This is a genomic window from Chryseobacterium sp. AG363, assembly GCF_003610675.1.
GTDB lineage: Bacteria > Bacteroidota > Bacteroidia > Flavobacteriales > Weeksellaceae > Chryseobacterium > Chryseobacterium cucumeris.
The window spans coordinates 2,632,941-2,690,611 of sequence record NZ_RAQF01000002.1 but is presented as its reverse complement, the minus strand read 5'-3'; the positions used below and the strand labels follow the sequence as shown (position 1 = coordinate 2,690,611).

The 57,671-nt window shown below is 35.0% G+C and carries 52 protein-coding genes and 1 other RNA gene (2 of these 53 cut by a window edge); 43 read left to right on the top strand and 10 right to left on the bottom strand.

Going from position 1 to position 57,671, the window contains the following annotated elements; genetic code table 11:
* From DEU39_RS12170 to rpoN, 5 genes are all read left to right on the top strand, one after another.
* On the top strand, positions 1-48 hold the final stretch of the coding sequence (locus DEU39_RS12170; protein WP_120232088.1) for a fatty acid desaturase family protein. The gene continues 1,026 nt to the left of window position 1, outside the view; the window shows 48 of its 1,074 coding nt (coding positions 1,027-1,074); its start codon lies off the left edge, out of view; its stop codon occupies positions 46-48.
* 7 nt (positions 49-55) lie between these two features.
* Positions 56-697: a hypothetical protein gene (locus DEU39_RS12165; protein ID WP_120232087.1), complete on the top strand. Its 642-nt coding sequence runs from the start codon at positions 56-58 to the stop codon at positions 695-697.
* A gap of 156 nt (positions 698-853) precedes the next feature.
* Positions 854-2,596 (top strand): helix-turn-helix domain-containing protein, encoded by a 1,743-nt coding sequence (locus DEU39_RS12160; RefSeq protein ID WP_120232086.1) that lies wholly within the window; start codon positions 854-856, stop codon positions 2,594-2,596.
* Between the two features lie 751 nt (positions 2,597-3,347).
* A complete protein-coding gene (asnS, locus tag DEU39_RS12155; protein ID WP_120232085.1) occupies positions 3,348-4,796 on the top strand; it encodes an asparagine--tRNA ligase in 1,449 nt (482 codons plus the stop codon).
* A gap of 159 nt (positions 4,797-4,955) precedes the next feature.
* Positions 4,956-6,419 (top strand): RNA polymerase factor sigma-54, encoded by a 1,464-nt coding sequence (gene rpoN, locus DEU39_RS12150; protein WP_062673944.1) that lies wholly within the window; start codon positions 4,956-4,958, stop codon positions 6,417-6,419.
* Positions 6,420-6,526: 107 nt separating this feature from the next.
* Here rpoN and DEU39_RS12145 read toward each other — a convergent pair whose 3' ends face one another.
* The 3 genes from DEU39_RS12145 to DEU39_RS12135 are packed head-to-tail and all read right to left on the bottom strand — an operon-like array spanning position 6,527 to position 9,351.
* Positions 6,527-8,134: an AMP-binding protein gene (locus tag DEU39_RS12145; protein ID WP_062673947.1), complete on the bottom strand. Its 1,608-nt coding sequence runs from the start codon at positions 8,132-8,134 to the stop codon at positions 6,527-6,529.
* A gap of 58 nt (positions 8,135-8,192) precedes the next feature.
* Positions 8,193-8,867, bottom strand: a complete 675-nt coding sequence (locus tag DEU39_RS12140) for a beta-carotene 15,15'-monooxygenase (protein WP_120232084.1) — start codon at positions 8,865-8,867, stop codon at positions 8,193-8,195.
* Entirely contained in the window at positions 8,860-9,351 is a 492-nt protein-coding gene (locus DEU39_RS12135) for an RNA polymerase sigma factor (protein WP_062673949.1), read from the bottom strand. The genes DEU39_RS12140 and DEU39_RS12135 overlap by 8 nt, the downstream gene beginning before the upstream one ends.
* A gap of 253 nt (positions 9,352-9,604) precedes the next feature.
* Here DEU39_RS12135 and rnpB point away from each other — a divergent pair.
* Positions 9,605-9,928: RNase P RNA component class A (gene rnpB, locus DEU39_RS12130), an RNA gene on the top strand.
* Positions 9,929-10,024: 96 nt separating this feature from the next.
* Here rnpB and DEU39_RS12125 read toward each other — a convergent pair.
* Positions 10,025-10,894 (bottom strand): polyphosphate kinase 2 family protein, encoded by an 870-nt coding sequence (locus DEU39_RS12125; protein ID WP_062673951.1) that lies wholly within the window; start codon positions 10,892-10,894, stop codon positions 10,025-10,027.
* A gap of 253 nt (positions 10,895-11,147) precedes the next feature.
* Positions 11,148-11,612, bottom strand: a complete 465-nt coding sequence (locus DEU39_RS12120; protein WP_034699021.1) for a DUF1573 domain-containing protein — start codon at positions 11,610-11,612, stop codon at positions 11,148-11,150.
* Positions 11,613-11,740: 128 nt separating this feature from the next.
* Here DEU39_RS12120 and DEU39_RS12115 point away from each other — a divergent pair, with 128 nt between their 5' ends.
* The 6 genes from DEU39_RS12115 (at position 11,741) to DEU39_RS12090 (ending at position 18,434) form a co-directional block, all read left to right on the top strand.
* The gene (locus DEU39_RS12115) at positions 11,741-14,353 is read left to right on the top strand and encodes a valine--tRNA ligase (RefSeq protein ID WP_120232083.1); all 2,613 of its coding nucleotides are present in this window, start codon (positions 11,741-11,743) and stop codon (positions 14,351-14,353) included.
* Between the two features lie 86 nt (positions 14,354-14,439).
* Complete coding sequence (locus tag DEU39_RS12110) at positions 14,440-15,075, top strand: DUF4241 domain-containing protein (RefSeq protein WP_120232082.1); 636 nt, start codon at positions 14,440-14,442, stop codon at positions 15,073-15,075.
* A gap of 67 nt (positions 15,076-15,142) precedes the next feature.
* Positions 15,143-16,033 carry a ribokinase gene (locus DEU39_RS12105; RefSeq protein ID WP_034699029.1) on the top strand — a complete coding sequence of 297 codons (891 nt, stop codon included), beginning with the start codon at positions 15,143-15,145 and terminating at the stop codon, positions 16,031-16,033.
* 92 nt (positions 16,034-16,125) lie between these two features.
* Positions 16,126-16,971 (top strand): serine aminopeptidase domain-containing protein, encoded by an 846-nt coding sequence (locus DEU39_RS12100; RefSeq protein ID WP_062673958.1) that lies wholly within the window; start codon positions 16,126-16,128, stop codon positions 16,969-16,971.
* Positions 16,968-17,612, top strand: a complete 645-nt coding sequence (locus DEU39_RS12095; RefSeq protein WP_120232081.1) for an HD domain-containing protein — start codon at positions 16,968-16,970, stop codon at positions 17,610-17,612. Before DEU39_RS12100 ends, DEU39_RS12095 begins: the two co-directional genes overlap by 4 nt.
* A gap of 228 nt (positions 17,613-17,840) precedes the next feature.
* Entirely contained in the window at positions 17,841-18,434 is a 594-nt protein-coding gene (locus DEU39_RS12090) for a hypothetical protein (RefSeq protein WP_082798780.1), read from the top strand.
* A gap of 44 nt (positions 18,435-18,478) precedes the next feature.
* Here the strand turns inward: DEU39_RS12090 and DEU39_RS12085 are convergent, their stop codons facing one another.
* The 5 genes from DEU39_RS12085 to DEU39_RS12065 form a co-directional block, all read right to left on the bottom strand.
* Complete coding sequence (locus DEU39_RS12085) at positions 18,479-18,709, bottom strand: hypothetical protein (protein ID WP_062673962.1); 231 nt, start codon at positions 18,707-18,709, stop codon at positions 18,479-18,481.
* A 141-nt stretch (positions 18,710-18,850) separates the two neighbouring features.
* Positions 18,851-19,741, bottom strand: a complete 891-nt coding sequence (locus tag DEU39_RS12080; protein WP_120232080.1) for a DUF72 domain-containing protein — start codon at positions 19,739-19,741, stop codon at positions 18,851-18,853.
* Positions 19,742-19,904: 163 nt separating this feature from the next.
* Positions 19,905-21,563 carry a ribonucleoside-diphosphate reductase subunit alpha gene (locus DEU39_RS12075; RefSeq protein ID WP_062673967.1) on the bottom strand — a complete coding sequence of 553 codons (1,659 nt, stop codon included), beginning with the start codon at positions 21,561-21,563 and terminating at the stop codon, positions 19,905-19,907.
* A 55-nt stretch (positions 21,564-21,618) separates the two neighbouring features.
* Positions 21,619-21,909 (bottom strand): hypothetical protein, encoded by a 291-nt coding sequence (locus tag DEU39_RS12070; protein WP_062673969.1) that lies wholly within the window; start codon positions 21,907-21,909, stop codon positions 21,619-21,621.
* Positions 21,910-22,008: 99 nt separating this feature from the next.
* Positions 22,009-22,983, bottom strand: coding sequence for a ribonucleotide-diphosphate reductase subunit beta (locus DEU39_RS12065; protein WP_062674779.1), 975 nt, complete (start codon positions 22,981-22,983; stop codon positions 22,009-22,011).
* Positions 22,984-23,407: 424 nt separating this feature from the next.
* On the opposite strand from DEU39_RS12065, the gene DEU39_RS12060 reads away from it, so the two are divergent.
* The 31 genes from DEU39_RS12060 to DEU39_RS11910 form a co-directional block, all read left to right on the top strand.
* Positions 23,408-24,097 carry an ABC transporter ATP-binding protein gene (locus DEU39_RS12060; RefSeq protein WP_062673972.1) on the top strand — a complete coding sequence of 230 codons (690 nt, stop codon included), beginning with the start codon at positions 23,408-23,410 and terminating at the stop codon, positions 24,095-24,097.
* Between the two features lie 98 nt (positions 24,098-24,195).
* A complete protein-coding gene (locus DEU39_RS12055; RefSeq protein ID WP_120232079.1) occupies positions 24,196-24,552 on the top strand; it encodes a four helix bundle protein in 357 nt (118 codons plus the stop codon).
* A 130-nt stretch (positions 24,553-24,682) separates the two neighbouring features.
* Positions 24,683-25,912, top strand: coding sequence for an ABC transporter permease (locus DEU39_RS12050; RefSeq protein ID WP_120232078.1), 1,230 nt, complete (start codon positions 24,683-24,685; stop codon positions 25,910-25,912).
* A gap of 85 nt (positions 25,913-25,997) precedes the next feature.
* Positions 25,998-27,269 carry an ABC transporter permease gene (locus DEU39_RS12045; protein ID WP_062673979.1) on the top strand — a complete coding sequence of 424 codons (1,272 nt, stop codon included), beginning with the start codon at positions 25,998-26,000 and terminating at the stop codon, positions 27,267-27,269.
* 43 nt (positions 27,270-27,312) lie between these two features.
* On the top strand, positions 27,313-28,524 hold the full coding sequence (locus DEU39_RS12040; protein WP_062673981.1) for an efflux RND transporter periplasmic adaptor subunit: 1,212 nt from the start codon (positions 27,313-27,315) through the stop codon (positions 28,522-28,524).
* Positions 28,525-28,649: 125 nt separating this feature from the next.
* Positions 28,650-29,216 carry a hypothetical protein gene (locus tag DEU39_RS12035; protein ID WP_120232077.1) on the top strand — a complete coding sequence of 189 codons (567 nt, stop codon included), beginning with the start codon at positions 28,650-28,652 and terminating at the stop codon, positions 29,214-29,216.
* A 50-nt stretch (positions 29,217-29,266) separates the two neighbouring features.
* Positions 29,267-30,793: a glycosyltransferase family 39 protein gene (locus tag DEU39_RS12030; protein WP_120232076.1), complete on the top strand. Its 1,527-nt coding sequence runs from the start codon at positions 29,267-29,269 to the stop codon at positions 30,791-30,793.
* 151 nt (positions 30,794-30,944) lie between these two features.
* Positions 30,945-31,847 carry an NAD(P)/FAD-dependent oxidoreductase gene (locus DEU39_RS12025; protein ID WP_120232075.1) on the top strand — a complete coding sequence of 301 codons (903 nt, stop codon included), beginning with the start codon at positions 30,945-30,947 and terminating at the stop codon, positions 31,845-31,847.
* 150 nt (positions 31,848-31,997) lie between these two features.
* Positions 31,998-33,263, top strand: a complete 1,266-nt coding sequence (gene glyA / locus DEU39_RS12020) for a serine hydroxymethyltransferase (RefSeq protein WP_034699074.1) — start codon at positions 31,998-32,000, stop codon at positions 33,261-33,263.
* Positions 33,264-33,320: 57 nt separating this feature from the next.
* Positions 33,321-33,779 carry a regulatory protein RecX gene (locus DEU39_RS12015; protein WP_062673988.1) on the top strand — a complete coding sequence of 153 codons (459 nt, stop codon included), beginning with the start codon at positions 33,321-33,323 and terminating at the stop codon, positions 33,777-33,779.
* A gap of 358 nt (positions 33,780-34,137) precedes the next feature.
* Positions 34,138-36,066 (top strand): polysaccharide biosynthesis protein, encoded by a 1,929-nt coding sequence (locus DEU39_RS12010; RefSeq protein ID WP_120232074.1) that lies wholly within the window; start codon positions 34,138-34,140, stop codon positions 36,064-36,066.
* A 40-nt stretch (positions 36,067-36,106) separates the two neighbouring features.
* A complete protein-coding gene (locus tag DEU39_RS12005; protein WP_120232073.1) occupies positions 36,107-36,928 on the top strand; it encodes a polysaccharide biosynthesis/export family protein in 822 nt (273 codons plus the stop codon).
* 8 nt (positions 36,929-36,936) lie between these two features.
* The gene (locus DEU39_RS12000; RefSeq protein WP_120232072.1) at positions 36,937-39,327 is read left to right on the top strand and encodes a GumC family protein; all 2,391 of its coding nucleotides are present in this window, start codon (positions 36,937-36,939) and stop codon (positions 39,325-39,327) included.
* On the top strand, positions 39,327-40,622 hold the full coding sequence (locus DEU39_RS11995; RefSeq protein ID WP_120232071.1) for a nucleotide sugar dehydrogenase: 1,296 nt from the start codon (positions 39,327-39,329) through the stop codon (positions 40,620-40,622). The genes DEU39_RS12000 and DEU39_RS11995 overlap by 1 nt, the downstream gene beginning before the upstream one ends.
* Before the next feature lie 6 nt (positions 40,623-40,628).
* Positions 40,629-41,819, top strand: coding sequence for an L-2-hydroxyglutarate oxidase (lhgO, locus tag DEU39_RS11990; RefSeq protein WP_120232070.1), 1,191 nt, complete (start codon positions 40,629-40,631; stop codon positions 41,817-41,819).
* Positions 41,820-41,854: 35 nt separating this feature from the next.
* Positions 41,855-42,979, top strand: a complete 1,125-nt coding sequence (locus DEU39_RS11985; protein WP_120232069.1) for a DegT/DnrJ/EryC1/StrS family aminotransferase — start codon at positions 41,855-41,857, stop codon at positions 42,977-42,979.
* A 12-nt stretch (positions 42,980-42,991) separates the two neighbouring features.
* The gene (locus tag DEU39_RS11980; RefSeq protein ID WP_120232068.1) at positions 42,992-43,564 is read left to right on the top strand and encodes an acyltransferase; all 573 of its coding nucleotides are present in this window, start codon (positions 42,992-42,994) and stop codon (positions 43,562-43,564) included.
* An 8-nt stretch (positions 43,565-43,572) separates the two neighbouring features.
* Positions 43,573-44,586 carry a Gfo/Idh/MocA family protein gene (locus DEU39_RS11975; protein WP_120232242.1) on the top strand — a complete coding sequence of 338 codons (1,014 nt, stop codon included), beginning with the start codon at positions 43,573-43,575 and terminating at the stop codon, positions 44,584-44,586.
* A gap of 2 nt (positions 44,587-44,588) precedes the next feature.
* Positions 44,589-45,695: a DegT/DnrJ/EryC1/StrS family aminotransferase gene (locus DEU39_RS11970; protein WP_120232067.1), complete on the top strand. Its 1,107-nt coding sequence runs from the start codon at positions 44,589-44,591 to the stop codon at positions 45,693-45,695.
* 32 nt (positions 45,696-45,727) lie between these two features.
* On the top strand, positions 45,728-46,684 hold the full coding sequence (locus DEU39_RS11965) for an NAD-dependent epimerase/dehydratase family protein (protein ID WP_120232066.1): 957 nt from the start codon (positions 45,728-45,730) through the stop codon (positions 46,682-46,684).
* Positions 46,674-47,315, top strand: a complete 642-nt coding sequence (locus DEU39_RS11960) for an acetyltransferase (RefSeq protein ID WP_120232065.1) — start codon at positions 46,674-46,676, stop codon at positions 47,313-47,315. The genes DEU39_RS11965 and DEU39_RS11960 overlap by 11 nt, the downstream gene beginning before the upstream one ends.
* An 11-nt stretch (positions 47,316-47,326) precedes the next feature.
* Complete coding sequence (locus DEU39_RS11955; RefSeq protein ID WP_120232064.1) at positions 47,327-48,568, top strand: oligosaccharide flippase family protein; 1,242 nt, start codon at positions 47,327-47,329, stop codon at positions 48,566-48,568.
* Positions 48,561-49,679 (top strand): glycosyltransferase family 4 protein, encoded by a 1,119-nt coding sequence (locus DEU39_RS11950; protein ID WP_120232063.1) that lies wholly within the window; start codon positions 48,561-48,563, stop codon positions 49,677-49,679. The genes DEU39_RS11955 and DEU39_RS11950 overlap by 8 nt, the downstream gene beginning before the upstream one ends.
* Positions 49,680-50,389: 710 nt before the next feature.
* Positions 50,390-51,025, top strand: coding sequence for a hypothetical protein (locus DEU39_RS24210; protein WP_147367587.1), 636 nt, complete (start codon positions 50,390-50,392; stop codon positions 51,023-51,025).
* Positions 51,022-52,149 (top strand): glycosyltransferase family 4 protein, encoded by a 1,128-nt coding sequence (locus DEU39_RS11940; protein WP_120232061.1) that lies wholly within the window; start codon positions 51,022-51,024, stop codon positions 52,147-52,149. The genes DEU39_RS24210 and DEU39_RS11940 overlap by 4 nt, the downstream gene beginning before the upstream one ends.
* A complete protein-coding gene (locus DEU39_RS11935; RefSeq protein WP_120232060.1) occupies positions 52,136-53,170 on the top strand; it encodes a polysaccharide biosynthesis protein in 1,035 nt (344 codons plus the stop codon). Before DEU39_RS11940 ends, DEU39_RS11935 begins: the two co-directional genes overlap by 14 nt.
* A gap of 4 nt (positions 53,171-53,174) precedes the next feature.
* Positions 53,175-53,597, top strand: a complete 423-nt coding sequence (locus DEU39_RS11930) for a WxcM-like domain-containing protein (RefSeq protein ID WP_120232059.1) — start codon at positions 53,175-53,177, stop codon at positions 53,595-53,597.
* A gap of 2 nt (positions 53,598-53,599) precedes the next feature.
* Positions 53,600-54,718 (top strand): NAD-dependent epimerase/dehydratase family protein, encoded by a 1,119-nt coding sequence (locus DEU39_RS11925; RefSeq protein ID WP_120232241.1) that lies wholly within the window; start codon positions 53,600-53,602, stop codon positions 54,716-54,718.
* Between the two features lie 4 nt (positions 54,719-54,722).
* Positions 54,723-55,796, top strand: coding sequence for an EpsG family protein (locus DEU39_RS11920; RefSeq protein ID WP_120232058.1), 1,074 nt, complete (start codon positions 54,723-54,725; stop codon positions 55,794-55,796).
* 4 nt (positions 55,797-55,800) lie between these two features.
* Positions 55,801-56,937, top strand: a complete 1,137-nt coding sequence (gene wecB, locus DEU39_RS11915; protein WP_120232057.1) for a non-hydrolyzing UDP-N-acetylglucosamine 2-epimerase — start codon at positions 55,801-55,803, stop codon at positions 56,935-56,937.
* Positions 56,934-57,671, top strand: partial view of a glycosyltransferase family 4 protein gene (locus tag DEU39_RS11910; RefSeq protein WP_120232056.1) — the 5' portion only. Its footprint extends 468 nt past the window's final position; only the first 738 of its 1,206 coding nucleotides appear in the window; its start codon is at positions 56,934-56,936; the stop codon falls past the right edge of the window. Before wecB ends, DEU39_RS11910 begins: the two co-directional genes overlap by 4 nt.

The following is a 57,671-nucleotide window of genomic DNA, read 5'->3' as shown; positions in this document are numbered from 1 at the left end:
AATGCCGTGGCTTCACACTATCAATACCTGAAACAATTAAGTAAATAATCAAGCCATGAAAAATTATCAACTAATAGTATTTTTATTCCTGTTTTCAGTACGTATTTTTTCACAAAATACAGCAAATGACACAGTAAATACCCAAACAGAAGAGCCTTTTGATTATAAAAAATATTATGACTGTGATTTCGGAGAAGGAAATGTTTTGATTGTTGTTAAAAAAGGAAAGGAATTTACAGATCTTACTGATTTGAGAAAATCCGGGAAAGGTTTTGCTATTAAAATGGAAGCCATATACAGTATGGAATTTGCGGATGGTCAGAGATATGAATCAAGTGTGGTGAAAACTATTACACAGGATAGTATTTCGATCACGAATTTTTTCAATGAGAATGCTGCAAAGCTTGCAGGAAAGCCTTTTGAATTGATTACTTATCCTCTTTCATCTTTGAAATATATTCGTTTTATTAATGATCGGATGTTATCTCTGTACAGTAAAAAAAATATTCAGAAGGATTTTAATCTTATTGTAAAGAAAATGGATCAGGCTAAAATGTGTCCTGCAGTTCTTCAGTTTAAAGACAGAAATGGTGAAATGAAAGTATGTCATTTTTATCTGACCTCTCAAGGATATGATCTTCTTTATGAGAGCAATGGAAGAGTGTACTATCTGGAAGGTAAAGTAGAATGGAAATGATATTAGAAAAAAGTATAATATTCAGAATGTATTCACTTTTTATTGAATTATTATCCCGAATTTTAATAAAAATATGGATGAATACATGGAAAAAAAGCAAAAGGAGTGGTGGATCTACTGAAGAAAAATAATATTTTTGTAATATAGCTAGGATGAATGATGAAAATAAAATCTTTACTACTGTTTTTGATTATAGGGGTTGTGTTTTATCATGCACAAACCCTGAATATTAGAAAAAATTCTCTGGAAGAACGGACTTATGAGGAATTGGAAAAAGAATTCTACAACAGTCCTGCGGGAGAAATAAACAGTAAAAGTATTGCCGATTATTATCTTAAAAAGGCAAAATCTGAAAAAAACACCACTCAGATTGCGGAAGGATATGTAATGCTTCATTTTGCAGAAGACTTACCCAACGCATTAAAATACTTAGACAGCTTACAGTACATCACAAAAAATTCCAAAGAAAATATCTATCCGGCGAGAATTTATTTGCTAAGAGGAAATTTATACTCTAAGAATGACAATCTTCAATCTGCATTCAATAATTATATCCTCGGACTGAAATATGCAAAAGAAAAAGGAAATAAGAGGCAGATTGCTATGGCCCATATCAGTATTGCCCATCTGAACAATTATATAGGAAAACATGCAGAGACAGCAAAAGTACTGAGACACTATGCTTATGATACAGATTATATGAATGAGGATGAGAAAAATTCTCTCAAACTGAATCTGGCAGATGCTTACATAGAGATCAATAAAATGGATTCTGCTTATGTACTGATAAAAGACGGGTTGCTGGATTCTAAAAAAAATAAAGATGTTTACCGATATCATCAGAATCTTGGGCTGCTTGGATATTATCATCTGCATTCCAGAAATTATCAGAAAGCCATTGATGGCTTATTGGAATGCGAAAAATATTTCTTTACAAATCATAATGGAAGTAAAAGAAACCAGAATTATACACTTTTGTATTTAGGAAAGTCCTATGCCGGACTTCAGGAAAAAGAAAAAGCAGTTGGCTTTTTCAGGAAAATAGATTCTCTGGTTCTTAAAACCAACTATATCTATCCTGAGCTGAGAGATGTATATACTTACCTTATTGATTATTATAAAGAAAACGGTGATAAGGAAAAGCAGCTGTATTATGTAGACCGTTTTTTAAAAGTAGATCAGGTGCTGGATATGCAGTTCAGGTATATTTCCAGAGAGCTTCCGAGAAGATATGATACTCCGGAACTTCAGCAGGAAAAAGAAAGCATAACCAATGAGCTTACGAAAAGAAAAAGTCTTTTCTATATTGTTTTAAGTCTTTTGCTGATTTCACATTTATTATTTATCAACGTTTATTTTAAATATAAAAAATCTGAAAAGAACTACAAGAAGATTGCCCAGGATCTTATTCAATCTGTTAATGAAAATAAAGGCGAAAAAAACAGAGGTCCGGAAATTAAGAATGAAATTTCAGCAGCGCCTGTTCAAACAGTCAGTACAGAAAATGTTGAGGACAAAATATCGAGAACTATTTCTGAAGATATTGCCCAGACTATTTTAAAAGAACTTGAAATATTTGAAAACAATGATCAGTTTTTGAATAAGGGTATCACATTGGGAAGTCTTGCCAAAAAAATAAAAACAAACTCAAAATATCTGTCAGAAATTATCAATACTTACAAAGGGAAAAACTTTGCAACCTATCTCAATGATCTTCGTATTGATTATGCCATCAGCAGACTGGCCAATGACAAAAAATTCAGGTCTTATAAAATTCCTTTTATCGCTGAAGAATTAGGATATAATAATGAACAGGCCTTCACCTTAGCCTTCAAAAAACGAACCGGAACACCACTTTCTATCTACTTGAAAGAAATTGAAAATATGTCTTTGAATTAATATTAAGTTGTTGATATTTAGTTTTTTATTGTTTATAAATTCATGTTTTTAGGTATATAAATTTATGAATCTATAAAGCATTCCCTTGTTTCATTCTTCCACATCCTGCATCTTTGCTTCAGGTAAAAACACAACCATTTATTTTGTATGTGCACAATACAAGATATCAGTTCCAAACTGTTGATCATAAAAAAAAAGCAAGTCGGGAATTGTATCATAAAAACTAATAATGAAGGAGAGGATAAAAACTAATAACCAAGAAAACTAAAAAGTAAATCATGAAGTAATTGTTCAGAATTTAGAGATGTAAAGTGTAGTGATCATTTAAAAATCATTAAACAGTAAATCCGGTTAATCCGCCACACAGTTTAAAAGTATAGTATAGTCTAAAAATGGATGTATAACCCGGTAATTTACCACGAACTTATCACTTAAAAACTAATAACCATTTCAATAAAACTAATTCCATGAAAACTCAGAGTAAAATCATATTTTATTCTTTTTAAAAGTGATAGTGTAAGTGTGTTTATTCCGGAGGTATTCCGGATATTATTGAAGTTCAGGACAATATTGAGTGGAAATGTAACCCTGAAATGCAGAAGATTTTGCAGAAGAAAAAAGGTGAATTTACTGAACGGAGAGTTTAAATACCTGTTAAATGATTTTTAAAGACAGCGCAATCATCAAGTTGCGCTGTTTTTTTGTAACTTTGCAGACATTAATTTTTATATAAAAAATTTATCATCAACAAATGAAAAAGCAAACGATCAAAGAAATCCTAAAGGATTACAAGAAAGTATTACATCATGACATTACAGTTTACGGATGGGTAAGATCCTTCCGTGCTAATCGCTTTATTGCGCTTAATGATGGTTCTACGATTAATAATTTGCAGATAGTTGTTGATTTCGAAAATTTTGATGAGGCTATTCTTAAGAATATCAGTACAGCTTCTTCCCTGAAAGTAGTAGGAGAAGTGGTGGAAAGCCAGGGAGCAGGACAATCTGTGGAAATTATCGCTAAAAAGATCATTATTTTAGGAGATAACTTTACAGAAGAACTTCAGAGTACAATTCTTCAGCCTAAGAAACACAGTCTTGAGAAACTTCGTGAGCAGGCTCACTTAAGATTCAGAACAAACCTTTTCGGAGCGGTGTTCAGAGTGCGTCACGCAGTAAGTTTTGCAGTTCACTCATTCTTCAACCAGAACCAGTTTTTCTATATCAACACACCGGTCATTACAGGTGCAGATGCGGAAGGAGCGGGTGAAATGTTTGGGGTAACCAACTTTGATCTGAACAACATGCCAAAAACTGAGGAAGGTGAAATTGATTTTGCACAGGATTTCTTCGGTAAGAAAACAAACCTTACCGTTTCAGGACAGCTTGAAGGAGAAACTGCAGCAATGGGATTGGGAAGAATTTATACTTTCGGACCTACTTTCCGTGCTGAAAATTCTAACACAACAAGACACCTTGCCGAGTTCTGGATGATTGAGCCGGAAGTAGCATTCAACAACCTTGAAGATAACATCGACCTTGCGGAAGATTTCTTAAAATATGTGATCCAGTATGTATTGGATAACTGCAAAGATGATCTTGAGTTCCTGGACAACCGTTTTGCGGAAGAACAAAAGACAAAACCGGAAAAAGAAAGAGCAAAAGAAGGTCTTATCGAAAAACTTCAGAATGTAGTAGCGAAGCGTTTTAAGCGTGTAAGCTATACGGAAGCGATCGAAATTTTATTGAACTCTAAAGAAAATAAAAAAGGAAAATTTGTTTACCCTGTTGAAAAATGGGGAACAGACCTTCAGTCTGAGCATGAAAGATATCTTGTTGAAAAACACTTTGAAAGCCCGGTAGTATTATTTGACTATCCGAAAGAAATCAAAGCTTTCTATATGAAACTGAACGATGACAACAAAACCGTTGCTGCTATGGATGTTCTTTTTCCTGGTATCGGTGAAATCATCGGAGGATCTGAGAGAGAAGCAAGATTAGATGTTTTAAAACAGAAAATGGCAGATATGCACGTAGATGAGCACGAACTTTGGTGGTATCTTGATACCAGAAAATTCGGTTCTGTACCGCATGCAGGCTTTGGTTTAGGACTTGAAAGATTAGTTCTTTTCGTAACAGGGATGACTAATATCAGAGATGTAATTCCTTTCCCTAGAACACCGAAAAGCGCTGAATTCTAGAACAATAAAAAAAGCCTTAATCACAAGTTAAGGCTTTTTTTATTATTTAATAGTTTATTATATTAGGATAAGTAATGCAAAAATCATGCTAAATGTGTTTTTTATCAAATAAATTTATTAAATTCGTAGAATATGTTATGTTAAAACGCAAATAAGAATATGCTTAAACAACACTTACAACTCAAATTAGGACAGAAGCTGGCCCCTCAGCAGATCCAGTTGATGAAGCTTATTCAACTTCATACTCTTGAATTTGAAGAGGAGCTGGAGAGAGAGTTAGAAGAAAACCCGGCTTTGGAAATTGCAAAAGAGGATTCTAAGGAAGATGATTATTCTTCCCTGGAAGATGCTTATCAGGATGAGGGTACAGAAAGCATTGAAACAGATTTCGACGTCAATGAATATATCTATGACGATGAACCAAGCTATAAAACCGCATCCAGCAACTACTCTCCGGATGATGAGGAATTCGATAACGAGAGTCTTTTAACGGAAGGCCAGTCCTTATATGATTATCTTACAGAACAGATTCACCTGGTGAATATTGGTGATGAAGATCTGAAGATTGCAGAATACCTGATCGGGAATTTAGATACGGACGGATATCTGAGAAGAGAGATCAAATCTATTGTTGATGATCTTGCTTTCTCACAGGGAATTTATACTACTAAAGAAAGAGTAGAGGATATCCTTGAAAATTATGTTCAGAAACTGGATCCGCCAGGAGTAGGAGCAAGAGGTCTGCAGGAATGCCTTTTACTACAGATTGAAAAGAAAGTAAGCTCAGATAAAGCAGTTTCTCTTGCTGCCAATATCTTAAGACATCAGTTTGAAGCTTTAACGAACAAGCATTATAACAAGATCATTCAGAAATATGATATTGAAGAAGACGATCTGAAAGATGCTCTGGATGAGATCTCAAAACTTTCTCCAAAAGTAGGTGGAAACTTTGATACACAGACGATTACCATTAATCAGGAAATTATTCCGGACTTTGTCATTCAGGTGAAAGACGGGCAGGTAATCCCTATGCTGAACAGCAAGAATGCACCTACACTAAGAGTTTCTGAAGAATATAAAGATATTCTGACTACCTATTCCCATGATAAGAACTCGTCGGAACATAAGCAGGCTGCTTTATTTATCAAGCAAAAACTGGATGCAGCAAAATGGTATATTGATGCAATTAATCAGCGCCAGAATACCTTATTACAGACGATTACAGCCATTGTAAAATTTCAGAAGGATTATTTCATCACCGGTGACGAAAAGTCTCTGAAACCAATGATTCTGAAGGATGTTGCAGATATTACAGGTTTTGACATTTCTACCATTTCAAGGGTGGTAAAAAGTAAGTATGCAGATACACCTAATGGGATTGTATATCTTAAAGATCTGTTCTCGGACAGTTTAACAAATGACGATGGAGAAGAAGTTTCTACAAAGGAGATCAAAACCCATCTTCAGGAAGTTATCAGTAAAGAAAATAAGAGAAAACCACTTACAGATGATGCATTAGTAGTCATTCTGAAAGAGCAGGGTTACAATATTGCCAGAAGAACGATTGCAAAATATCGGGAACAGCTCAATATTCCTGTTGCGAGGTTAAGAAAAGAACTTTAACAATATAAAAAAGCATTTCAATTTGAAATGCTTTTTTTATCATAAGTAAAAATGGGATAGCTATTTATCATTTTACCTTTTTAAGTTAATCAGCTCAGTTTTACATTTTACAGCCCCAGCTCCTTCATAGAAATTTCCCGCATTTCAACCTTTCTTATTTTTCCGGAAATAGTCATTGGGAATTCATCTACGAATTTCCAGTATTTTGGAACTTTATAATGGGCAATTCTTCCTTTGCAGTATTCCTGTAGTTCTTCAGCAGTGATGGTAAATCCTTTTCTCACTTTTACCCATGCCATTACTTCTTCTCCGAATTTTTCACTGGGAACACCAATGATCTGGACATCAAGAATGTTGGTATACGTATATAAAAAATCTTCAATTTCCTTAGGTGAGATATTTTCTCCACCACGAATGATCAGATCTTTTATCCTTCCTGAAATGGTAATATAGCCGTCTTTATCCATTACTGCCATATCTCCGGTGTGCATCCAGCGGGCATCATCCAATACTTTCCTGGTGTTTTCAGGATCATTCCAGTACTTTAGCATGACGGAATAGCCTCTGGTACAAAGTTCCCCATGCTCCCCACGTTTTAAAGTTCTGCCACTTTCATCAATGATTTTTATCTCAAGGTGATCCTGAACCGTTCCTACGGTGCTGACCTGTTTTTCCAGCGGTGTTCCTATTAAAGTCTGAGTAGATACAGGTGAAGTTTCTGTCATTCCGTAGCAGATACTCATTTCTTTAATATTCATCAGATTTTCCACTTTTTTCATGATTTCGGGAGGGCATACAGAGCCCGCCATAACACCGGTTCTTAAGCTTGAAAAATCATAGGTGTCAAAATCTTTTACTGCCAGTTCGGCAATAAACATCGTAGGTACTCCATACAAAGAAGTACATTTTTCATCTGAAACAGCTTTTAAAGTAATCTCCGGATCAAAACTGTCATTCGGAATTACCATACAGGCTCCGTGAGCTGTGCAGCACATATTTCCGATGACCATCCCAAAGCAGTGGTAAAAAGGTACAGGAATGCAGACGCGGTCTTTCTCAGTATATTTTAGTCTGATCCCAATAAAATAACCGTTATTGAGAATATTATGATGGGAAAGAGTAACCCCTTTCGGAAAACCGGTAGTTCCGGAAGTATATTGAATATTAACAGGATCATCAAACTGTACATGCTCTTCAAAACTGTGAAGCACTTCATCCGAGATTTCCTGTCCGTTATTCACAAACTCTTCCCAGTTTTCATCAAAGAATATTTCGTGATCAAGGGTTGGGCATACTTCTTTCGCGTATTCAACCATCTCTTTATAATTGCTGGTTTTAAAGCTTAAAGAAGAAAAAATAAAACGAACTTCAGACTGATTGAGGACATAAGTCAGTTCATGAGTTCTATAGGCCGGATTGATATTCACTAAAATAGTTCCTATTCTTGCAGTTGCATACTGCAAAAGTACCCATTCATAGCGGTTAGATGACCAGACTCCGATTCTGTCGCCCGCTTTTGCTCCTAAAAATAATAAAGCTTTTGCAACAGCTGTTGTTTGATTGTAAAATTCCTGATAAGTAGCTCTGTAATCCTGATGAACGCAGACTAATGCTTCCTGATGGGGATATTTTTCGACAGTATTTTTAAGATTGGCTCCGATGGTCTGGCCTAATAATGGAACCTCAGAAGTTCCATACACATAAGATAAGGGCATAGTTTAAGATTTGGTGGAATAAAATTAACAATTATATCCCGAACTATGCCTATGTATATTAATTTTCCTGAGAATCTATTTCTTTAAGTTGTTTTAGATTTTTATCAAGTTTTTTAATAATAGTACCATATACCAGTCTGTAATATAACCAGATCATAGAAATCGCAAGCAATGTACTTACGGCAATTCCCACGATAATAATGGTAAGATTGGAACCACTTGGCTGGATATTCTGAGAATCTAATATGTAAAAGATAAAAGCAACCAATACAAAAGTGAATATCAGCAATAATACAATGCTGATAAGAATGAAAGCATTAACTGTTGTTTTGAACTTAATGATTCTGGTGATAAGTCCCTTCAGATTTTCCTCAATCTTGATTCTTCGGTAATTCTGATAGAATTTTAGTACGAAATATGCCGTGATCAATAAACTTAAGACTTTTATTGCTAAATAAGCATGCCCAAAGTTGTTTTCTACCTCCGGAGCTTCCTGGGCACCTAATCTTTCAAGCATTTTACGGAAGCTGTCTGATTCCTCTTCCGGAAAAAAGTAAAACAGTCCTAGTACTGAAAAGAAAAGTAATTCTACGACGCTGATCCAGAAAATATATTTCACATAGTTACGCGACTTTCTGTTCAACATCTGAAGAATCTCAGTGTTGTCATATTTATGCTGGACAGGTTGTTCCTGCCATGTTTTCTTAAAGCTATCTAAATCAAATTCAGGCATATTTTTCCATCTGTTCTTTAAGGGTTTTCTTTAATCTGTTCATTTTCACACGTGCATTAACTTCAGTGATTCCGAGGTTTTCTGCAATGTCCTTGTAAGGCAGATCGTCAAGATACATCATGACAATGGCTCTTTCTACATTAGGAAGAGTCTTGATTACCGTATACAAAAGGGATACCTGCTGCTGTTTTTCATCGTCATCTTCCACAAAATCCTTGTGGTTGATGTCCAGCTCATTTGTAGGAAGGCTTTTGCTTTTTTTTCTAAAGAGGGTAATGGCTGTATTGAGCGCTACACGGTACATCCATGTGGAAATTTTGGAGTTTCCTTTGAAAGAATCATAACTTCTCCAGAGCTGTAACACGATTTCCTGGAAAAGATCCTCTTCATCTTCCAGAGAATTGGTGTACAGACGCGATACTTTAATAATCAGTCCTTGATTATCTTTGATAAGCTGCGCAAATTCTTTTTCTCTGGAATCCATAGATATATAATGCCACGAAGATAATAATAAAGTAGTAATTGGTGAAAATTATAATTAAAAATCGTAAAACGGTAAAAAAAGGAAAATCGAAGAAGAGCTAAAGGTCCAGGCTTATATTTGAATAATACTCTATATTTTCATCAAAAATCATGGAAAGATATTTTTCAATCAATATTGTTTACGTGGGGCTAAAAACTCTTTAGTCCTTTTGCTTTTATCTTTTTACCACAAAATTTGTGTACCTTTGCCTCCGCGAGAAAATCGGCTTGTTGATTCTTGTTTTGGCAAGGGTAGGAAAGTCCGGACACCATAGAGCAGCAAAGCGGATAACATCCGTCACCCGTGAGGGTAGGACAAGTGCAACAGAAAGCAAGTACAGTTCGGCTGTAGTGAAACCAGGTAAACTCTTTGCGGTGCAATGGTAAGTATATCGGTTCTTTTCAGCAATGGAAATAGGGGTGGCTCGTCCTGAAAACCGAGGGGTAATCAGCTCAAGTATTGCAGCAATGTAATACGTAGATAAATAACAGGCACTTCTTCGGAAGTACAGAATCCGGCTTATAGATTTTCTCGTGATTTTTTTTAAAGCTGGAATTTAGAGGCTGGAAGAGTGAAATTTTTTAACGTAATGATTTTAAACCTCCATCTTCAAGCCTCTAAATTTTAACCCAATTTATTCATTTTCCAATAGTTTTTTAGATTCCTGTAATTCCTGTCTGTCTTTATCAGAAAGAGTAGGATATTTAAGATTCATTTTCTCCAGAGTATCAATAATGATCTGAATGGCCGCTACTCTTGCAAACCATTTACTGTCTGCAGGAAGCACATACCAGGGTGCATAATCTTTTGAGGTTTCATTGATGGCAGTTTCATACGCCTCCATATACTGGTCGAATAACGCTCTTTCAGGGAGATCTCCTGCTGAGAATTTCCAGTTTTTTTCCTGTTCATCAATTCTGTCCAGAAGCCTTTTTTTCTGTTCGTCCTTAGAGACATGTAAAAAAATCTTCACAACTGTTGTTCCGTTTTGAGAAAGGTGTTTTTCAAAATTACGGATACTTTCATATCTGTTTTCCCAGAATTTAGTATCAAAATCTTTTACGGAAGACCATGTTTTTTCGCTCAGATTATATTCAGGATGTACTTTGCACACCAGAACACTTTCATAATGGGATCGGTTAAAAATTCCTATCATTCCTTTCTGTGGCAGTGCCAGATAATGTCTCCATAAAAAATCATGAGAATATTCTTTGGAGCTTGGTGTTTTAAAACTGGTTACATTACATCCCTGAGGATTCACTCCCCCGAAAACATGCTCTATCATACTGTCTTTTCCTGCTGCATCCATAGCCTGCAATACAACCAGCAAAGACTGGCTTCCGTCAGCATATAATTTTTCCTGTAGTTCACGAAGTTTTTCTTTCTCCTGAATCAGCATTTGCTCTCCTTCTTCTTTAGTGAGCTTTCCATTATAAGACGTTGATGCTTTTTTTATCGAAAATTTTCCGCTTACCTTAAAGTTATCTGAGAAATCGGTGTCCATATTTTTTTTATTTAAAGATAAAAGTAAAAAGATAAAAGTAAAAAGATAAAAGTGAAGATGTTATTACAATTCAATAGGGTGGACCTTTGCCCAGCCATTAAAAAAAAAATCCGTCGAAACCTAAATAATAAATTTGATAAACGTCAATACATTTACTGCCATCTATTACCTATCATCTTCCACCTAATCAAACATAAATGTAATAAAAAAACCGCCTCAATGGAGACGGTTCTTTTATTTTTTTGAGTAGAGATTACTTCGCAGCAGCCTTTTTTGCAAGTTTCGCAGCTTTTTTCTCAGCTTTAGCAGCTTCTTTTTGTTCAGCAGGAGTCAATACTTTTGGCTCAGGAGCGTTAGCATCTACGTTACCTTTGATGTAGATTACACTTCTGCTGTTTGCAGGGTCATTAGAGAAAACCTCAATCATTTTGTTGAAAGGGCCAGGGATTGCTGTATTGTATCCAACCTTGATCTTTGCAGACTTTCCAGGCATGATAGGATCTTGGCTGAATTCAGGAGTCGTACATCCACAAGAAGGCTTTACATTTGAAAGAATCAAAGGCTTATCACCTGAATTCGTTACAGTAAAGAATCTTGTACCATCAGCACTAGGCTTAATAGTTCCGTAATCGAAAGTTGTTTTATCAAATGTAATAGTTTGTGCAGATGCAAGAGCAAATGTCCCGAATAGTGCAATTCCTGCAATTAATTTTTTCATATTCTTGAATGTTAATACGTTTGTTAGATAAATTTTGTGAAACAAAGTTAAAAATTATTTTAATTCATGCTTAAAAATTTTTTTCTTTAGACTATTTTTGCAAATTGCAAGCCAAAGAAATAGAATTTATGCAGATTTCAGAAAAGTACAATCCACAGGAAACAGAACAAAAATGGTACAATTACTGGTTGGAAAACAAATTTTTCCACTCAGAACCTAATGACAAACCACCATATACCATAGTCATTCCTCCACCAAACGTGACGGGGATACTACACATGGGACATATGTTGAACAATACCATTCAAGATGTTCTGGTCCGCCGTGCAAGAATGCGCGGGTTTAATGCTTGTTGGATTCCGGGAACAGATCACGCTTCAATTGCTACTGAAGCTAAAGTTGTTGCTAAACTGAAGTCTGAAGGAGTCAATAAGTCAGATATTACCCGTGAGGAGTTTTTAACCCACGCATGGGACTGGACTAATAAATATGGAGGAACTATCCTTGAGCAGTTGAAAAAACTAGGATGTTCTTGCGATTGGGACAGAACCCGTTTCACCATGGAAGATAAACTTTCTCAACAAGTTATCAAAAGTTTCGTAGACCTTTATAATAAAGGATTGATCTACAGAGGCTATAGAATGGTCAACTGGGATCCGGAAGCGAAAACCAATATCTCTGATGAAGAAGTAATCTTTAAAGAGCAAAACGGAAAATTGTATTTCCTTAAATATAAGATTGAAGGTTCAGAAGAGTTTCTTTCAGTTGCTACTACGCGTCCTGAAACTATTTTTGGGGATACAGCAGTATGTATCAATCCGAATGATGAAAGATATGCACACCTGAAAGGTAAAAATGTAATCGTACCTATCGTTGACAGAGTGATTCCGATTATTGAAGATGAATATGTGGATATTGAATTCGGAACTGGAGCTTTGAAAATTACTCCTGCTCACGATATTAATGACTACGAAATCGGACAGAAACATCAATTAAAAATGATTGATGCGCTGGATGATGACGGAAATCTTAATGAGCATGGTTTACATTACGCAGGGAAAAACAGATTTGACGTAAGAAAGCAGATCGCTAAAGAACTTGAAGAGAAAGATCTTTTGCTGAAAGCTGAAGATTATGTAAATAAAGTAGGAACTTCTGAGAGAACAGGTGCTGTTATTGAACCTAAAGTTTCAGTACAATGGTTCCTTAAAATGTCTGAAATTGCCAAGCCAGCTTTGGATGTAGTAATGGATGACGAGGTTAAGTTCTATCCAGAGAAGTTTAAAAATACCTACAAACACTGGATGGAGAACATCCGTGACTGGAATATTTCCCGTCAGCTGTGGTGGGGACAGCAGATTCCTGCATATTACTATGGAGAAGGAGAGAATGATTTTGTAGTGGCTGAAGATAAGCATCAGGCTCTTGTAGTATTAGAAGAACAAAAAGGAATTATTGCTAATCTTGAAGATTTAAGACAAGACGACGATGCATTAGACACATGGTTCTCCTCATGGCTATGGCCAATGTCTGTGTTTGACGGATTACTTGATCCTGAAAATAAAGATATCAATTATTATTATCCAACCTCTGATTTGGTTACAGGTCCGGATATTATTTTCTTCTGGGTAGCCAGAATGATTATGGCCGGATTGGAATACAGAAAAGAAGTTCCGTTTAAAAATGTTTATTTTACAGGAATTGTAAGAGATAAGCAGAGAAGAAAGATGTCAAAATCTTTAGGAAATTCTCCGGACCCTCTTGAATTAATGGACAAGTATGGAGCAGATGGAGTACGTGTAGGTATTCTATTGAGTTCCGCAGCGGGTAATGACCTTCTTTTTGATGAAGATTTAATGCTTCAGGGAAGAAACTTCATGACGAAGATCTGGAATGCATTCCGTCTGATCAATATGTGGAACCATGAAGATAAGCCAGCTATTGAAACCGATAACCAGGCAATTGAATGGTTTGAAAATAAATTAGACAAAACCATCGTTGAGATTAATGATCAATTCGAAAAATTCAGAATTTCTGATGCATTGCATTTGATCTATAAATTAATTTGGGATGATTTTTGCGGTTGGTATCTTGAAGCGATCAAGCCTAACTATGGAGAGGGAATTTCTAAAGAAGTATATAATAAAACCATCTATTTCTTTGAAGAGCTGATGAAGCTGCTTCATCCGTTTATGCCATTCCAATCTGAAGAGATCTGGCAGTTGATTTCTGAAAGAAGCATTGATGAAGCGCTTGTTATTGCTCAGCAGAAGAAGGCGGATAGCTTTAATGAAGAAGTTATTAAAAACTTTGAAATCACAGCTGAATTGATTTCAGGAGTTAGAAACTATCGTCAGACAAAAGGTATTTCTCCAAGAGAGGCTGTAGAGGTTTATACCAATGCATCTGAATTTGCTAATGAAGCGGTAGTAAGAAAATTAGCTAATGTTTCTGAAATTCATTTTGGACAGAAAACAGATAAGCCTAGCTTTACTTTCCTGGTAGGAGCAACTGAAGTTTCTATCCCATTAAGTGAAAACTTAGATTTAGGAGAAGAAAAAGCTAAGACTGAGGAAGAACTGAAATATTTGAAGGGATTCCTGGTTTCAGTAGAGAAGAAGCTTTCAAATGAAAAATTTGTTGCGAATGCAAAACCGGAAATCGTAGAAGTAGAGCGTCAAAAGCAAAAAGATGCTCAGGATAAGATTGCGATCCTTGAAGAAAAACTGAAAAGTTTATAAAGTATAGACAATAAATTTTGTCAAAATCTCAGGCTGGGTACAGATGAAAATTGTATCCAGCCTGATGGTTTAAAAGAATAAATACAATGACACATATAGAAAACATACAAAAACTATTCTCGAAAGACTTTGTAGAGAGCCCGTTACTTGAAAGTTTTGAAGTAGGAAAGATTTACCTTTCCAGCGGGAAACTGGTTGCCTGTGATCCCTTGATCACCAATGATATGTTACCTTTTACTACAGAATTTCCAAAAGGAGATTTTTCGGTAATGCTTCATAAAGAAAGAGAAAGTAACTGTGTGGCCTATGCAGAGATTATATTCAGTAATTCTGAAGTTAAAGAATGGAAACTGGCTACCACAGCAGGACAAAAATTAAAAGATCTTGAAGAAGGAGAAGTTTTCGGATATCCTGTAGAAAGCGGCATGGGATGTCTGATGGATGTTGATACCCAAAACAGCCTTAATGAACTGGAACAAAGATTATATCAAAATAAAGGAGGTGACTTTATGGGAATCTATGAAGAATTTTTCCATGATTATTTCTTTGATGAAAACGGTGCCATAGATCAATATGCCTTTCTTAAACCGGCAAAAGAACATCCTGGAACCATCTTTGCTTTTGAAACCGGATATGGAGAAGGATTTTATGCCAGCTATATCGCTTATGATAAAGATCAACAACCCGTGAAAATAATTACTGAATTTATTGAAATAAGTTAATTATAAATTAGTTATTTTTGAGACACAATTTTGTCAGTTATTAATATTAAAGCTAATACAAAACACAATGAATTTCTCATCAGAACAACCTCGTATTATTGTTGTGGGCAGCTCATCGATTGATTTGGTTCTTGAAACCGAAAAACTTCCTTTGCCTAATGAAACCGTCTTAGCTATCAAATCAGATAGTTACTTTGGTGGTAAAGGTGCTAACCAGTCAGTAGGTACGGCCAGGTTGGGTGCCAGTGTATACTTTATAGGATGCGTTGGGATGGATCCTCTTGGACAACAGATCATGAGGAATCTGGTAAGCGAAAATGTAAATGTAGGATTTGTTCATGAAACAGATAAAGAAGCTACAGGAACTGCTTATGTAACAACTTCTCATGGAAATGCTGCTATTGTGGTTGTACCCGCAGCCAATAAGCATCTTAGCAAATCACATATAGACGAAGCGGATAAATATTTTCATACCACCGATCTTGTGCTGGTTCAGCTTGAAGTTTCTATGGATGTTGTAGAACATACTGTTAGAAAAGCTAAGAAATATGGAAAGAAAGTAGGATTATATGCATCTCCGGCAATGAGAGTTAACGAAGAGATTTTGGAAATGGTTGATTTTATTGTGGCTAAAAGTAATGAACTGTATGTTATTTTTGGAGAAGAGAAAAGGGAAGAAGTTCTTAAAAAATATTTCAATAAAGTATTTGTAAGAGATGATACCAATTCTACCATTTATTTTGATGGTACCGAAATGAAATATTACAGAAACGATAAGGACGAAAAAGTATATAAAATGGGAATGGGTGATGCCTTTACATCAGGATTTGCCATTGCATTATGCCATGGGAACTCTATCGAAGAATGTGTGAAATTCGGAAATGAAGTTTCATCAAGAGTTTCAGGGGGTAAAGGATCTCAGACAGGACTTCCGAGAATCTCAGATTTCTTTTCTTAAAGCTATTTACAACATATCAAAAGTTTGAAACTTAACATAAAGATATAAGTAAAATGTCCACTTTTATAGTGGATTTTTTTCTTTTTTATATTATGGAAAAACTAATATTGACCACAGAAGACCATATTAATCTTGTTGCCCATTTATTTAAGCCGGAAAGAGATAATGGTAAACTATTACTGATTAACTCAGCAACAGGGGTAAAGCAGCAGGTCTATTTTTCTTTTGCCAGCTACTTTTGTGAACAGGGATTTACAGTTATTACCTATGATTACAGAGGAATAGGACTTTCCAAGCCGAAAAATATGAGAGGGTTTCAAGGTTCTATGAGGCTTTGGGGCTCAAAAGATTATAAAACGATAACTCAATATATCAAGTCAGCATTTAAAGAATACAAAAAGTATTGTTTAGGCCATTCTGTAGGTGCACTCATTCTGGGAATGAATGAAGATTCCAACATTTTTGAAGAATTTGTTTTTGTAGGAACACAAAATGCTTTTGTAGGAAACCTTAAAGGAAGAACAAAAGTTGAAGCGTATTTAGGTTTTGGAATTGCCCAGCCATTAACAACTTCATTGCTAGGATATTTCCCCGCACATTGGTTTGGATTGGGAGAAAGTCTTCCAAAAAATTGCGCATATGACTGGAGAACCTTAATTTTAAACAAGAAATCAACCAATAAGTTGTTGGAAAAAATTGATGACTTTTCTAAAAATTTAACCCAGAAAGTATTTGTAATCCGGGCTGAAGATGATATATGGCTTACAGAAAAAGGAGTATTAAGTTTATTAAATAATACCTATTCAAATCTCAAACCTACATACAGGCTGATCGCTGCTTCAGAATCAGATAAAAATGAAATCGGGCATATCAATTTTTTTAGAAGTTACAACAGCAAACTATGGGATATTATTTTAAATGAACTGATAGATAAATGAAAAGTACGATTGACAACACAGTAGCATTTGTAAAAGAAAAATTAGAAGGAGCAGAAGCCGGGCATGACTGGTTCCATATTGAAAGAGTCTGGAAGCTGGCCGCTCAGATAGCAGAAACAGAGGATTGTGACAAAGAAGTAGTAGAATTGTCCGCACTTCTTCACGATATTGCCGATCCTAAATTTCATAACGGAGATGAAACCATTGCTCCCAAAATATCAAGAATCTTTCTTGAAGAACAGAACGTATCTGAAGAAATCATCCAGAAGGTCTTATTTGTCATTGAAAATATTTCGTTCAAGAACAGAGATCAGGCTCCGGTAAATCCACCCATTGAACTCCAGATTGTGCAGGATGCCGATCGTATTGATGCCATAGGTGCTATTGGAATTGCCAGAACATTCAATTTTGGAGGTTTTAAAAATAACCTGATGTATCATCCCGATATGAAACCCAAATTAGGGATGTCAAAAGAAGAGTATAAAAAATCTAACGGGACAACGATCAATCATTTCTATGAAAAGCTCCTTCTCCTGAAAGATATGATGAACACTGAAAAAGGAAAACAAATGGCAGAAGAAAGACACAATTATATGCTGAATTTCCTGGACCAGTTTTATAAAGAATGGAATGTAGAGTAGAAAATAGGATCAGAATGAATTGAATCTGATTCTGCTTCTGCTTGTCAAAAATTAACTATCCGAACAAATATTGTATGTGACATTATTAGTTCGGATATTTTTTATGAACAGATATACCAGTTCAGTTCAGAGGGTAATAAAGATAGAAAACTATTTTTTAGGCTGGTTAAAATTAAAAATTGGCCTCGGACATGGATAAAATAGAGAGAAGGAGTATCTTTGTAAAATATGACACTCATTATTTTTATCATATTTCTGGCTTGTGTCCTTTCATTGGTCCTGTTTAAGATTAAATCAGGAAGTATGGCCAAGTGGGCAAAGCTGTTTCGTATTGTAACAGTTGTTTTTTCAATTTCTGTATTTACGTACTGGTTTATCAAGAAAAGTGCTGTGGCATTTGTTGATAATTCTGTGGGGCTTCAGGTGGTTAATAAACTTCCACAGGCATTGGATTTTTACTTAATCAAAGTAGATAAAACAGATCAAAATACAACCCTTGAGCCTAAACATATTGGAAAAATACGCCCGGAATATTACAGAATAGAATACCTGAAAATGGATAAGTCTGATGAATACTGGATTGCAGGCTATCTTGGAAAGAAAAACTTAGTCTATTTTTCTCAACATTCTGTACCTAATAAAAATATTGATCAGATTGTAGAAGTACAGAACTACATCAATCAAAGTATGAAGCTGTCTGATGCGGCCAAAAAGCAGGTAGACGCTTATAATTATGAGAATACCAAACTGGGAATCTGGATTACGCTGGACTTTCTGCTTCTGTTTCTCAATCTTGTGCTGCTGATTAGAAAAAATAAATAAAAAAGGTAATGAGTTTCCAATACTCATTACCTTTTTAGTTTCTGTCAAGGATAATCCAGAATCTGCATAATCCGTTCCTTGAATTCTTCAGGACAGGCTTTGATAAGTTTATCCTTATTTTGTTTACTGATTTCTTTAGGCTCAAGCCATTCGCTCTTATTGGAATTCAAACTGTGGCTGTCATATACTCTTTTTATGGTATGATTTTCATAAAAAATATATTCATCACCAAGCCAGTTGCTAGCAATGCTGATTGTACAAATTTCCTTTTCCATAATTTATGTTTTAAAGCATAATGTTTAGTGAAATACATTATACTCTAATATACAAATTTTTTTGTTACAGAGAGGAATGAATCGGGTGTAAGAAATTAACTGAATGTAGCCTATTTAATTTTATCTCAGCAATCCTTTGTACTAAAAAAGTGTTCCGGTACTTTCTGTTGCCATTTGCGGAATATGAATATCAGTTTTCCATTCTTCATTCATCTTCCTGATAAAATAAGCGGATAATAAAGGAGAAGCTTTTTCAATGTTCTGGTGTACGAAGAAATAAAGATTCTGAAGACCTGCTTTTTTCCATTGGGTAAGATGTTTCAACCAATCATCCAGTCTTTCATAGTCACTTTCAGCATTGGCTCCTACATAGCGGATAAATGCATTAGGGGTAGTAAGTCGCATATGAAGCATATCTCTTCTTCCGGCGGTATCTACAATGATATTGGTGATGTTATGGGCTTCAAAAAGTTCACAGGTTGTATTCAGAATTTCTTCATCGGTAAACCATTCCGTATTTCGGAGTTCTATGGCTAATGGAACTTCTTTAGGCCATTCTTTTACGAATTTTTCCAGCCTGTCATAGTCCTTAGGCTTAAAATTATCGTGAAGCTGAAGAAAAGCCATTCCCAGTTTCTCATCAAAATTGATAATAGCAGAAGCAAAATGAGTCACGGGATCTGTCACATCAATCAGCCTTCTGAAATGGGAAACCGTATTGGTGATCTTAGGGAAGAATTTAAAATTTTCCGGAGTTTTTTCTTTCCAGGTTTTTACCTGATCAGGAGTGGGCATTCCATAGAAAGTAGCATTCAATTCGATAGAATTAAACTGAGTAGCATAATAAGTCAACTCATCCTTAGTTCCTTTAGGATAGAATCCCTTAAGGTCTGTTTTATTCCATTTTGCACACCCGATAGAAATATTTTCCAGCCCTTTTTTATTAAGAGACAGTATTTCTTTGGTTTTGGGATGGTCTTTAGGTAATGTGAAATCTATTTTTGATGGGTCTTCTACTTGTCCGAATTTCATATCTGTAGTTTTGGGTGTTAAACAATAAACACAAATATAAACCAAAAATCTCAGAGCATTTCATGATTCTTACGGAAAGTAATTAGACAGAATCAGCATTGAAAACGACAAAAGCACACCTTTCGGTATGCTTTTGTAAATATAGCGTGTTTATTACTTGGTCTTATGCTTCGCAGCTTGAACATGATACGAAGTTAACCATCATTTCTTTTGAAACAGATGAACTTCTTTGGTAGTAAAGGGTTTTTACTCCTTTTTTCCAAGCTTCAATATAAAGGTAGTTGACATCTTTTACAGGCATTGTAGAAGGAATCTGAAGATTCAGTGACTGTGCCTGATCAATATATTGCTGTCTCTGTGCTGCCTGAGAAATAATCTCCATTGGAGAAATTTCTTTGAACGTTTTGAATACTGCCTTTTCTTCAGGAGTAAGCTCGTTCAGGTGCTGTACCGATCCGTGGTTCAGCATGATTGTTCTCCATGTTTCTTCGTTATCCAGTCCTTTTTCTTTCAATAGTTGTGCAAGGTATTTATTCTTACGCATAAAGTTTCCTTTCGCAAGACCTGCTTTATAATAGTTGGAAGAGAAAGGCTCAATTCCAGGAGAAGTCTGTCCTAAGATGGCAGAACTTGAAGTGGTAGGAGCAATAGCCATTGTTGTGGTATTTCTCAATCCGTATCCTTTCAATACTTCTGGTTCTCCATAGATGTTGGCAAGTTCTCTTGAAGCCTGCTCAGCCTGTTCTTTGATATGTCTGAATGCTCTTGCATTGAACTGAGTCGCCTCAAAGCTTTCAAACGGAATCATATTTTTCTGTAAATAAGAGTGGTATCCTAAAACGCCTAATCCAAGAGCTCTGTGACGCATCGCGAAGTTTCTTGCTCCCTGTAGGTAATAGTTTCCTTCAGTTTTGTCAATGAACTCTGATAATACAGCATCAAGGAAGTATACTGCCAGTTTTACAGCATCGGTATCTTTCCACTCATCATACAATTCCAGGTTCATGGAAGACAGACAGCAGATGAAAGATTCTTCCATTGTTGATGGAAGCATGATTTCAGAACAAAGGTTACTTGCATTCACTGTCATTCCCAGGTCTTTATAAACCTGAGGTTTATTTCTGTTCACGTTGTCTGTGAAGAAAATATACGGAAGACCTTTTTGCTGGCGGCTTTCCAATACTCTTGCCCAAACTTTACGTTTTTCCATATCACCGTCAATCATATCCTGCATCCAGTAATCCGGTACACATACTCCGGTAAACAGGTTCTGAATCGGGCTGCCGATATCTTTAATGGATAAAAATTCTTCAATATCCCCGTGGTCAATATCTAAGTAAGCAGCAAAAGCACCTCTTCTTACTCCTCCCTGAGAAACCACATCCATAGCCGTATCGAAAAGCTTCATGAATGAAACTGCTCCTGAAGATTTTCCGTTATCTGTTACAGCAGTTCCTCTGTTTCTCAATTCTCCAAAATATCCTGAAGTACCACCTCCGATTTTAGTCTGCATGATGACTTCACCCATTTTATGAGTAATTCCTTCAATGCTGTCCGGAATGTGAACGTTGAAACAGGAGATAGGAAGACCTCTTTCTGTTCCCATATTAGCCCATACAGGAGAAGAGAAGCTGATCCATCCTTTCGTGATCATTTCTTTGAATGCCGGTTGAAGTTCAGGTTTGTATAACCTTTTTGCAGCAGCAGTGGTAATTCTGTCGATAGCTCCGTCTACCGTTTCACCTTTCAACAGATATCCTCTGTTCAGCATTTGCTCAGACTCTTCATTGAGCCACCATATATTTGAATTTTGCTCTTCCATAGATGTTATATTTTCGAATTCCGGAATGAGAGAATCACTCCGGAATTTTGTTTTTTTATAATATTGATTGTAAAATTTCTACTTTGTGGGAACCGTTCAGCCCGCTTTCGTCTCTTAATCTCTGAAATTCTTTAAAAGACGGAACATTCAAAACCTCATGCTGAACTTCTTCATTGATGTAGTTTGAATAATGTACAAAAGTAACACCATCTTCCTTTACAAAAACTTTATATTCAAAGGTGGAAGGATCTAAATTTTTGAAATCTTCCAGAAACTTTTGGATATTCGTTTTATTGTTTGGAACAAATTCGGGGTTTACCGTATAGGTTACTATTACATTAATCATTTCTTTTGTATTTGTGCTTTACTGATGAACAACAATTTCACTTATTAATCAGAAAAGGGTAGTCCTGATACTGACCGCTTTGACGCTCGCTCGTCAATATTAGAACAAGTCGTTTGCTGTAATACTTTTATCGTGTTTTGTATAATCAACAGGTCTTTTAGCAAAGAAATCATCTAATGAATTGGCGAAAACTTCTTCCTCGAACCATACCATTGGTCTGTATTGTTCAGGAGTAATGTTGTATTTTGTTTTCATGTTGATTTTCTTCAAGCTGTCATCCACACGGTATTTCATGAAGTTTAACAGATCTTCTTTAGAAACGTTGTCGATTTCTCCCAGTTCAAAGATCCAGCTAAGGATATCACCTTCTCTTGCGATAGACTCATCTACCAAAGTGTAAATGTCTTCGATATCGCTGTCTGTTAATAAGTCAGGCTGCTCCTCACGGATTTTGTTGATCAGGTAAATTCCTGCATTAGCGTGAATCTGCTCATCTACGGAAGTCCATGCAATAATATTGGAAACGTTTTTCATGAATCCTTTGAATCTTGTGAAAGAAAGGATGATGGCAAACTGCGAGAAAAGAGAAACATTTTCTACTAAAATACTGAATAATAGTAAAGCAGAAACATACTCTTTAGGGGTTGCAGAATTAGCGTGTTTTAAAGCATTTCCCAGGAACTCGATTCTTCCTTTTACAGCAGGAATTTCGATAACATTAAGGAATTCGTCATTGTATCCTAATACCTCTAATAAACGGGAATATGCTTCAGAATGACGAAACTCGCATTCTGCAAAAGTAGATCCTAATCCATTGAATTCCGGCTTTGGTAGGTGGTTGTATAAATTCCCCCAGAATGTCTTTACAGACACCTCGATCTGTGCAATGGCTAACAGCGCATTTTTCACAGCATGTTTTTCATGTGGTTCCAACTGCGAATGAAAATCCTGAACATCTGCAGTAAAGTCCACTTCCGAATGTACCCAGAACGATTTGTTGATTGCCTCTACAAATTGAAGAACCTCCGGGTATTCAAATGGCTTATAACTTACTCTTTTATCAAAAATTCCCATATTAAATATCTTTATAATTAAATAATTTAGATCTCTGTGGATAACGTTCAGGAAATACTTAACTTTTTGTTTATCTGCAAGTTGTGGATTAAAGTTATTCACTTCCGCAAATTCATATTTCTTGTAAAGAACTAATAGCAAAGTTCGAAAAAAAGAACTGATTTTGAAAGAGGTAAATACTAATAGGCTGACTTTTAGCCTGAAAAGTTTTCCACATTTACATGAAACTGGCTCGGATAATAGGCTAGACAGCAATCTTGAGGATAAATAGATACAAATACAGAGTTACAGTTAAACAATATTTTGTAAAGTATTATAAATAAAGGTCTATTGTGTTAAACAAAAAAAAATTTGAATAAATTTTTATTCTTGTAACAATTTGAAAATATCATCTACTTATTGGGTATAAAACATACATCACTTAATGTTAGTAATTCAGGATTTAAATAAGTCATACGATACAGGGAAAAGCAAACTTCATGTTCTCAAAGGAATTAATCTGAATATTTCTGAAGGGGAGTTTGTTTCTATTATGGGAAGTTCCGGTTCCGGAAAATCTACGCTTCTTAATATTATTGGGATTCTGGATGAAAAAGATTCAGGTATCTATGAATTGGATGGAGTTCCTATCGAACATTTATCTGAAGTAAAAGCTGCGGAATACAGAAGCAGGTTTTTAGGATTTATTTTCCAGTCTTTTAACCTTATCAATTATAAAACGGCTTTAGAAAATGTAGCACTTCCTCTGTACTATCAGAATGTACCGAGAAAAGAGCGAAATCAGAAAGCGATGGAATATCTGGAGAAAGTAGGATTGGCACAATGGGCCAACCACCTTCCGAGTGAACTTTCCGGAGGACAGAAACAAAGAGTCGCTATTGCAAGAGCTTTGATTACAGATCCAAAAGTAGTACTGGCAGATGAGCCTACAGGAGCATTGGATTCCAAAACTACTCATGATATTATGAAACTGCTTCAGGATATCAATAATGAGGGGAAAACAATCATCGTTGTAACCCATGAACCTGATGTAGCTGCACAAACTAAAAGAAATGTAGTACTGAAGGACGGGATTATTGAAAGTGATGAGTTTATTAAGCAGATTGTATTATAAGTGAATCGTGAATGGTCAATTTTGCTTTACAAGTGAATTGATAATGAAGAGGGAAAATAATTAATAACACACACGAATGAATATGAAAAAAAATAAAAATGTTTTTAAATCTGAACCATTATAAGCTTGACGTATATCGGTCAGCCAGAGAATTAAGAATAGAATGTTATAAAATTTTATCTAAAATCCCTGATCATGAAAAGTTTAACATAATCGATCAGATACGAAGAGCTTCTACTTCAGTTGTACTAAATATTACTGAAGGATGTTCAAGAAAATCTGAACTGGAAAGAAAGAGGTATTTTGAAATTGCCAGAGGTTCGGTTATTGAGTTGGATTCTTGTTTTGATATCGTTATAGAATGTAATTATATTAAAATAGAGGAATTAACAAAAATTGGAAATTTAATAAAAACAGCATTTATCTTGTTAAGTGAAATGTTAAAAAAAGATTAGAAATGTGAAAATTAGTCAGGTTCGTAACTAAAGTTTTGCGAAGAATAAATTGACAACAAAGTTAATTGACTTCGAAGAAAATTGAGAGCGCAGCTAATTGACTTTTTTACAAAGTAAAAAAATAAAAACTATGTTTGACCTAGATCGTTGGCAGGAAATATTCAGTTCTATCCGGAGCAATGTGCTCAGGACGGTACTTTCAGGGTTTACGGTAGCCCTGGGGCTGTTTATTTTCATCGTACTTTTTGGAATTGGAAAAGGACTTCAGAATGCTTTCTCAGAAGGATTTGCCGGAGATGCTAAGAACCTTATTATTATTTCAACAGGGAAAGCCACTTTAGCGTATAAGGGATTACAGTCTGATAGAAATGTTTCAATGAATAACGCAGACTATGATTTTTTGATAAATGCAGATAAGAAAAAAGCGGGTCCTTCAAGTCCCAGGTATAGCGCCAATTTAATGGTGAAATATGGGAAAGAGAGTGGTCTCTATCAGATCAATGGTGCTGAGCCGGGAGAGCAGGTTATTGAGAATAGAAAAATTATTGATGGTCGTTATCTGACATCTATGGATTTGACAAGGAAATTAAATGTTGCCGTAATCGGAAGAATGGTTCAGCGGGATTTGATCAAAAATGGAAATCCTATTGGAAAAGAGCTGGATATTAATGGAACGATGTACAAGGTGATCGGAGTCTTTTCAGATGATGGAGGAGACCGGGATGAAAGACATATTACAGTGCCTATTACCACTTTACAGCAGATGAAAAAGGGTTCTGACACAGTGAATATAGCTTATATCACCTATAATGATAAGTTGACTCCGGATCAGGCCATAAAATATGGTGATGAGTTACAAGATAAACTGAAAGCCAGAAAAAATGTTTCTCCTGATGATGAAAATGGAGTTCGTGTCTGGAATAACGCCAAAAATATGAATGATACATTTACGTTTATGGCAGTTCTTACCGCTATTGTTGGATTTATTGGTCTGGGAACATTGCTTGCGGGAATTATCGGGATCAGTAATATCATGGTGTATATCGTGAAAGAAAGAACCAAAGAAATCGGAGTACGAAAAGCTATTGGGGCAAAACCAAGTGGAATCGTAGGACTGATTGTTCAGGAAAGCGTTGTGATTACAGTGGTATCCGGACTTGTAGGAGTAGGAGTAGGTGTTTTGACATTAAGCCTTATTGGTGACAGTCTTGAAGAATTCTTCATTAAAAGTCCAAGTGTAGGTTGGGGGGCTATTATTATGGCATTTATTGCCCTGATTTTTTCAGGATTGATTGCTGGATTTGTACCTGCATACAGAGCTTCAAGAATCAAACCTATTGAAGCATTGAGAACAGAATAATATAAACTAAAAAACAAAAGCAAATTTTTAGTTAAAAGAATGAATGGAATTCATAAATCATATTTATAACTTATAATTCAAAAAGGTGAATATCATATTTAAAAAAGATACTTGGCAGGAAATTTATTATTCATTGAGGAATAATAAACTCCGAACATTTCTTACCATGATTGGCGTAGGATGGGGAATGTTTTTGTATGTAAGCCTTCTTGGAGCCGCAAAAGGGATGGAGAATGGTTTTGATAAATTATTTTCCGGTTTTGCCACCAATTCAATCTTCTTATGGGCACAGAAAACATCCATTCCATATGAGGGATTTCCTAAAGGAAGAGAAGTTCACTTGAACTTAACCGATATGGATATGCTGAAAAGGAAAGTAACAGCCATAGATTATATATCGCCACAAAATGCCAGAGGAAGCTTTACCGGAACACCGGGAGAATCAATGTCAAGAAACGGGAAAAACGGTACTTATTCATTAACGGGAGATTACTCTGTAGGAAATAAAATTTCAGAAAAGAAACTGATCTACGGACGCTATATCAATGATGCCGATGTTTCCGGAAATAAAAATGTAGTAGTTATTGGAGAAGAGATTTATAAAAACTTCTTTGATTCCAAGAAAAAAGAAAATCCAATAGGAAAATCAATCAATATTAAAGGTCTCTTCTTTAATGTCATTGGAGTTTTTCGTGTGAAAAAAGGAGGCGGCTTTGAAAATGATCAGACCGCTTTCATTCCACTTTCCACTTATACGAAAATGTATAATGCAGGAGACCAGATAGACCTGTTTGCGATTGTAAGTAAGCCTAATGCTAACGTTAATTCCGTGGAAGAAGATGTAAAACAGGTTTTAAAAACCAAAAATAAAGTTTCACCTGAAGACACCAATGCTTTCGGAAGTTTCAATCTTGGAAAAGAGTTTAAAAAACTAACCGGTTTTCTTACTGGGATGCAGCTACTGACCATTATTGTTGGTACACTGACGATTCTTGCAGGAGTAATCGCTATCTCCAATATTCTTTTGATTACAGTAAAAGAGAGAACCAAAGAAATCGGAATCAGAAGAGCATTGGGAGCAAAGCCTGCTGAAGTAAGAAATCAGATTTTGCTGGAAAGTGTTGTGATTACACTCTCCTCAGGATTAATAGGTTTTATGTCTGGAATTTTTGTACTCATGATTCTCAATGCGGCTACCCAGGGTCAGGATTCATTTCCTTTTTATAATCCGACCGTTAACTATGGAAACGTATTTGCGGCGATGGCTGTAATGGTGGTTTTAGGATTGATAATCGGGATGATTCCTGCGCAGAGAGCGGTAAAGATCAGACCTATTGAAGCATTAAGAACAGAATAATTAATTTTCACATCATTCAATTTAAAAAAAATAAACTATACATATGAAAAAGAAATTCACCTGGAAAAAAGCCATTTATATAGTCTTGGGGCTTTTATTTGCAGTGGCATTGTTCTCAGGGCTTGGCTATTTTATCAAATCAAACTCCAAAGAAAGTGAGGCTTTCCTTACCCGCAAACCTACTATCCAGAATATGGATGATAAAGTAATGGCTACAGGGAAAATTGTTCCCAAGGAAGAAATTGAAATCAAACCCAATATTGCTGGGATTATCGATAAGATTTTAGTAAAAGAAGGAGATAAAGTAGAAGTAGGACAGCTGATTGCTACCGTAAAAATTGTTCCAAGTATCTCCGAAGTAAACGCTGCTCAGCAGGAAGTTCAGAATGCGCAGATCCAGATCAGCAATGCTCAGATGAATGTAGGGAATATGCAGAAACAGTTTGAAATGCAGGATAAGCTATACAAACAAGGAGTAGCTTCTAAACAGGAGTATCTGAACGCCCAGCAGCAATTGTACTCTCAGCAACAGACTTTAAAAAATGCCCAGCAGCAATTGAATACCGCTCAAAAAAGATTACAGATTGCTAAAACAGGTGCCACTCCTGAACTTAAAGGACAAGGGTTAGCGACTACAGAAATTCGGTCCAAAGCTTCAGGTACTGTACTGGAAGTTCCTGTAAAAGCAGGAAGCCAGGTGATTGAAGCCAATAACTTTAATGCCGGAACTACAATCTGCTCAGTGGCTGATTTAAATGTTTTGATTTTTAAAGGTGAAATTGATGAAGCACAAGCAGGAAAGCTAAGTGAAGGGATGGATATGAACATCGTGATCGGTGCTCTTCAAAATAAAACTTTCCCTGGAAAACTAACGATGATTGCTCCAAAAGGAAAAGATAATGCAGGAACAATTAAATTTCCGGTAGAAGGAAACGTAACTAATCCTAATAATGAGTATATTAGAGCAGGTTTTTCTGCGAATGGTGAAATTGTGTTGAGTTCTCAGAAAAATGCATTATTATTGGATGAGTCTTTAGTTCAGTACGAAAAGAAACAAGGAAAAGATGTACCTTTCGTAGAAGCAAAACAAAAAGATGGGAAATTCAAAAAAGTATATGTGAAACTGGGAGCTAGTGACGGGATCAACGTTCAGATTCTTCCGGGATCAAATATCACAAAAGATACCGAAGTGAAAGTTTGGAACCCTTCTGATAAAGACAAAGAAGAGCTTAAAGAAAAAGCAAATAAAAAATAATAAACTACACTATACACTTTTAAACTGTGAATCCCGGAGGAATTTTTTTCGTCCGGGATTCTTTTTTTAGATCAAAACTTTTGCAAGTGTAAATTCCTATATTTGAATTGGATAATCTATGAAAAATGTGCAGATACGCTGGGAAAACCTATAAATCACATTACGTATGCTTCAAATGCAGAAAATCATTTAAACAACAGAATGTATACGATATTATAAAAAGAGTAGAAAAAGAAAAAGTATACCATGAGCCTAATGGGAAGGTAATTCGTAAAGTGGGATATGTTTTCACAAAAAGAGAAACAGAAGAATTACAAAAAATTGTTTCAGAGATTGAAAACAGAACTATAAAATGTCCTGAGTGCAGCAACGTAATGGCTGATCTGGGGAAAGATTTCAAAGCTCCAAAAAAAACAGCAGTCAAAGAATGGAAAATTATAGAAAGTCTTTTAAAAACAGGAAAATGCTTTCATACATGCGGCTGTGATGGAATTGGATATATTCCCAAAAATCCTAATGACTATGAAATGTATTTAAAAACCATCTTGCAGTCTTATCAGGAATCATTGATTTCATGTCAGAATAAATCTATAGAAGAATTCCCGGATAAAAATGAGGAAATTAATTATTGGTCAGACAAGATTCAAAAAGTAAAAACTGAAATTGCTGATAATAAATTCGGAAAGGTGTAACAAAAAGTAATTTTAAAATGTCTTAATTTTAAATTCCAAACTATATCTCCATGAAAAAAGACTATTGGATTCTGTTACTTTTTATCATTGCAAAGTTTGCACTCCAATACTCGCTGATAAGCCCTGAGTATGAACTTCACAGAGATGAATACCTGCATCTTGATCAGGCTAATCACCTTGCCTGGGGATATCTCTCCGTTCCTCCCGTTAATTCCTGGTTGGCCTGGATAATTAAAATGTTGGGAAATTCCATCTTTTGGGTTAAATTCTTTCCAGCGCTGTTCGGAGCTTTGACGATAGTACTGACATGGAAAGTTGTGGAAGAGCTCAATGGAAACCTGTTTGCTAAAGTACTGGCTTCTTTAGGGCTATTATTTTCAGTACTTCTTCGGGTAAATATGTTATTCCAGCCAACCTCTCTGGAGATCTTCCTATGGTTGTTTATTTACTACAGTCTGATTAAATATTTCAATTCCCAACAAGTAAAATGGTTGTATATAGGTGCCATCATTGTCGGAATAGGAATATTAAATAAATACAATATTGCTTTTTCATTGTTAGGGCTTATTCCTGCATTATTGCTGACAGAGCAAAGGAAGATTTTTATGCTGCCTCATGTGTACTGGGCTGCACTTTTAGCTTTGATTATTATTTTTCCCAACCTTCTCTGGCAGTACCAGAACCAGTTCCCGGTTGTTCATCATATGAAAGAACTTTCTGAACGGCAGCTTGTACATGTAGACAGAATGGATTTTATGAAATCCCAGATTTTATTTTTTGCCGGAGTTATTTTTGTGATTATTGCAGGCTGGGGAGCATTGCTGTTATACAAACCTTTTGAAAAATACAGGTTTTTCTTTTGGAGCTATATCTTCACGATCATTCTGTTTTTGTTTTTTAAAGCAAAAGATTACTACGCAATCGGACTCTATCCTGTGTATATTGCTTTTGGTGCTGTTTTTCTCGGAAATTTATTTGAAAAAGGCCGGAAAAGATTTTTGAAGCCGGTTAGCATACTTATTCCAATACTTTTATTTCTGCCTTTGTATAATGTGGCTTTTCCAAATAAAAGTCCTGAATACATCGTGTCCCACCAAAGTCAATACAAAAAATTAGGGTTGCTTCGCTGGGAAGATGGAAAAGATCATCCGCTGCCACAGGATTTTGCTGATATGCAGGGTTGGAAAGAGCTGGCTCAAAAAGTAGATAAAGAATATTCCAGATTGTCAAAAACCGGAAAAACCATGGTACTGTGTGATAATTACGGACAGACCGGAGCTATTAATTATTACTCAAAAGCCGGAGTCGTGGCAGTGTCATTTAATGCAGATTATATCAATTGGATAGATGTAAACAAAAAATATAAAAATGTGATCAGGATTAAAGAGGTATCTGAAGCAGGAAAAGAACTTAAAGAATCCGGTTCCTTTTTTGAAATTGCAACATTAAAAGATTCCATTACCAATCCTTACGCGAGAGAAAGAGGAACTGCAATTTTCAGTTTGCAGGGAGCAAAAATAAATATCAACAAGAGAATTCAGGATGAAATTATCGAAGTTAAAAATGAATGGAAATAGTTTTCAATAACGTTGGAAATGATGATTTGCAGATAGGATAAAGCTAATAGATAAATATTATTGCAACTTTATTGCGTTAATTGATTTTAGGTTAACTTTGTATTATCAATTATCAATTATCAATTATCAATTATCAATTATCAACTAAACTATGGAAAACAAAAACTTTGATGTCATCATAACAGGAGGAAGCTATTCAGGATTATCTGCAGCAATGGCTTTGGGAAGATCATTAAGAAATGTCCTGGTTATCGATAACGGAAAACCTTGCAACAGACAAACTCCACATTCCCATAATTTTGTTACTCATGACGGAAAAACACCTGCGGAAATTGCAAAGCTGGCAAAACAAGATGTAGGAAAGTATGATACCGTACGATTTTATAATGGAACAGTGGTAAAAACTTCGAAAGCAAATAAAGGTTTTGTGATTGAAACTTCAACAGGTGAAAAATTTTACGCTAAAAAATTGATCCTTGCCTCAGGAGTGAAGGATATTATGCCGGATATTCCCGGATTTGCAGAATGTTGGGGAATTTCTGTTATTCATTGCCCATACTGTCATGGCTATGAAGTAAAAAATGAAATTACCGGAATTCTTTCCAACGGAGATATGGCCTACGAGTTTTCAAAACTGATTTTTAATCTGACTAAAAACCTTACTTTATTTACCAATGGAAAAGCTGTTCTTAGTGACGAACAACTTGAAAAACTAAAGAATAATAATATCATCCTTAACGAAGATGAAATCAAAGAAGTAAAACATGAAAATGGTTTCATTCAAAAAATAATTTTTAAAAACGGAAAGGAAGTTCCATTGCAGGCTTTGTATGCGAAAATTCCTTTTGAGCAAAATATCAATGTTGATGATCTGGGCTGTGAAATAACAGAACAGGGATTTATTAAAGTGGATATAATGCAGAAAACAACCGTTTCCGGACTTTTTGCCTGTGGAGATACTGTAACCATGATGCGTTCCGTAGCCAATGCAGTTGCCCAAGGGAATTTTGCCGGAGCTATGGTGAATAAAGAACTTTCTGATGATGAATTTTAAAGGCTTTTTGACACATTTAAAAGAACCATAATGTAGGATTTGTGGATATATATATTCATTTTTTAGTGTTTAAAAATCATTTTTTCAATAGAGAAATCTCGACGAAAATTCCGTACATTTGGGGTGAAAATTTCAAAAACTAAAAGTAAAATGGATATTATTTTCGACCTGATTGAAAAGGAAAGACAAAGACAAACCCATGGTTTAGAACTTATTGCATCAGAAAACTTTGTTTCTGAAAACGTGATGAAAGCAATGGGAAGTGTACTGACAAATAAATATGCTGAAGGATATCCCGGAAAAAGATATTACGGAGGATGTGAAGTAGTAGATGAGGTTGAAACTTTAGCGATTAACAGAGCTAAAGAACTTTTTGGAGTAGACTACGTGAATGTTCAGCCGCATTCCGGTTCTCAGGCGAATGCAGCCATTTATCTTGCAGTTTTGAAACCAGGTGACAAAATCATGGGGATGGACCTTTCAATGGGAGGACACCTTACTCACGGTTCTGCAGTGAATTTCTCAGGGATTCAATATAACGTAGTTTCTTACGGAGTTCAGCAGGAAACAGGTCTTATCGATTATGACCAAATGAGAGAAGTGGCATTGAGAGAAAAACCAAAAATGCTTATCGCAGGTTTCTCAGCGTATTCAAGAGATTTAGACTATGCTAAGTTCAGAGAAGTAGCAGACGAAGTTGGAGCAACGCTTTGGGCAGATATTGCTCACCCGGCAGGTCTAGTGGCAAAAGGATTGTTAAACTCTCCATTCGAACACTGTCATGTAGTAACGACTACTACTCACAAAACCCTTAGAGGACCAAGAGGAGGGATGATTATGATGGGTAAAGATTTTGAAAATACTTACGGTCACAAAACCCCAAAAGGAGAAATTAAAATGATGAGCCAGGTGCTGGACGGAGCTGTATTCCCAGGTATTCAGGGTGGTCCTCTTGAGCACGTAATTGCTGGTAAAGCGGTAGCGTTCGGTGAAGCATTGGACGTACAGTTCGAAACTTATGCAAAACAGGTTAAATCTAACGCTCAGGCATTATCAAAAGCAATGATCGACAGAGGTTTTGATATCGTAAGCGGTGGTACAGATAATCACCTGATGTTAGTAGATCTTAGAAATAAAGGAGTAAACGGTAAAGAAACAGAAAAAGCATTAGTACTTGCTGATATTACTTGTAATAAAAATATGGTTCCTTTTGATGATAAATCACCATTTACAACATCTGGTATCAGATTAGGAACTGCTGCTATTACAACCAGAGGACTTAAAGAAAATGATATGGATACTATTGCAGGGTTAATTTCTGAAGTGGTAGATAATATCAAGAATGAAGAAGTTCTTGGATCTGTAAGAAAGAAAGTTAACGAATTAATGGAAGGTAAAGCTCTGTTCAATTACTAACAGACATTCCAATATCATATAAAGAATGGGCAAACTGCTCATTCTTTTTTTATTACAATGGAAAAGAAATCTTATACTTTCGACGAAATTAAACAGAAGCTTGTTAACTATTGTGTTTACCAGGACCGCTGCCATGCGGAAGTGGAACAGAAGATGAGAGAGTTTCTGCTTATTGATGAAGCAAAAGAAGAAATTATTTTATTTCTGCTGAAAGAAAACTTTCTGAACGAAGAAAGATTTACCAGGAGCTATATCCGAGGGAAATTTTACATTAAACACTGGGGAAAGACCAAAATTAAGATCAATCTGAAACAAAAACAGATTTCAGAGAGGTTGATAAGCTCTTGTTTTGATGAGATTGATGACTCAGATTATGAGAAAACCATCAGAAAAATTTTTGATGATTATTATACCAAACAAACTGGCTTGAAAGAATATCAAAAAAAAACCAAAACTATAAAATATTTGATGAGTAAAGGTTTTGAGTATGAGAAAATAATTGATATTTTTGGCTAAATATTAATAAATAAAAAAAAACTTGACGTATGACTTTTAGGAAAAAAAACAATCAGTTCATTGAAAAAGATTGATATATAAAGATTTAATAATTCTTTTAAAGAAAAAACAGCTGAAATAAAAAATTTACATAGATAAATGTCGTAGTCATAAACAGTTTCTATGGTATGATTTTTGTCTGTGGGTTTAGCTGTACCACAATGAAATTGTTAGATTTTATAAATGTAACATCAAATTTATTTTTGATTTCAGCATATTGAAATAAATTTATTTTACTTTTGCATGATTGTATCAAAACTATCTTTGATTGGATAATTAGATATTATACCTTAATTAAATATGAACACCAATATAGACAATGTACAATTCTCTTAGAAAAACAATATTTGGAGGGGATAATGTTGTCAATCTCTCAGACGTAAGATATCTTCCTAGATGGATAATTCTTGTAATAGACATTATTATTCTGGTAATATCTTTATTTCTTTCTACTTACATTATCGCAAAAATTACAAAACAGGAATTCATATATCATGATGATAAAAGCCTAATTTTCGCTTTTATTATTCTGGTGAATGCTGCTTTTATGTATATCTTCAAGACCTATGCCGGGATAATCCGCCATTCCACCTTTATAGATTTATTTAAACTCCTGATCTCCTGCTTTTGCACAATGCTGGCTATCGGAACTGTAAATATCTGCTATTTCTGGATTACAGGAAGCAAATTTATCCTTACTCCTTATCTGATGCTTTATTTCGTAATTTCATTTATGGGATTATTTCTTTTCAGACTCTATGTGAAGGAATTTTTCCATATTGTGAGGGAATACAGAAGAAGCGCACTGAAAAAAAGAATTTTAGTATTGGGAATTGATGAGCAGTCTATTGCTATTGCACGTGCAATTCTTGATAACCCGAGTTTACCTTATCAGGTAGTAGGTTTTCTGACACAAAGAACAGATTCTAAAAGAGCGTCCCTGCTGGGAAAGCCCATTTATGAAAAAGAAAAAATAGAAGAAAATACCAAAGAAGATCTTATTATTGATGGCGTTCTTGTTGTTAAAGAAATGATGGCCAGAGATGAGATGAATTCATGGGTAAATCTATTTTTAGAGAAAGATCTTAACGTCTTTAAAGCGCCATCTGTACAAAAGCTTAGAGACAGTGATCTGGGTGGATCTATCAGAAATCTCCAGATTGAAGATTTATTAAATAGAAAGCCTATCAAAATTCAGAACGAAAAAGTTAAAAGCAGACATTTTGATAAAACAGTATTAGTAACCGGTGGAGCAGGTTCCATTGGAAGTGAGATCGTAAGACAGGTTGCTCTCTTTAATCCTTCATTGATTGTCGTTTTAGATCAGGCAGAAACACCGCTTTATGAAATTGAACTTGAAATGAGAGAGAAATTTCCTCATATTCCTTTCAAATTTGTTTTAGGAGATGTTTCCAATCATCATAGAATGGAATCTCTGTTCCAAACGTACAATTTCTCAATGGTATATCATGCAGCTGCTTATAAGCATGTACCTTTGGTAGAGGAAAATCCTCATGAAGCTATCTTCGTTAATATATTAGGTTCAAAAATTGTTGCGAAACTATCCAGCAAGTATAAAGTAAACAGGTTCGTAATGGTATCTACAGATAAAGCTGTAAATCCAACCAATGTAATGGGAGCTTCAAAACGTGCTGCCGAACTTTTTGTGCAGTCTCTTCAGAATGTAGAAGGAAACGTTACCAAATTTATTACAACAAGATTTGGAAATGTATTAGGATCCAACGGTTCTGTAATTCCTCATTTTAAAAAGCAGATTGAAGCCGGGGGACCGGTAACGATTACCCATCCGGAAATTGTAAGATATTTCATGACTATTCCTGAAGCTTGTGAACTGGTTCTTCAGGCAGGAACAATGGGAGAAGGAGGTGAGATCTTTGTCTTTGATATGGGTGAGCCTGTAAAAATTATTGATCTTGCGAAAAGAATGATAAAGTTATCAGGATTCGAACCTAATATTGATATCAAGATCATCTATACGGGATTGAGACCGGGGGAAAAATTGTATGAAGAACTCCTGAGTGATGATGCGAAAACACTTCCTACTCATAATGACAAAATTATGATTTCTAAAGATCCTTCAATGGGATTTGAAGATATAGATGCACTTACCAAGCAAATTACTAAAGCTTCGCTGAGAAGAGATAAGGTGGAAGTTGTAAGGATTCTTAAAACAATAGTGCCGGAATTCCGAAGCAATAATTCAATTTATGAGGCTTTGGATAAATAGGAAAAAATATAAATGTATATTTGCACAATTTAACAAGATAATGAAAGGAAAAATATTAGCATTAGTATTGGTGTCCTCTTTAGCGATTTCCTGCAAAGTGAACCCCAATGCTAAGAATGATTTAAATTACATGCAGAATATAGAACAGGTTGCAATTAACGCATCTGCGAAAAATTCAGCAAATACAATCCAGGTTGGGGATCAGTTGGTTATTCTGATCACTGCAAAAGATATGGATGTTGTAAAACCTTTTAATCAGAATTATTCTTCCTCAGAACTTATCCAGACAAATGCAATGGCCGGCGGAAATACTCCTAATCAGGGATCAACAGTACTTTCAGGACCAACTTATATTGTAGATGCAAATGGAGATATTGACTTTCCTATATTAGGTAAACTGAATACATCGGATAAAAGTCTGACCGCTTTTAAAGACGAACTTAGAGAAAAAATGACGAGGTATGTTATTAACCCAACAATTAATATCAGGCTCTCGAATTTTAAAGTTACAGTACTTGGAGAAGTCAACAGACAAGGAGACTATACCATAGCAAACGGACAGGCAACTGTTTTAAATGCATTAGGAATGGCTGGTGACCTGACGCAATATGGGAAAAGAGAAGATATATTGGTGATCAGAACAGAAAATGGTATTGTTTCTCATGGGCGTATTAATCTTCAGGATGCTAATCTCATTAATTCTCCTTATTACAACCTGAAGCAAGGTGATGCTATTATTGTTTCCTCAAGCAATACCAAAGATGTTTTAGCAAAACAAAATCCCAATACGACTCTTTACCTTACGGCAGCTTCTATTGCTATTACAGCAGTAGCAGTAGTAATCAGTTTATTTAAGAAATAAAAAAATTAATGAACACCCAACAGTCTTCACCATCTTTAGAAGTAGAAAATAGTTCAAGTAATATTGATATTAATGAAATAGTAAAGCCCTATTTAAGAAAATGGCCATGGTTTGCTCTAAGCGCCTTTATTGCTTTAGTAATAGGTTATGTTGCATTGAAATTTATGACTCCCATTTACAATGTACAGACAACAGTACTTGTAAAAGATGCCAAAAACTCCTCGTCTCCTATAAATAATGATTTAGGTGTTTTACCAGATTTTTCGAATTTAGGCGGTCTGAAAACAAACAGTATTGCTAATGAAATCGAGATGTTGCAGTCAAAAAGACTAATGAAAGAAGTAGTCATTAATAAAAACCTTCAGACCGATATTTTTGCAAAGTCTAAACTTAGAAAAATTGAGCTCTATAAAGATACCTCACCGATTGAAGTAAGGGTAATTAATGAAAAACCGGGTGAAATTTCTACTCCTGTTCTTCTAAAAATAGAAGGAGAGAAACTTATAGTAAGTACAGATAAATCTAAAAAAGAAATTGTTACTGGTTATGGTAAGACAATAGGACTTCCCTTTGCCAATATTATCATCACTAAAAACGATAAATATAATCCGGCTGCTTTAAAAGAAGTAAATCTGAATGATCTTGAACTTTATATTTCAACAGTAGATACAAAAGTAGACATGCTGCAAAGTATGCTTGCGGTAAGCTTAGTTAATAAGGATGCTACCGTATTAAAACTGGATATGAGCTATCCACAAATTACAAAAGCGGAAGATGTACTTAATGCTTTGGTTGTAGCATATAACAATGACGCTATTTTAGATAAGAATTCTGAATCTAAAAAGACATTGGACTTTATTGAAGACAGAATTAAAAGACTTACTGGAGAGCTTGGGGATGTAGAAAGTCAAAAAGAAATATTTAAATCCAAAAATAACCTTACCGACCTTGAAACAGAGGCAAAAATAAGCCTGGAAAGTTCTGCCGCTGCAAGAGAAAAACAGCTTGATGTGGATGCACAGCTGGAACTTACTAATGCTTTGATCAGTTTTGTAAATAAACAGGGCCAGTATCAGGCTTTACCTTCCAATGTAGGATTGAAAAACCCTGAAGCTATTGCAGGAATTGCTACTTACAACCAGCTGGTTCTTCAGAGAAACAGGTTTTTAGAGTCTGCAACTGTAGAAAACCCTACAGTGGTAGATATTACCAAACAGATCAACACAATGCGCCAGTCTATTGAGCAGAGTTTGCAGAGAAATAAAACAGGTCTTGAGCTGGCAAGAAATGAATATCTTGGTGAGCAGAATAAAGTTTCAGATAAAATATCTAAACTTCCTTCTATTGAAAAAATGTTCAGAAGTATTGAAAGACAGCAGCAGATTAAGGAGAATTTATACTTGTTATTACTTCAAAAGAGAGAAGAAACAGCAATTGCTGAGTCTATTACTGCTCCTAAAGCAAGAATAATAGATAAAGCGTACGCATCAGCAAGCCCTATTGCACCTAACAGAAAGATTGTCCTTATTTCAGCATTGTTTTTGGGACTTTTAATTCCATTTTTGATTATTTATTTATCTACTATTTTCAACAACAAGGTTGTTACAAAACACGATCTTGAAAAGCTGGTGCATGCACCTATTATTGCAGAACTGCCAAGTCTTGAAAAAGGAGATTCTGAGATTGTTAAAATGAATGATATTACTCCTATGGCGGAAGCATTCAGAATTCTTATTACCAATATGAATTTCATGCTTTCAAAAGAGAAAAAAGGAAAAATAGTATTCGTTACTTCGACGGTAAAAGGAGAAGGGAAAACATTCACATCTGTAAACTTGGCTTTAACATTGGCCAATCCTAAGAAAAAAGCAATTATCATAGGGTCTGATATCAGAAACCCCCAGCTCCAGAGATATAATCCTGCCAGAAAAGGACTTGCCGGGCTTACGGAGTATCTTTACAATGACGAGACTAAACTTGAAGACATTATTCATGTATCATCTTTTAATCCTTATCTGGATGTAATCTATTCAGGAATGATTCCACCGAACCCGACAGAATTGCTATCTAACGGCCGTTATGAAATTCTTCTGACGGAATTGAAAGAAAAATATGAATATATTATTCTTGATACTGCACCATTGCTTCTTGTAACAGATACTTTCCTTATTGCCGAACTTTCTGATGTAACCATTTATGTTTCCAGATCTAAATACACAGAAAAGGCATTATTGGAATTTGCCAATCGAAATATTGATCAGAAAAAAATCAGAAATGTAGGATTTGTTCTTAATGATGTAAGCAGAGAAAATTTAGGATACAGTAACAAATACGGTTATGGCTATAACCAGCATACAGAACAATCTTGGTTTCAAAAAATAAAAAATAAATTTAGTTAATGGCAACAACATATAAAATAGCGGTTATAGGCCAGGGTTATGTAGGTCTTCCTTTATCTCTTGAATTTGCAGATCATTATCCTGTCTTTGGATTTGATATCAATACACAGCGTGTTGATCAGCTTAATAACGGAAAGGATATAACGCTTGAAGCTGATGTTGATAAATTAAATAACGGACTGAAAAAATACAGGGAATCTAATGGCTCTTTAGGCTATAAAGCAACTAGTCAGTTATCTGATATTGCCGAAGCTAATGTATTTATTGTAACAGTTCCTACACCTATTGATAAATATAATGCTCCAGATTTGAATCCTTTAATTTCTGCTTCAAAAATGTTAGGAGAAATTATCAAAAAAGGAGATATTGTTATTTATGAATCTACAGTTTTCCCGGGGTGTACAGAAGAAGAATGCGTACCGGTTCTTGAAAAAAATTCAGGATTTAAGTTTAATGAAGACTTTTTTGTAGGCTACTCTCCGGAAAGAATTAATCCGGGAGATAAGGTAAATACACTTACCAGTGTTAAAAAAGTAACTTCAGGTTCTACAGAAAAGATTGCCGAAGAAGTAGATAATCTATATAAGAAAATCATTACAGCCGGAACTCATAAAGCACCTAGCATTAAAGTTGCAGAAGCTTCAAAAGCTATCGAAAATGCACAGAGAGATGTTAATATTTCTTTTGTTAATGAATTAGCATTAATCTTTGATAGGGTAGGTATCGATACGAATGATGTATTGGAAGCTGCAGGAACAAAATATAATTTTCTTAAGTATAAACCAGGATTGGTGGGAGGACACTGTATCTCTGTAGATCCTTATTATCTTGCACACAAAGCGGAACAGCTGGGATATCACCCAGATGTTATCTTGTCTGGAAGACGTGTAAACGATTCTATTGCAAAGTTTGTTGCAGCTAAAGTAGTGAAACTTCTAATTGCAAAGGGAGGAGTGATCAAGAATTCGAATGCTCTAATTTTAGGAGTTACATTCAAAGAAAACTGTCCGGATGTTAGAAATACTAAAGTCGTAGATATCTACCGAGAACTTGCTGATTATGGAGTAAATGTTGATATTTATGATCCGTGGGCAAGCAAGGAAGAAGTGAAACATGAATATGGAATTGATATTCTGGATGCTCTTCAGGAAGGTAAAAAGTATGATTCTTTAGTGATTGCAGTATCTCATAATGAGTTTCTGGAAATGGATCTGGATCTGCTTAAAAAAGAAAATGCTGTGGTTTTTGATACCAAAGCATGTTTAGACAGAAATCTGGTTGATGCAAGATTATAATAGATCATGAACTATGATATCATAATCATTGGTGCGGGTTTGGTAGGATTGGCTACAGCCTATCAGACTCAACTGAAAAATCCTGATTCTAAGATTCTCATTTTGGAAAAAGAAAATGATGTGGCATTGCACCAATCGGGACATAACAGTGGAGTAATCCATAGCGGGATTTATTATAAACCTGGAAGCCTTAAAGCTAAAAATTGTATTGAAGGCTATAACTCGGTCATTAACTTTGCCGAGAAACATGGCATACAATATGATCTTTGCGGAAAAATAATTGTAGCCACCTCACAGAAAGAATTACCGCTTTTAGATAATATTTATAAAAGAGGAGTTGAAAACGGACTTCAGAATTTAAAATATCTTTCCAGAGAAGAATTTCGTGAAATTGAACCCCACTGTGAAGGAATAAGAGCAATCAAAGTACCACAAACCGGAATTATTGATTATCCGGGAATCGCCAAAAAAATAAAAGAACTTTTTGAAGAAGCAGGTGGTGAAGTAAGATTTAATAATGAAGTAAAAAACATTATTGATAAAGGATCTGAAATTATTGTAAACACCAATATTTCTGAATTTAAGACCCAAAAACTTATTTCCTGTGCAGGATTGTATTCTGATAAGATCACCAAAATGACCAACGAAAAAAATGATGTGGTCATTATTCCTTTCAGGGGAGAATATTTTAAAATCAAAGATGAAAAAAAATATCTGGTAAAACATCTCATTTACCCGGTACCAGACCCTAGTTTTCCATTTCTTGGAGTCCACTTTACCAGAATGATTGATGGTAATATTGAAGCCGGTCCTAATGCAGTGCTGGCTTTCAAAAAAGAAGGATACCATTTTTTCGATTTCAACTTCAATGAAGCTCTGCAGACGATGCTATGGCCGGGATTTAGAAAAATTGTAGCGAAATACGGAAAAACAGGAATGGGGGAAATGCACCGTTCACTATCCAAATCCGCCTTTACAAAAGCCCTTCAGAAACTTTTACCGGAAATACAGGAAAATGACCTTGTGCCAGGAGGTTCAGGAGTACGAGCACAGGCTTGCGACAGAAATGGAGGATTGATTGATGATTTTGATATCGTGAAAAATGGAAATATTATTCACGTTAGAAATGCTCCCTCTCCTGCAGCTACATCTTGCCTTTCGATAGGAAATAAAATCAGTGAACTTATCATAAGTTAAAAACGTACCCCTATACGCACTCAAAAAACTAAAATATGAAAATTCAAATGGTAGATCTTAAAGGTCAGTACCTGAAAATAAAGGAAGATATAGACGCCGGTATCCAGGAATGCATAGACAATACAGCATTCATTAATGGCCCTGCTGTAAAAGAATTTCAATACGATTTCGAAAAATATCTTGGAGTAAAACATGTTATTCCATGTGCCAATGGAACAGATGCTCTTCAAATAGCCATGATGGCCCTTAATCTGCAGCCTGGTGATGAGATAATCTGTCCTGCTTTCACTTACGTAGCAACTGCGGAAGTTATTGGTCTTTTAGGGTTAAAACCTGTAATGGTAGACGTAAACGAAGATACTTTTGATATACAGCTGGAAGGTCTTGAAAAATATCTTACCCCCAATACCAAAGCAATTGTTCCTGTTCATTTATATGGTCAAAGTGCTGATATGGAACAAATTCTTAAATTTGCAGAAAAACACAACCTTTTTGTTATAGAAGATAATGCTCAAGCAATCGGCTCTGATTATACATTTTCTGATGGAACTGTTAAAAAAACAGGAACTATCGGACATATTGGATGTACGTCATTTTTTCCGTCAAAAAATCTGGGATGTTATGGTGATGGAGGTGCTTTGATGACGAATGATGATGAACTGGCTTTCAAAATCAGAATGATTGCCAATCACGGCCAGGAAAAGAAATACTACCACAAAGTTTTAGGTTGTAACTCAAGATTGGATACCATACAGGCTGCTGTATTGAAAGTTAAGCTTAAGCATTTGGATGAGTATTCAGCTTCCAGAAACAGAATGGCGGATTATTATGATACAAATCTTGCTGGTATATCAGAAATTCAAACTCCTAAAAGAGCTGCGAATTCTACCCATGTATTTCATCAGTATACCCTTAGAGTGAAAAATGGAAAAAGAGATGGATTACAAAAATATCTGGCAGAAAAGAATATTCCAAGTATGATATATTATCCTTTGCCTCTTTACAAACAGGAAGCTTTTCTTCAATATGCGAAAGAAGGTTTTAGTCTTCCGGTTACAGAGCAGCTTTGCAAAGAAGTGATCTCTCTTCCTGTACATACAGAATTTGACCAGGAAGTACTGGATATTATTATTACAGAAATTAAGAATTATTTTAATTAATATAAAGCAGATATGTCGGATTTTTTTGCACACGAAACGGCCGTTATTGACGATGGATGTCAAATAGGAAACGGAACCAAAATTTGGCACTTTTCACATCTTATGACAGGTTGCATTTTGGGCGAAAAATGCAATATTGGACAGAATGTTGTCATTTCACCTAAAGTCGTTTTGGGAAAGAATGTAAAAGTTCAGAATAATGTTTCGATCTATGAAGGAGTAACATGTGATGATGACGTTTTCTTAGGTCCTTCAATGGTTTTTACCAATGTAATCAATCCAAGAAGTGCTGTAAACAGAAAGAATGAATATCTGAAAACACATGTAGGAAAAGGAGCTTCCATAGGAGCTAATGCAACGATTGTTTGTGGCCATAATATTGGTCAGTATTCTTTTATCGGAGCAGGAGCTGTAGTTACAAAAGAAGTACCGGATTATGCATTGGTAGTAGGAAACCCTGCCAGACAAATGGGATGGATGAGTGAATTTGGGCATAGACTTCAGTTTGACGCAGAAAATATGGCCATTTGTGAAGAAAGTGGAGAAAAATACAAATTAGAAAATAATAAAGTTTCAAAAATTTAAATATGCAAATGAGTGAAAAAATAAAATTTGCAGTAGTGGGCTGCGGGCATATCGGAAAGAGACATGCCGAAATGATCACAAGAAATTCTGAATGTGAGCTTGTAGCTCTTATAGACATAAAGGATAAATCTGCTTTAGGAATTGAAAGCTATGATGTTCCTTTTTTTGAGTCATTAGATGAATTTTTGAAATCAGGAATAGAAGTAGATGTTATCAATATCGCTACTCCCAACGGATTCCACTTTGAACAATCTTATAAAGCAATTGATGCCGGAAAGCATATTGTTGTGGAAAAACCAATGACTTTAAACAAGCAAGATGCGGAAAAACTTATTTTTCAGGCTCTGCACAAACACAAACAGGTTTTTGCTGTAATGCAAAACCGATATTCTCCACCTTCTGCCTGGGTAAAAGAGATGGTAGAAAACGGAAAATTAGGTGAAATATACATGGTGCAGCTTAACTGCTACTGGAATCGTGATGACCGATATTACAAACCGGAATCATGGCACGGAAAGAAAAATCTGGATGGTGGAACATTATTTACCCAGTTTTCTCATTTTATAGATATTATGTACTGGTTGTTCGGCGACATTACTAATATACAGGCAAAATTTGCTGATTTTAATCACCAGACTCTTACAGATTTTGAAGACTCAGGATTTATTAGTTTCGATTTCGTAAACGGAGGTATGGGAGCATTAAATTATTCTACTTCCGTATGGAATCAGAATCTTGAAAGTTCTATGATTATCATTGCTGAAAACGGTTCTATTAAAATTGGTGGTCAGTATATGGATAAAGTAGAGTTATGCAATGTGAAAGATTATGTAATGCCGGAACTTCCTCCTACTAATCCCGGAAATGACTATGGCGCATATAAAGGTTCTGCAGCCAACCATCACTATATTATTGAAAATGTAGTGGACGTGTTAAAAGGACGAAATACTATTACAACCAATGCTTTGGAAGGGTTGAAAGTAGTAGATATTATTGAAAGGATTTATCAATTAAAAAAATAATTATGTTGTCAAATTTTGTTCCGCTGGCAAGTCCGGATATTAATGAAACAGATATTAACCGTGTTGTGGGGGTTTTAAAATCAGGAATGCTGGTGCAGGGAGAGAATGTAGGTTTATTAGAAACTTTCTTCTCTGATTATTTGGGAGCAGAATATGCTTCAGCTCTGAGTAACGGAACTTCTACTTTGCACCTGGCATTAATTACATTAGGAATTGGTGCTGGTGATGAAGTCATCGTACCTGCATTCAGTTATGTAGCTACAGCTAATGTAGTGGAACTGGTAGGTGCAAAATGTATTTTTGTGGATATTGATGAGAATACATTTAATATTGATGTCAATAAAATAAAGGAGGCTATTACTCCGAATACAAAGGCTATTATCCCGGTTCATGAGTTTGGTTTAGCCTGCAACATAGAAAGTGTAATGGATATTGCCCGCGAGCATAATCTGTATGTTATTGAAGATGCTGCATGTGCTTTGGGAGCAACTCAGAATAACAAAAAAGTAGGGACATTTGGTGATTTCGGTTCATTCTCATTACATCCACGTAAAAGTATTACCAGCGGTGAAGGAGGAATTCTGACAACGAATAATCCCGGGTATTCAGCTAAGGTAAGAATACTTAGAAATCATGGTATTGAAATGCAGGATGGCAGAATGGAATTTGTAGAAGCAGGATACAACTATAGAATGACGGACTTTCAGGCAGCACTGGCTCACAGCCAGATCCAGAGACTGGATAATATCCTTGCGATGAAACAAACTTTGGCAGAGGTGTATCTATCGGAAATTAATAACCCAAAGATCACATTACCTGTAGTGCCTGAAGGAAGAAACCATACATGGCAGACTTTTCACGTCTTAATCGACGACAGTTTACAGCAAAATGAAGTGCTTGAATTTTTAAGAAGTAATAAAATTGGGGCAAACTACGGAGCTCAATGTATTCCTGCTATGAAATACTATGCAGACAAATACAATCTGGATTATAGAGAAAAGTTCCCGAATGCTTACAGGGCATATTCTAAGGGAATTGCCTTACCATTGTATGAAAAACTGACAGAAGATACAGTCTTCAAAATTTCGCAAATAGTCAACAGAATATAACAATATAACGAATCAAAAAAAATTTATTTAAAATGATAACTAACAAAACGATTTTTATCACCGGAGGTGCAGGATTTATTGCCAATACTCTGATTAAACATTACATAGAGAATAATAAAATTGTGGTGTATGATAACTTTCACAGAGATACATTAAGTTCAAGCGGGTTAGCAAATCACCAGAATTTGACGGTCATCAAAGGAGATGTTTTAGACTTAGCATTTTTAACAGAAAGCATGAAAGGTGCTGACGTTGTTGTTCACGCAGCAGGTATTGCAGGTATTGATACTGTAATCAAAGATCCGGTAAGAACAATGAGCGTAAACATGATCGGAACTGCGAATGCGTTGGAAGCAGCAAAAATAAACGGAATAAAAGACAGATTTGTAGACTTCAGTACTTCTGAAATTTTTGGTAGCCACGCTTTCAAAAGTAGAGAAGAAGACACTGCGGTTGCAGGAAGCGTAGGAGAAGCAAGATGGGTATATGCAGTAAGTAAGCTTGCCGGAGAACATTTGGCTCACGCGTATTACAAGCAGCATAAACTTCCGGTGGTTACTGTAAGACCTTTCAACGTATATGGTCCTGGACAAACCGGGGAAGGTGCTTTACAGATTTTCATCAAAAAAGCGCTTAAAAATGAAGATATCTATATCTATGGAGACGGTACGGCAATCAGAGCCTGGTGCTTTGTTGATGACTTTGTAGACTGCCTGATCAGATGTATTGAAGACCCGAAAGCTATCGGAGAAAGCTTCAATTTGGGTAACCAGAGAACGGTTATTACAACACTGGGACTGGCTGAATCTGTATGCAGAGTACTGAAGAGCAACAGTAAAATCATCTTCAAAGATGCTCTTAGTGCAGACATTGAAATGAGAATCCCAAGTGTAGCAAAATCAAAAGAAATTTTAGGCTTTGAAGCAAAAGTAGATCTTGAAGAAGGTATTTTAAGAACAGCTGAATACTTTAAATCTATTGAAAACTAAAGAAGAAATATTAATATTTCCTTATAGCGGGACTGGTATTGAGGCATTAGACTGTCTGTCTGAAGAACAGTGTTGTATAGGTTTTATTTCTGATAATCCTTCGATGATCGGAACGGAACAGTATGGCATTAAAATTTATAGCAGAGAGGCATTTCAGGAATTTCCTGAAGCTAAAGTCCTGGCTGTCAATGGCAGTCCTGATTCTTATAAAAAAAGAAAGCAAATAATTGATGGACTTGAAATAAAGACTGACAGATTTACAACACTTATCCATCCTAAAGCTGTTATCGGAAAGAATGTAAAGGTAGGAAAAAACGTCCTTATTATGGCCGGAGTTGTAGCTACTGCAAACGCAGAAATAGGAAATCATATTTGTATTCTCCCTAATACTGTTGTTCATCATGATTCTAAAATCGGGGATTATACCTTGGTTGCAGCGAATAATACTATTTGTGGAGATGTCATCATCGGAGAGAACTGCTATTTAGGAGCTTCTTCAAATTTCAGAAATGGAGTAAAGATAGGCAATGGAAGTCTTATTGGTATAGGAAGCAATGTGGTTGGTAACATTGGAGATAATAAAATGGTAAAAGGTAATCCTGCAAAGGAATATTCTGAGAAATCAGACTAAATAGGAGATTTATGAAACATAAAGTTAGAGCTTTCAAAAATATGCTGTTGATGTCTGCACCGGAGTATATTGCCGGATTTTCAGTTTTTGTTATCCTGATCTCTTTTTCCAAGAAAGCATCTCTAGCAGAAATTGGAGAACTTACATTTGCTAATACTGTGGGGCAGTTGGTTTCCAGTGTTTTAGCTGTTGCCTTGTTAACAACTATGCGGCGTGATTTTGTACTGAAGACAGCACTTAGGGATAAATATGCCATATCTTTATATATCATTAGAATCCTGATTTCATTATCTGTATTTATTATTTCATTTGTACTATTGGAACTAAACCTTTTCAGCGAAATAGTACTGTTAATGATAGTTTCCAGAGGAATCGATTCTTTGTCTGAAACTTATTATTATACATTGCTTTCTAAGGAGGAAATTTTAAAATTTTCAATATTAAAAAGCATGCACTATATAAGCCTTATATCCTTTGTCATTCTTGGGATTTATAAGGGGTTTGATCTCCATCAGATCAGCTATATATTTTTATTCAACAGTATAATCTGGTGTTTGGTCAATTTTATTCTTCTTTTTTTTGAAAAGGGAATTGTTAAAAAAATCATATTTCTTGATACTTATCAGACTGATCTTTTTAAAAGAACATTGCCCCTGTTAATGAGCAGCACCATATACTTATTATCTGCAAGGCTGAATTTATTTATTGTAAAAAAGATATGCAGCCCAGAGGATTTTGGTCTGTTTAGTATAATTATTACTATTCTGGGGATATTTTCTATTTTTACAAGTGCAATCAGTAGTTTTTTGATTAATAAGCAGGTAGAATGGTATAAAGTGTCACTTCAAAGGCTAAAAATAAATTCAATAAAACTTGCAGTTCCATTATTTGCTGCAGGACTTATTATTTTATTGATTTCTTATTTTGTTTCAGACTACATCAATTATCTCTTCAAGAATTTTGATATGAACCACTTGTGGTTATTGAAACTATCTTTAATTTCAATTTTGGTTTATTTCATCCAGATACCTTACAATTACCTATTTACAGTGATGGATAAAAATAAAGTGGCCTTGTATTTTTCAGTATTCATGATTGTTGTTGCAGCATTATTATATTATCCGTTTACGTTTTATTTTGGTCTTACGGGGTCTGTAATTGCTTTTTTGGGATATAATATACTTTGGTGTGGTAGCTTATTTGGTATTTCTATGTATATTATTAACAAACAAATTTTAAAAGGAAATGAATAACATATTGATTGTTTCTAATACACTGTGTTTTGGAGGGGCAGAAAGTTTTTCTGCACAGTTATTCGAAAATTTGGAGCAGCAGTATGATAATCTGCATTATGCTGTTTTTTCACGCAATATGGATTTACTGGAACGTTTCCCTGCTATTGATAGAAAAAAAATACATCAGTTTGATGATTCTGATAGAACCAATACTTTTAAAATGCTTTCAAAGATCTTTAAAGTAAAAAAATACCTTAAGGATCATAATATTGATACAATATACTGTAGCCAGCCTGATTCTGCACTGGTTTTTTGGTTATTAAAAATTTTTAATAAAAAAATTAAAATCATATATATAACCATGCATGTATATGAAAATGCAGATGCCAAAGAAAAATTTATCTGGAAAACTAAACTGCCTAATAGAAGTACGGACATTTTTATCGGGTTGAGTGAATACCTATCTTTACAGCTAAAGCAAAAAAATAAGGTAGATCCTTCGAAAGTAATAATCAACAGGCTCCCTGTAGATATTAATAAATTTAATGTTGCCGATAAAAAAGACAGAGAGCAGTTTAATTTACCTCTAAATAAGAGGATTGTTGGAATATGTTGCAGACTCTATCCTATAAAAAGGGTTGATCTTTTTGTAGAAGCCTTCAGGCATATTGAGGATGAAGATACAATAGGTGTTATCTATGGAGAAGGTCCTGAAAAAGAAAGACTACTGGGTATGATAAAAGATTTTCAATTATCGGATAAAGTCTTTTTGCGACCATTTATAGATAATGTTAATGAAATTATTCCAATGTTTGATCTTTACTTACAAACTGTGGACGGTCCCAACTTAGGACTGGTAACACTTGAAGCTTTCAGTTCAGGAGTCCCAGTCATTATGCTTGCTGATAATGAGGAAGAAAGATTTATGATCCTTGATACCTATTGTAACGAAAATGTAGGTGGAATATCTACTACAGATCCTAAAAATATAGCTTTAAAAGTGTTGGAAATATTAAATATTTCTGAAAAGGATGGAATGCCTGCAAGATGTAGAAAACTGGCAGCAGAAAAATATTCATGGCCCGCATTTCTTTCTATCAATGAGAAAATTCTAAAACAGCTTAGATGACTTTTTTTATAATATTATATATAATATTTCTTACTCTGGTATTTTTCTTTTTTAGGAAGAATTACAGATTTTTTGGGTATGAAAAGTACGATTTTCTTTTACCCATAAATATTATATTGTTTTTTTCGGTATTGGCTACTCCGTATATGTTCTATATAGTGAAGCATCCTGATATTATCTATACACCTGTTGATACTGATAATTTAAATAACTTGCTGTTCAAGTATATTCTTTTGCATGTAGGCTGTATTATTTTTTTTATTGTAGGGACTGTATCTTTTCTGAAAAAAATGTTAAGTTCTTTGATTAGTAAGCTGGATATTATTACGGTGGGACAAAGTAAGAATTTGTTATTTTTATTAAGTATTATATTTTACTTACTTTCTGTTTATAACTTTAAATCCTTACAGCTTGACAATCTTTTTCAAATTTTTATCAATAGAAATGAAAATATAAGTAAACTGGGATATATCTATTTCACTCAACAGATTATCGGATATTATATATTATATCTCTATCTTTTAAGAGACCGGTTAAACTTGGTACAAAAGATCAACCTGGGAGTGTTTTTTATTACCTTCCTGTTATCTTCCCTGCTTACCGGCGGACGTACTCAGATATTGTACATGCTTATATTCTGTTTTATTGTTATACAAATAAAAAGGCCAGCATCTATTAAACAATTCTTTAAGCCCAAGTACATCTTATTGATGGCACTTTTCTTCGGAGTTATGTATATCATCCCAAAATTCAGAGGAACGGCAGCATGGAATAATGAAGGATTGGTATCCGTGATGACAACTAAAGATGAAAACTCTTATCAGTCTTATCAGTTGCTTTCTGATATGAGTGGACTGGATAGGTATTTATTTATCATAGATATGTTTGACAGACATGGCTTCTGGTATGGAGAAGGATATGTAGATGTAGTAAAAATTTTACTGCATCCCATTATAAGAAGCGATGTAAGTAAGCTACCAAAAGGAGATGATGGACTTTACCTGGCAGTAATGTCAAACGAAAAACGGTTTATTGATAAACCTTACCGTGTAGATGATGATTATATGACTTCCTTTCCTGTAGGTAATTATGCAGCCTATATGAACTTTGGAATTATAGGACTGTTATTGGCTTACTTTTTTCTTGGAGGAATTGCTAATACTCTCTATCAGGGATGTAAAAAAGGAAGATTTAAATATATTTATTTTTATACGCTCTTTATTTCGGGATCTGTTGCCTTTTCGAATATTGGTCTTCTTAATATTATTATTAACTCTATTACCCTGGTAATTGTATTTGTTATTATCAGAATTTTTAGCCCGGGTAATATAAAACTACAAAGATGAAATTTGTTTTAATGGGAGTAAAATCCTCCCCTAAAAATATAAGTGGTCAGTCTATATGTTTTGATATGCTTTTGGACGAACTGAAAAAGCAAATGATTCCGTTCAAGTATATCACAGTAAGCGTAGATACCGACAGTAATTTTCAGAAGATACTGGAATATCTTACAGCGTGCATCAAACTGATTTACTTTTATATAACGACAATAGGTAAGTCAAAGATGATCTACATTGCAGTAGCACAGTCCAGACTGGGCTTTTACAGAGATTTTATGTTTGTCTGGATTTCTGCATTATTCGGAAAGAAAATCGTAGCCCACCTGCATGGAGGCAATTTTAAAACATTCTATCTTGAACAGTCTCCTTTCCTTCAGAAAATAATCAAAAAAACATACGACCAATGTGACTGTATTATTGTTTTGTCCAGAGTATATACTGATCTTTTTGATTTTGTAGATAACTATAAAGAAAAAGTAAAGGTAGTTCCTAATGGAATTCCGGAATTTGATAACGACGAGTCAATAGAAAAAAAATATAATCCGACCAGACCGGTGATCCTGTATCTTTCTAATCTTATTGAGAGTAAAGGCTATTTGGATGTTTTACATTCGTCCCTGATCCTTAAAGAAAAATATAATATTTTTCCGCAGGTTTATTTCTGTGGAAACTTTTTAAGTAACTCGGATGATGTGACTTTTGACAGCGTTGAAAAAGCAAAAGATTACTTTCATAATTTTGTGAAAGAAAATAAGCTGGAAGACAATGTTGTCTATAAAGGATTGGTTCAGGGAGAAGCCAAAGATCAGATTTTAAAGAATGCTGACTTTTTGATTCTACCTACCAATTATAATGCAGAAGGGCAGCCTATATCTCTGATAGAAGGATTAAAGAATGGCTGTGTGTTGATTACAACCCAATACAGAGACATTCAGTATATGAATTTGGATAAAGAAACAGGTTTTTTTGTAAATTATAACGATCCTGAGGCTATTGCAGAAATGATCAGTAACGTGAATGAACAAGACTTTAAAAGAATGAGTCTGAATGCTCAGAAACATTTTAAGAACAGCTATTCTTTTATCAGTCATTATAATAATATAATAAAAATTTTCTATGAATATTCATAATAAAGTATTACTAATTACTGGAGGAACAGGTTCTTTCGGAACAGCCGTTCTAAGAAAATTTATCAATACCGATCATTTTAAAGAAATCCGTATTTTTTCCCGTGATGAAAAGAAACAGGACGATATGAGAAATCAATTTAAAAATGATAAACTGAAATTTTATATCGGAGATGTAAGAGATTACAGAAGTATTGAGCTGGCTATGAGAGGAGTAGACTATGTTTTTCATGCTGCAGCCCTGAAGCAGGTACCTTCGTGTGAGTTTTTCCCTATGCAGGCATTAAAAACCAATGTAGAAGGAACACAGAATGTAATTGATGCAGCTGAAGCAAATCATGTTCAGAAAATGATTTGTTTGAGTACGGATAAGGCAGCCTATCCTATCAATGCCATGGGGATTTCCAAAGCAATGATGGAAAAAGTAGTAGTAGCAGCCTCCAGAAATCTGAAAAATACAACAGTTTGTCTTACGAGATACGGAAACGTTATGGCATCCAGAGGTTCTGTGATTCCATTATTTGTTAAACAGATTAAAAACGGTGAACCTATTACTATTACAGATCCAAAGATGACGAGATTTTTAATGTCATTGGAGGAAGCTGTTGAACTTGTTTTATTTGCTTTCGAAAATGGAAATACTGGAGACCTGTTTGTCAATAAAGCACCGGCAGGAACTATCGGTGATCTGGCTCAGGCTCTTAAAGAATTGTTTAAAGCAGACAGTCCGATAAAAGTAATTGGAACAAGACATGGGGAAAAGCTTTATGAAACTCTTTGTACACGTGAAGAAATGCTGAAGGCAGAAGATATGGGAGATTTCTATAGAATTCCTGCAGATAACAGAGATCTTAATTATGATAAGTATTTTTCAGAGGGTATGAAAGACATTTCAAAAATAGAAGATTATCATTCTCATAATACGAATCAGCAAGATGTAGAAGGAATGAAAAAACTTCTTTTGAAGCTTCCTTTGATCAGAAAAGAAGTATTAGGAGAAGATGTAATGCAATATCCGGACTAAAAAAATGAATAATCCGGAAATTATTGAGGGCGGAAAATATGCTGATGAAAGAGGAAATCTGTTTTTCAATAATAATTATAATGCTTCTTCAATAAAAAGAATATATTGCATTGAGAATAATAATATCGACTATATAAGAGGATGGGCTGGACATAAGACAGAACAACGTTGGCTTACAGCCATCCAGGGAGCTTTTATTATTAAATTGGTGAAAATTGATCACTGGGGAGAACCCTCAAAAGATCTTCAGATTCTTACTTTTGAGTTGAATGACGAAAAATTGGATGTACTTCATATGCCGGCAGGGTACGCCTCCGCAATTCAGGCAAAAGAAAAGGGATCGAAACTTTTAGTAATGGTAAACTATTCTTTAGGTGAAATTGATGATGACCATCGTTTCCCTTTGGATTATTTTGAAAATATGTAATGATGATAAAAATAGGAATAACCGGACAAAACGGTTTTGTAGGATCATATCTGTACAATACACTGGGGCTAAAACCTGAGCAGTACAAAAGGATTGAGTTTGACAGATCTTTTTTTGATCATCCGGATCAGCTGGATGCATTTGCAAAACAATGTGATGTCATTGTACATCTTGCAGCAATGAACCGTCATCCGGATCCTGAAGTGATTTTCAGTAACAATATTGAACTCGTAAGGAAATTAATAGATTCTTTGGAACGAACAGAATCAAAGGCTCATGTTTTATTTTCATCATCTTCTCAGGAAGAAAGAGACAACCTATATGGAAAATCGAAAAAAGAAGGAAGAATGCTTTTGGCAGACTGGGCAAAAAAAGCTGGCGGAAAATTTACAGGAATGATTATTCCTAATGTTTTTGGACCTTTTGGAAAGCCAAACTATAATTCTTTCGTTGCCACCTTCTGTTACAAGCTTACACATGGTGAAACCCCTGTTATTGATAATGACGGCGAAGTGAAGCTAATCTACGTAGGAGAGCTCGTACAGGAAATCATCGGCCAGATAGAAGCGTCAGATTCTAAAGAGTTTTACGAAGTAGAGCATACTTCAGTAAATAAAGTCTCTGAAGTATTGTTAAAACTTGAAAATTATAAAAAATTATATTTTGATAATGGTGAGGTTCCACAGCTTACATCAGCTTTTGATCTGAACCTGTTTAATACTTTCCGTTGTTATTTTGATATTAAAAACCATTATCCTGTCAAATTCACACAACATACAGATCCGAGAGGAGCTTTTGTAGAGGTAATCAGACTTGGAATAGGCGGTCAGTGTTCATTCTCTACAACAGTTCCCGGAATTACGAGAGGAGACCATTTTCATACCAGAAAAATTGAAAGGTTTGCAGTAATAAAAGGAGAAGCACTTATTCAGTTGCGAAAAATTGATACTGAAGAAGTCTTCGATTTTTATTTGAAAGGGGATGAGCCCGCTTATGTAGATATGCCTATCTGGTATACCCATAATATTAAGAATATAGGAAATGAAGATCTTTATACCATTTTTTGGATTAACGAAGCATTCAACCCGGAAGACCCTGATACATATTTCGTAAAAGTATAAATAAATGTATACACCGGTTGCTTTTTCAATTGTATTCTATCTGTTTACATCATTGCTGGTTACAGCAGTTGTGATAGATAGTTATTCAAAAAAACGGTTACTCAGTATAGATGGAAATACAGGCTATTTCTATCTTATTCCTCTGTTTTTAGTTATCCTTATTGGTTTCAGACCCGTAGGTATCACAGGTTTCACAGACTCCGAAATGTATAGGGAATTCTTTGATATAGCACGTGTAGAAGGAATTTCACCAATGCCGAATAAGGATTTGTTTTTCGGGTATTTTATTTTGTTTACCTCATATATTACCAATGAAAGAGGTTTTTTTATCTTATGTGGTTTAGTATCGGTAGCACTGTTGGTATTGGTATCAAAACATATTTCTAAAAAGCACTGGATATTATTTTTTATCTGTCATATAGCTTCCCTTTATTACTGGAATTATAATGTATATGGTATCAGACAAGGGATGGCATCTGTCATGTTTTTATATGCGGTTTTTATTAAAAACAAATGGTGGAAGTCTTTACTCATGTTACTAGCATTTGGATCTCATTTTTCTTTGGGACTTCCGGTATTGGTATATATCTTCTCAGGATTGATAAGCAAAGTTGATAGAAAATTCTATTGGATTTGGGGATTGGCAATTCCTGCTTCTTATTTTTTTGGAATTGAAATTGAACATACTGTTGCCAACTTAATCCCGGATGAAAGAGCACAATATTTTATAGAAAATATTGATGAGCAGGTATTCCGTTGGGATCTGATTGCCTATAGTTCGGTTATCATGGCAATTTCTTATTATTTTATATTCATTGAAAAGATAAAAGATATCACTTATCATAGGATAGTGAATGTCTTTATTTTTACAAATACTATATTTTTATTTTTGGTAAGAGTAAATCACGCTCATAGGTTTGCCTATTTATCCTGGTTTTTAGCTTCATTAATCATTTTTTATCCTTTTTTTATTAATAACGATGAAAAATTGAGAAACAAATACAGGTTGTTCTCGCAAACTTTACTCGCGTTTTTTACCTTTGTAGTTCTCCATTTTATAAGAATAACTTTTTTATAACCATATGATGAAATTAAAAGTAATGACAGTCGTGGGCACACGGCCGGAAATCATTAGATTATCAAGAGTGTTAGCCGCTTTAGATACTTCTGAAGCAATAGAACACATTGTAGTCCATACAGGACAAAATTACGACTATGAACTTAACCAGATCTTTTTCGACGATTTAGGCTTAAGAAAACCTGACCATTTCCTGGAAGCAGCAGGAAAAACTGCTGCAGAGACAATTGGAAACATTTTGGTTAAAATAGATCCGCTTCTCGAGGAAGTAAAACCAGATGCGTTTTTAGTACTGGGAGATACAAACTCGTGTTTATGCGCTATTCCCGCTAAAAAAAGACAGATTCCGATCTTCCACATGGAAGCTGGAAACAGGTGTTTTGATCAAAGAGTTCCCGAAGAAACGAACAGGAAAATTGTTGATCATATTTCAGATGTTAATTTAACATACTCTGATATTGCCAGAGAATATCTTTTAAGAGAAGGTCTTCCTGCCGACAGAATCATTAAAACCGGATCCCCGATGTACGAGGTTCTGAATCATTATCTTCCCAGAATTAAAAATTCCGATGTTCTTACTCGATTAAATCTTGAAGAAGGAAAGTATTTTGTAGTATCATCCCATAGAGAAGAAAATATTAATTCAGATAAAAATTTCAAGGGGCTCATAGACAGCCTTAATGCAATTGCAGAAGAATATCAATATCCAATCATTTTTTCAACTCATCCCAGAACAAGAAATATGATTGATAAAATGCAGGTTCAGGTGAGATCTGAAATCCAGTTTCTGAAACCACTTGGTTTCCATGATTATAATGCTCTTCAAATGAGAAGTTATGCTGTACTTTCAGATTCCGGTACCATTTCAGAAGAATCTTCGATCCTTAATTTCAGAGCACTTAACATCAGAGAAGCACATGAAAGACCTGAAGCTATGGAAGAAGCTTCTGTTATGATGGTGGGATTATCTCCTGAGAGAATTTTACAGGGGTTGGTACAGCTTAAGCAGCAGCAAACAGGAGAAAATAGAAACTACAGGCTTGTGGCAGATTATTCTATGCCCAATGTATCAGAAAAAACGGTTAGAATTATTGTAAGCTATACCGATTACGTTAACAGAGTAGTCTGGAGTAAATTATGAATATAATGTTTCTTACCTTAGTGAAGATAAATACCTTAAAAGAACGTGGTATTTATCAAGATTTAATGCGGGAATTTTCCCAGCATGGGCACTATCTGTATATAGTTTCCCCTGTTGAAAGATGTGAAAATCAAGAAACAAAAGTGAAAAAAGAAGGGAATACTGTTTTTCTGAATGTAAAAACACTTAATATCCAGAAAACGAACTTTATTGAAAAGGGAATTTCTACCTTAACAATCGATAAACTCTTTCTGAGAGCCATCAATAAACACTTGTCAGATGTAAAATTTGATTTGGTTATTTATGCCACACCTCCTATTACTTTTACGAACCTTATTAAATATATCAAAAAAAGAGATCAGGCTAAAACATATCTGCTTCTAAAGGATATCTTTCCTCAAAATGCTGTGGATATGCAGCTGATGTCCAAAAAAGGATTACTGTACAACTACTTTAGAAATAAAGAAAAAGAATTATATTTGATTTCAGATAAAATTGGGTGTATGTCTGATGCCAATCTAAAATTTGTGATGGAGCATAATCCTTTTATTCCTAAAGAAAAACTGGAGGTAAATCCAAATGCTATTGAGCTCCTGCCTTTAAATAAAGAATTTGTATACCAATATAAAGAAATTCACGCCAGGTATGGCATCCCGGAAAACAGAAAAATCTTTATCTATGGTGGAAACCTGGGAAAACCGCAGGGTATTGATTTTGTGATAGAAACCTTAAAG

Bases quoted from the DNA above. Each gene is read 5' to 3' on its own strand.
- DEU39_RS11940 (WP_120232061.1), top strand. From the start codon at position 51,022: ATGAAATTTGTTTTAATGGGAGTAAAATCCTCCCCTAAAAATATAAGT.
- DEU39_RS11920 (WP_120232058.1), top strand. From the start codon at position 54,723: ATGTATACACCGGTTGCTTTTTCAATTGTATTCTATCTGTTTACATCA.
- DEU39_RS12120 (WP_034699021.1), bottom strand. From the start codon at position 11,612: ATGAAAAAATTAATTGCAGGAATTGCACTATTCGGGACATTTGCTCTT.
- DEU39_RS12000 (WP_120232072.1), top strand. From the start codon at position 36,937: ATGAACACCCAACAGTCTTCACCATCTTTAGAAGTAGAAAATAGTTCA.
- DEU39_RS12070 (WP_062673969.1), bottom strand. From the start codon at position 21,909: ATGATTAATGTAATAGTAACCTATACGGTAAACCCCGAATTTGTTCCA.
- DEU39_RS12135 (WP_062673949.1), bottom strand. From the start codon at position 9,351: ATGGATTCCAGAGAAAAAGAATTTGCGCAGCTTATCAAAGATAATCAA.
- DEU39_RS12105 (WP_034699029.1), top strand. From the start codon at position 15,143: ATGAATTTCTCATCAGAACAACCTCGTATTATTGTTGTGGGCAGCTCA.
- glyA (WP_034699074.1), top strand. From the start codon at position 31,998: ATGGATATTATTTTCGACCTGATTGAAAAGGAAAGACAAAGACAAACC.
- DEU39_RS12095 (WP_120232081.1), top strand. From the start codon at position 16,968: ATGAAAAGTACGATTGACAACACAGTAGCATTTGTAAAAGAAAAATTA.
- DEU39_RS11965 (WP_120232066.1), top strand. From the start codon at position 45,728: ATGATAACTAACAAAACGATTTTTATCACCGGAGGTGCAGGATTTATT.
- lhgO (WP_120232070.1), top strand. From the start codon at position 40,629: ATGAACTATGATATCATAATCATTGGTGCGGGTTTGGTAGGATTGGCT.
- DEU39_RS12145 (WP_062673947.1), bottom strand. From the start codon at position 8,134: ATGCCCTTATCTTATGTGTATGGAACTTCTGAGGTTCCATTATTAGGC.
- DEU39_RS12160 (WP_120232086.1), top strand. From the start codon at position 854: ATGATGAAAATAAAATCTTTACTACTGTTTTTGATTATAGGGGTTGTG.
- DEU39_RS12055 (WP_120232079.1), top strand. From the start codon at position 24,196: ATGTTTTTAAATCTGAACCATTATAAGCTTGACGTATATCGGTCAGCC.
- DEU39_RS12080 (WP_120232080.1), bottom strand. From the start codon at position 19,741: ATGAAATTCGGACAAGTAGAAGACCCATCAAAAATAGATTTCACATTA.
- DEU39_RS11975 (WP_120232242.1), top strand. From the start codon at position 43,573: ATGAGTGAAAAAATAAAATTTGCAGTAGTGGGCTGCGGGCATATCGGA.
- DEU39_RS12115 (WP_120232083.1), top strand. From the start codon at position 11,741: ATGCAGATTTCAGAAAAGTACAATCCACAGGAAACAGAACAAAAATGG.
- DEU39_RS12125 (WP_062673951.1), bottom strand. From the start codon at position 10,894: ATGGACACCGATTTCTCAGATAACTTTAAGGTAAGCGGAAAATTTTCG.
- DEU39_RS12015 (WP_062673988.1), top strand. From the start codon at position 33,321: ATGGAAAAGAAATCTTATACTTTCGACGAAATTAAACAGAAGCTTGTT.
- DEU39_RS11995 (WP_120232071.1), top strand. From the start codon at position 39,327: ATGGCAACAACATATAAAATAGCGGTTATAGGCCAGGGTTATGTAGGT.
- wecB (WP_120232057.1), top strand. From the start codon at position 55,801: ATGATGAAATTAAAAGTAATGACAGTCGTGGGCACACGGCCGGAAATC.
- DEU39_RS11935 (WP_120232060.1), top strand. From the start codon at position 52,136: ATGAATATTCATAATAAAGTATTACTAATTACTGGAGGAACAGGTTCT.
- DEU39_RS12065 (WP_062674779.1), bottom strand. From the start codon at position 22,983: ATGGGAATTTTTGATAAAAGAGTAAGTTATAAGCCATTTGAATACCCG.
- DEU39_RS12075 (WP_062673967.1), bottom strand. From the start codon at position 21,563: ATGGAAGAGCAAAATTCAAATATATGGTGGCTCAATGAAGAGTCTGAG.
- asnS (WP_120232085.1), top strand. From the start codon at position 3,348: ATGAAAAAGCAAACGATCAAAGAAATCCTAAAGGATTACAAGAAAGTA.
- DEU39_RS12025 (WP_120232075.1), top strand. From the start codon at position 30,945: ATGGAAAACAAAAACTTTGATGTCATCATAACAGGAGGAAGCTATTCA.
- DEU39_RS12100 (WP_062673958.1), top strand. From the start codon at position 16,126: ATGGAAAAACTAATATTGACCACAGAAGACCATATTAATCTTGTTGCC.
- DEU39_RS11985 (WP_120232069.1), top strand. From the start codon at position 41,855: ATGAAAATTCAAATGGTAGATCTTAAAGGTCAGTACCTGAAAATAAAG.
- DEU39_RS12030 (WP_120232076.1), top strand. From the start codon at position 29,267: ATGAAAAAAGACTATTGGATTCTGTTACTTTTTATCATTGCAAAGTTT.
- DEU39_RS11930 (WP_120232059.1), top strand. From the start codon at position 53,175: ATGAATAATCCGGAAATTATTGAGGGCGGAAAATATGCTGATGAAAGA.
- DEU39_RS11970 (WP_120232067.1), top strand. From the start codon at position 44,589: ATGTTGTCAAATTTTGTTCCGCTGGCAAGTCCGGATATTAATGAAACA.
- rpoN (WP_062673944.1), top strand. From the start codon at position 4,956: ATGCTTAAACAACACTTACAACTCAAATTAGGACAGAAGCTGGCCCCT.
- DEU39_RS24210 (WP_147367587.1), top strand. From the start codon at position 50,390: ATGGCACTTTTCTTCGGAGTTATGTATATCATCCCAAAATTCAGAGGA.
- DEU39_RS12165 (WP_120232087.1), top strand. From the start codon at position 56: ATGAAAAATTATCAACTAATAGTATTTTTATTCCTGTTTTCAGTACGT.
- DEU39_RS11955 (WP_120232064.1), top strand. From the start codon at position 47,327: ATGAAACATAAAGTTAGAGCTTTCAAAAATATGCTGTTGATGTCTGCA.
- DEU39_RS12040 (WP_062673981.1), top strand. From the start codon at position 27,313: ATGAAAAAGAAATTCACCTGGAAAAAAGCCATTTATATAGTCTTGGGG.
- DEU39_RS12050 (WP_120232078.1), top strand. From the start codon at position 24,683: ATGTTTGACCTAGATCGTTGGCAGGAAATATTCAGTTCTATCCGGAGC.
- DEU39_RS11950 (WP_120232063.1), top strand. From the start codon at position 48,561: ATGAATAACATATTGATTGTTTCTAATACACTGTGTTTTGGAGGGGCA.
- DEU39_RS12085 (WP_062673962.1), bottom strand. From the start codon at position 18,709: ATGGAAAAGGAAATTTGTACAATCAGCATTGCTAGCAACTGGCTTGGT.
- DEU39_RS12005 (WP_120232073.1), top strand. From the start codon at position 36,107: ATGAAAGGAAAAATATTAGCATTAGTATTGGTGTCCTCTTTAGCGATT.
- DEU39_RS12090 (WP_082798780.1), top strand. From the start codon at position 17,841: ATGACACTCATTATTTTTATCATATTTCTGGCTTGTGTCCTTTCATTG.
- DEU39_RS12035 (WP_120232077.1), top strand. From the start codon at position 28,650: ATGTGCAGATACGCTGGGAAAACCTATAAATCACATTACGTATGCTTC.
- DEU39_RS12140 (WP_120232084.1), bottom strand. From the start codon at position 8,867: ATGCCTGAATTTGATTTAGATAGCTTTAAGAAAACATGGCAGGAACAA.
- DEU39_RS11925 (WP_120232241.1), top strand. From the start codon at position 53,600: ATGATAAAAATAGGAATAACCGGACAAAACGGTTTTGTAGGATCATAT.
- DEU39_RS11980 (WP_120232068.1), top strand. From the start codon at position 42,992: ATGTCGGATTTTTTTGCACACGAAACGGCCGTTATTGACGATGGATGT.
- DEU39_RS12060 (WP_062673972.1), top strand. From the start codon at position 23,408: ATGTTAGTAATTCAGGATTTAAATAAGTCATACGATACAGGGAAAAGC.
- DEU39_RS12110 (WP_120232082.1), top strand. From the start codon at position 14,440: ATGACACATATAGAAAACATACAAAAACTATTCTCGAAAGACTTTGTA.
- DEU39_RS12010 (WP_120232074.1), top strand. From the start codon at position 34,138: ATGTACAATTCTCTTAGAAAAACAATATTTGGAGGGGATAATGTTGTC.